This is a genomic window from Bacteroides sp. An322 (assembly GCF_002161765.1).
Taxonomy (GTDB): domain Bacteria; phylum Bacteroidota; class Bacteroidia; order Bacteroidales; family Bacteroidaceae; genus Phocaeicola; species Phocaeicola merdavium.
Window position 1 is genome coordinate 115,344 of record NZ_NFIN01000003.1, and the last position, 53,327, is coordinate 168,670.

Here is a 53,327-nt window from a genome sequence, read left to right on the forward strand (position 1 = left end):
ACGGTATAAACTGATTATTTCCTCTTTTAGGACGGAACTGATAAATACACTCTCTACCATCTTTGTCTACTGCTACCCATGCCATGTTATTCCTCCCACTTAATTATATCAGTCGCAACATAGTTATCTCTATCAATTATTTGCGCAGACGAGATTGCGGCATCCTTTGAAGAATAAATGTTATCATCCTTGGTTATGTTCACTCCATCACAATCGCGATACACATTCACCCACCCCTCTTTCTTTTCGGGGAGCATCATAAGGTCATCTTTGTGTTCCGCGCCTTCTTTGATTAGAACCTTACCTTTTTCGGTATATCCGCATACATCATCTTCCCCGTCAGAGCATTCCACCAATGCAAGTATTGGAAAACTTTACATTTTTGTAAAAAAATCGTCTATCAAAGCAAATAATCCTCGCCTTGCGTCCGTCACGTGTGCAGACTGGCTTGCCCTGTTTCGCCAACTCCAAGGAAAAGGAGTTAAGGTTATTCTTATTATAAGGATATTCATCGGACATTTCCTTTATAGACCTTATCAGTTCCTTGTCCGAAATTTTCTCATTTACATAAGCGTAAACTGTCCTTGTAAGTGCATTATCCTCTTTTGGAAATATTGTTTTATTTTCTTCCATATCTTCTTTGGTTTGTTTGATTTCTATTGCAATGAGTCTTTGCTCGTTATTTATTAGTGTAAAAACATCTTTTGGCGGAACAGACACTGCTGTTTCTAAAAGATAATTTTGTACAGTCTTATCAACAAAAGTAGTATAAGGCTCTCCGACCTTTTCAAGTTTCTTGAAACACGCTAATTTCTTATCGTTTCTATAAGCGCAATATGGATTTCCAATAAATTTACAAGTTCCTACTTCATCAAAGCTACATTGATTGCAATGCCCTATAATACACTGATACCACTCACCGTTGTACTCGAATATTTCTCCTATCTTGCGTTCCATAATCAAATTACTATTACAGGGTAATCACCGTACCATTCGATATCATTAATTTCATAAACAAAATCATTGTCAGCGTCTCCTTTAATAACATTTACGATTGCTGACTTATCTTCCACTTTCATAAGTTCATCAATCAATTCCTGTACTGTCATTTCTTAGTTTCTTTTTCGGTTTATATTCATTCGTTTCTTTATCGTACTCGTAGCAGTCTGGGCAGTAGTTCAAATTGTCAATTTTCACCCAGTTCTCATCGACTTCAACACATATATCAACGAAGTCTCTTGTCTTATACTTCGTGCGCGAACTCTTTCCGCACCTGTCGCACACTGCTTCGTACATCTTCACTTCGCGTATCATAACAATCCTTTATGTTTGAGTTTAACAATAGCATCTTTACGGGAATATGCTTCAATCTCATGTCCTTTGATGACAAATTTGAACAATGGCTTTTCACCGAATCTTTTTCTGTTTATCTCACCCATTCTCTTGGCATTGGCTTCTTTTCGCTTACGATGTTCCTCATTCTCGCGTCTTACACGTTCTTGATGGTAAGGATTATGCACATCGTCAACCGAAACCATTGCCGCAGCCATTTGGAGCAAGAATAATCCTTTTGTGCTCATTTCGTTTTCTCCTTTCTCTCTGGCAATAAATCTATTACATACGCCCATTTCAGAACAACATTCTTCAGCAAGTCGTAATTTTCTCCGAAGTTCACAGAATACCCTCTTCCGTATGTTTTTCTACATTCAAATACTACAAGCTGATTCTTATCCGGTTTTTCGCTTGCACAGTGCCACACCGAGTTGATGCGCCACTGTGCGCCGGCTATAAATCCTTCTTTTGCGGCTATTGATTCCATTAGTGGGCTTATTCTTGCATTTGGCATTACATAGTCCTTTGCCGCCTTTTCAATCTGTTCTCTTGTCATAATCAATATCTTCTTTAAGTTCCACCAATTCTTCCAAAATCTCATTAAACGGGACGCTCATCAGGTATTCAGCCAGCCAGCACGCTCCTGCCTTGAAATCTTCATCGCAGTGCGACTTGCGGTCTTGGTAATGCCTTATCCCTTCCTTGTGCCGGAGACCGGCCTCTTTTATCGTTTCCATTTTCATATTCCTAACTTCTCCTTCCTGTACTTTTCCGCATATTCCTCGTTGCACTTCTCCGGCTTGACCAGAATGACCGTGTTCCGGCTTATGCGGAGCGGCATTAACGACTCTTCGTGCCTGTAATACTTCCTTATCTTCTCGTTCAGCCCCTTGCTGTTCTCGTCCACCGACGGCTTCCTTTCCACCATCGGGTCTTTGATTCTTGCTACGCTCATACTTTCTGTTTTAGTGGTTATGCCGATATTGCCTTGGCGATTAATCTTGCGTCGCAGAGCTTCGCCGAAAGGACGTTGACCGCCGCACGGCAGGTGTCCGTGTCAAGGTTGATCGTGCAGGGTATTCCCATTGTGCGCATCAGCCTGTCAAGCTCCTTGTGGAGTGCGGCCAGACGCAGGTATCCGATGTTGGAACGCCTGAAACGGGAGTCGACCTGCCTTAGTTCTTCTTCGCGCTTGTCCAGCTGGATGCAGGAGAACTCGCACATCGTCCTTGCCAGCTCGCACCGTGCAAGCAGGGCGGAATCTTCCAGCCTCGCCTTGTCGAACACCCCCTTGATGCTGTAGTAGAGGATGTCCACGTGTTTCTGGATGTCTTCAAGGAACGTCTCGTTGGCGTCCGCGAAGAATCCGCTGCGGTCTCCTATGACCTCGAAGAGCATCTTCTCGTACTTTCCACGTAGCCTGTCTATCACGTTTGTTATTCTTTTTGTCTCATGCCTGTAACGGTCAGACTTCCTTACCGCTTCCACCGCCTCGATAACGGTTGTAATTGCGATGTCGTTTGTGAACAGGATGTTGTATGTGCATCCTATCACGGCTGGAGCGTGCTTGTCTATCAGCCGGTTCATGAATTCAATCTGTGTCATGCGAATATTGTTTTTTGAATCCTTGAAAGCACCAGTTTCTTGCTTTCACTGTAAAATTTCCTGTTGACTTCAAATCCGTAAGCTCTGCGCCCAAGCTGCGCCGCCGCAAGCAAGGAACTTCCACTGCCTGCGCATGGGTCTATAACCACATCGTCCTTGTCTGTGAAGATTTCAATAATCCTGCGCAATAAGGGAACAGGCTTTTGCGTCTCATGTATCTTGGGCGTATCGTTATCCCGCACCCAGTCAAAGCAGTTGAATATCATCCTTCCGTCATTGTTGAACTTCGGGAGCTTGTCTCTGTAAAGCACCAGCCCGTATTCGCAGTTGCCGACAATCTTCATGTTGGCTTTGAGCACCTGTGCCGAAAAGTCTTTCCTGAACACAAGGTTGATGTATTTGTTCAGCCCGTATTTCTTTCCAAGCTCTATGTACTTGAATTGCTGCTCAAACTCGCAGAAAAGCACCATGCAGGGGGATTTACCTGTCCCTTTCGGCTCTTTCATGAGCATCTGTGAACAGAAGTGCATGAACTCCGCCGGACGGAACTCGTTGTCATTGTAGAAAAACTGTTTCTTTGCGTATTCGCTTTCTCCCTTTCTGTTGTCTCCGTCATTGTACCATTTCGGGTTGCTTGCGTATGCGTTGTTCCCCAACTGGTACGGAGGGTCGCTAAGTATGAGCTGCGCTTTCGGTATTCCGTATGTTTTCCAATTCTGGAATGAATCATTGAACAATTCGATGTCTTTCATTTTTCGATTTTTCTAATTATCAGGAATTTTGTCTCTCCCTTCTTCAGTTGAGCCAGTGTTTCTTCGTCAACTTCAGCTTCGGTAAGCCCATTCAAGGTCATGTATTGTGGAAGTCTGTATTTCTCGCGTATTCGGTGAATAAGATTCCAATCCCGCGTGACCCAGTAAATTGTGATTCTCATATTATTTTCTCAGGCTTTCTCCGCTAAAGAGAACTGTTCTTGTTATCGCCTTTAGGCGGTCAATGGTTCTTTCTCCGTACTTTTCCCTCAACTCGTCTATTGACAGATTTGTAGTAATAATCAGGAGCTTCCCTTTTTTCTCTGTTTCATCTGCTAATTCAGCGAAAGCAAGCCTTTTCTCTCCGTATTTGACACTAAGGCTCTCCGTGCCTATGTCATCCACATAGATGATGTGTTTTTGTTTTACATCGTCCAAATTGGCATTCATTTGCTGTGCGTCATAGCAATTTATCACCTTACGGCAATAATGGTTTAAAACCAAAGGCAGGATCTTTCCGCAAATCAGAGTTTTCCCACGTCCGCAGTTCCCGAAACACAGAAGACCGCGTCCGCTATTGTCAGTCAGCCAGCCTACGACTTCATCGTATTCCGGTAGCCACCGGGCTTTATCTCTGGTGAAATACCTGATGCCGTTCCATAAGACATTTTTTGCATCAGGGATTGACACCTGCACCGTGTTAGGGATAGGAGAGAACCCTGTGTCCTTTAGCCGTTCAATCGTCTGTTGAAAATTTATCTGTTCCATATTACCAGCCTTTCTCTTTGTATTTTCCAATAGAATTGTCTTTCAATACCATGCCTGTATCTGCTTTAGGAGGCATCCGCTCCCGGTTAGCCCATGTAGACAACCTTCTTGGCAATTCCCATGTTTTTTCAAGTTCATAGCGCATCTTGGTTCCTGACTTGTTTAGCTCGCTCCAATAATCGAAGAACGCCCTAATCATCTCTTTCGGGTATTTTCCGACAAAAGGAACTAATGATTGGTAGAAAGAATCTTTTCGAGAGAGAGTAGCAGCTTTAGCTGCGTCTTTCTTTACTACTACGTCAGTAGTAGTTTCTTTCATATCATTATTCCCTTTTATTTGTTTTGTGTCACCTGTGTGTCGCTTTTTCGGTTCTTTTGGTAACTGTGTCGCTTGCTGTGTCAGAAGTTGTGTCACTTGTTTGCGTAACTCGCTTATTTCCTGCATTATATCTGTGTCGCTTCTTGTGTCACTCTCTGTGTCGGAGAGCTTTCCGTTATATTCTTCATATTTCACGAGCGTTATTACATTCATACCCTGTTCTTGTGAAATAGTTATCATGTTTTCTCTTTTAAGAAAAGCGAGAAATGTTCGTACTTTCCTTTCTGACCATTTCCAACGCTTGGATAAAAATCTTATGGATGCAGGATATTGTCCTCTTGTATAAGAGACTTCTCGACCTCCGATACTCTCCATACGGGGCGTTGCCTCAAATCGTGCCGACTGAATCAAGTCGAGCCACGCTTCGCAACTGCTAAAAGTCCGGGCTTCATTCCACATATCATTCGAGAAGAACTTGCGGCTTAGTTTTATATATCCTTCCATAATCTTAAAATCTCACGTTGGTTAATTGTCTTCCGTTGGAGTAAACTGCCCACTTGCCGTTACCGCCATCCACAAGCCTCAAATCCTTGACTTCCCCAAACCGTTTGATGTTGCCACACAAATCCACAACCCAACCAGCTTCTTTATTGGGATGGGGTCTGATGGCTCTCCCGACTATCTGATACCATAGGGCTAAGGACATTGTAGGGCGAGCCATGACAATAGTGTCCAACTCAGGGTAATCAAATCCGGTTGTAAGTACACCCACATTTGCGACAACCGGTATTTCGCCGGATTTGAACGCTTCAAGGATATGCTCGCGTTCTTTCTTGGGCGTGTCTCCTGAAACGATTGCCGCTCCGGGTATAGACCAAGTAAGCCTTTCAGCCTCTTTCAGAAACCTTGTGAATACCAATATCCCTTTGCGCTTTATTCCGCTTTTAGGGTTCATGAGCCTTTGGACTATACTCACCAGAAATCCGTAGAAGTCTATACGCTCATATTCTTTGACTACGGATTTATCAGTGTAGTCGGCACCAGTCGTATTCACCTTTAAGTTGAGTTCATTCCATCCAATGGGATTCATCGGGTAATAGTTCAGCTTTGATAGGTACCCCATATCCAAAAGGGTGGAAATCTGCACCTGATAAATCACTTCCGAGAACACGCACGGGCGGGTACGGGTGATGAATTTCAGCATACTTCCGAAATCACGGCTTGAACTCAATCTGTATGGAGTTGCCGTCAGTCCAAGCACCTTGCATTTCAGCATCGAGAGGAAATCCCTGTACATTCCTTCCTTGGGGTTGACAAGATGGCACTCGTCAATGATGATGTACTGGAAATGCTGGAAGAGTTCCGGATGGTTCTTCACGCTGCCGATGGTGGCAAAGGTGATTCTTGACACCTCCTTGCGCCCGAATGACGCAGAGTATATGGAGCAATCCAGCACGCCGTAGGAACAGAGCTTGAGGTAGTTTTGCTCGAGGATTTCCTTGCTGGGCTGAAAAATGAGCGTATGCCCTTCAAGACGGCTGGCGATGTCGGCTATCACGAGAGATTTCCCCGCTCCGGTGGGCAACACCATGATGGCACTGTTCTTCTTCGCCTTGTTGTTGAAGAAGCTGACTGCCGCATCGCTGGCTTTCTGTTGGTAATCGCGTAATTTATACATCGTCAGATAATTCTATATGTATTTCACCATTCTCTTTAAACAAGATTCTTTTAACAATACATACATCACTTAAATCAAAATCTTTTTTGAGTATCTCTTTGTCACAAGAAAAAAGTTCGTCATAACTTAAATCAGAACTTTTTCCATACAGCCATTTTCTGTACCTCCCATAAAGATTATTTTTGTGAATTGTATTTATGAACTGTTTTTCTGTTTCAGGACTTATCCAGAATGCGTTTCCGATGCTTGGCAAACATTGTAACATAATGTCCTTGCAAACCTCTTCATCCATATATTCATCGTAGTTTTCTATATGAATAGTAACCTTTATCATAATCCTTTCTCCTTGCTTAGTTTATCTCCCAAAGCTTTGTAATACTTCGTGAGTTCGATTAATTCGAAATCAGCCCATTTCTTTGTCTGCCCGGCTTTCCATGCCAGCTTGTCGAAGCGTTGCTGACCGATTTTTGATTTCAAGTTTTTCTCGTAATGTATCAGATGGTCTGCGCTGAAACGGTTGCACGACTTACATTCGGCATGTGCGTTGTCTTCGTCAAACCTTGTTGCCATGTGGCGGCGGGAGTGGAAGTGCCCGCAGTCCGCCTGCTCGTACGGCTTTATCTTGCCGCATGAGATGCAGCGGAAATAACCGTTCGGCATACAATCACGAAGCCGGATATAGCGGCTGAAAACTTTATCGAGTTTGGCGACTAAATCCGGCTTCTTCTTGATTTTTACTCCTGCCTTGTCAAATAACGGAAAAGGCTTTTCTTTCTTCTTTGGCTTTCGTTTTATGTAGTATGGCATCACTTAAATCCCCATTCTTTCATGTAATCGATGTTTTCAGGAAAACCGTCCACATACTTCGGGCTGAGAAATATGCGTTCGCTCTTTAGCTTGAAACCTCCCCATTCTGTAGGTGAACACGTTTCGTATTCTTCTTTAGAAATTTCACTAACACTAAAGCGTGGCTGGAATCCATATCCTTGTACGCTTTCTCCTAAAAGGTGTCCAAACTTTCGCAATGCCCATTCAAAAGCAATATCTTCGTATAGGTAATGTTCAGAGAACACTGCCACGTATATCTTATGTTGGAAATATCCAGTTTCTGTCAAATCAGGGTTACAGTTGATACAAAAATACTTAATACGTGAAAGTGTTTCCTTGACGAATGTTTCGTACTTTTCACAATCTTCTTTCGTTAAAAACTCTTTTCCATCATTTGCGATGTAAATGGTTTTAGTGATTTCTTTCGTTTCCATGCTCTTCAATTATTGGTTTACAGATTACAACAATTCTTTTACAGTCTTCCACATCGAACATTCCGATGTGGCACATTTCCCTTGGTATGCCCATCTTCTTTGACAGCCATAGGTATGCCTTATTCCTATTGGATATTCCGGGTATATACCCATGCCAAATCTTGTTTATCAGGTTTGTCTTGGCTATCTGGTCAAAGTAGAAGTGAGCTTCTTTCTTGGCTTTCCTTAACTCAGAATTTGCCAGTCTGCCTAACGCTTGGTCTGTGCCCTTGTGAACTCCCACATAAGCCCTGCAATCTCGGCAGAGGTAAATCATGCCGTATGAGCGTCCGTAGATAACGGAACTGTCCACATATTCGGTAGGATTGCCACAATAGGGGCAGATCTTTCCTGATAGGATTTCATTCATTGGTTCATAATTTTGATTTGTGACATTTTCTTCGTTTTTATAGTATGGCATCGCTTATCCTCCCATCAGTTTAAGTTTCACGTTCAGTATGTTGCTCTCCCGTATCAGTGCGTCCGCTTGCGGATTGAACAGGATATCTTCATTAAGAAGCTTTTCCCGTATCTCGGCAAGACGGTCTCTTATCATCTGCTTTTCTTCTTCGTTTGTCCTTATCATACCTTATCTGTCTCTTTAGTTTTTTGCACAGCTTAGCGATAAAACGCTGCTGGTTGTCGTTTGCCTTGTCATTCTCAATCAAGACCTCGCCCACGATGTCCGATAGCCTGTCTTGTGCCAGCTTGCATAGCAATGCGGATTCACTGGCTGTCAATGTCAGTTTCATGATACCCTAAGTTTATTCCGGAATCCTGTTTCGGTCTATCATCCGGCAGCTTCCTTCCTCTACGTTCCGTCGGAGGGCGATGTGCTTCACGATTCCGAACTGTTCCTCTGTAAGGTCGTACAGAATGGCGTGCCTTTCCCTAAGAGCGCATACCTTGTTGCAGACCTTGTATCCGCTGCTTTTTCTTATGCGGTCAAGTGCTTCTTTCATCCTGATTAATGTAAATGATTCCATAATTGTATATTTTTTTTGTTTATTGCCGGGCAGACCGGATTCGAACCGGCATCTTGTTCAACCTCGTAGGGTGGGACTGCCATTCTCCCATTACGAAACACTGCCCGTTTGCCAGTTATATTTCGATGATTACGATGTCAGGTGCAACACCTTTGATTGCTTCAATCTGTTCGTCAATAACCTTGTTCTTATATTCCTCGATAGTTTCATTAGCCCCGGCAGACACAAGAGAGAGGGATACGTCCCGACCGTCCACATCCGCGTAAATTTCGACTTCGATTTCTTCATTTGCAAAACCCTTGAACAGGGGTACGTTTAATTTGAATGATTTCGGGAGGTTGCTGTCTACCACTTGCGAGTAATTGTCAACCTTGCTTCCGTTTTCCTCCTTGCTGCGTTCGATGTCTTGGTTGACTTTCGCCTTGAAATTTTTCAAAGTGGAAACCAGCATCATGTTCTCGGATTTGTCCTTGAAAAAAGCGCGGTGCATCTTGAAGAACTGAGACAGCTTGATAGGCTCCCATTTCTTATCCGTGTTAATGCCAAATTCCTGCATTTCTTTTGAAGCCTGTAAAATACCGCTGATTTCAGTCTGATAGTAGTTGGTTTCATCAATAGTTAATGCTAACCCCATCTTATCACGATTTACGATGATATTAGCCGATTTCTGATTAATCAGTTCGACACGTTTCTCCAACCATCTGAAAGGTGCGTCTATTGTTCCATTGATAACTACTCTTTCCGGTTCTTTCGGGTCGAGTTCCTCGGATGCCTTACCCTCTCTCAATACGATTTCGATAGGTGTGCCATTATAATTTTCAGGCACGACCACATTGATTTTGTTTTCTTTTTCCATAATTAATCTGTTCCTGTTTTACGGTTAATACTGAATACTGTCTTTTGCATTTCTTGTGGCATTATCGGGCGGCTGTAAACCAATTCCCCCAACTTGTTATAGAATCCTGCCATCTTTTCCTCATGATAGAGAATTTTGGCACATTCTTCATTTTCCACAAATTCAGAACCTCTTTTGATATGGTCTAATAGTTCTTGCTTTTCTTCATTCAAAGGTTTAAGGCGTTCTTTAAACTCATCCATAGCCTCTTTCTTTTCAATCTCTATATCATTGATTGTGATTGACACCTCGGCTAATGTTTCTTTCTTTTGCGCCAATTCTTCGGGTGTGAATCGGTGGGTATAACCGATTTTCTCTACTGCATCGGCATTGTCCTGAAGGAACTGCCACCGTTCCTGTTCAGGGATATCCTGTCCTAAAAATTTGTCCATATTACTTATACCTTTTTATTCCCGATTCATCATAAAACTTTCTTGCAGTACCCATACCATTGTAAACTGGAATATAGCTTCTTTGAGAAGCTTTCTCTATTTGGTGAATGCCGCTGGATTTAGGGTTGATTGATTTTTCAGGATGAAAGAATCTTGCTACATCTTGTGGAAATTTTCTTTTTTTCATAATCTCAATTTTTAAATAAAACCATTATTACGTTCTACTTCTTGTTGTGCGTAGATAAGCATCTGCTGTTCGTTTGCCGCAGGGAGGTAGATGCCCGCCACGGATGCGCTCCAGTTGCGGAAACGGTCAATGCTCAAAGTCATTTCACCGGTGGTCAGCTCGGCTGAGCTTCTCAGGTAGGTTATTTCCTTGCCTTTCTTGTTTACCGTCTTTCTCTCGAACAAATCACGGTTGCAAGTCCTTTTGTAGAAATCAATTTTTACTTCTTCGAGGCTGCAACCGTATTCGCTGCCGAAATACCCTAAAAGAAGATGCAAGTAGCTGTTCTGGGCAAGCGTGCGGTTAGGCAGCTTTTTTTTCACTTCCACCACTGCACGCTCTCGGAACAGCTTGTTTACATAGTCCTTGAATTTGGGTATATCGTATTCATTTTTCAAATTGAAAATGCTCATAGGCTAATATTCAAAACTTTAAGTTCTTCATTTATGCCATTAGACTTTAATATGGAAGAAAAAACAGATATTGCTTTTTCAACTGTATCAATCTTTTTGCCATCCATTGTGTAACAGTATTTATCCAAATAATTTACATTTATAAATTGATGAATACATCTATGAGCTTTTCTTGATAAGAGGAATATAGAATAGGGTAAGTTATAGTTCCAATGATGAGCTTCCTTCCCTTTGGTATCATATCCTCTATTTCTTAATCTTCGGGATATATTAGATTCCAAAGGGCATATTTTTCTTATTCGCTTGAACTTATCTTTATACCCTAATCGTTTAAACTTTTCTCTATTCCTTACTCGTTCTTTCTCAAGCCAATTCTTATCAGTTGATAGTATATTGTATCTTGTCTTCGCATCCTTTTTAGTACATTCCTTACACTTATTCAAGTGTCCATCCTCCATTCGTGGATGCTTATAAAATTCAGACAATGGCTTTACAACTCCACATTTAAAACATTTCTTTGTTTCCATATCAGAAAGGTAATTGGTCATTATCTGGGTTTCCGTATGCGTCTACATTTGGCGGAAACCGCTGGGTCGGTGCTTGGTATTGTGGTGTGGGTTGCGGTGGTGCTGCCTGTTGTGTCGGGGCGGTCTGTCCCGGCTGGTTCCTGCGCTCTATCTTGTAGCAGCGGATGGAGACCATGCGCTTGGTCTGCCCGTCTTGGTTTGTCCATTCACGCCCTTGCAGGGCAAAGGATACCGTGATTATGTCGCCCACGCTGAAATTGTCAAGCTCGGCGCACTTGTCGCCCGATACCTCCAAAGGGACGATATTCTCGTACTGGCTGCGTTCGCCCGTCCATGTGTCGTGCGGTGTCGCGTCAAGCAGGAACTCGCGCTTCAGGAACGGACTGCCTCCCGTCTTGGATGGAATTTGGACGGTCTGACCGATTGCGGCAAGCCGTCCGGTGATTTGATTACTCATCTTTATTATGATACTTTTAATGTTATACTTCCACTAACCGGTGTGTCTGTCAGATATTTGTCGTACACGCCCGGATAATCCCTCTCAAAGGATTCACGGTCGAAAACCTTGCGTATGCTGTCTTTTTTGCGGGTAAAGGATATGCTTTCGCCTTTCCACGAATAGGCACCGGCTTTCACCATTTCTTTCATTATGCCGTCCATCAGGATTTTCTTCTGCTCTTTCCAATATTTCTCCTGCTCGCTTATTTCAATGATAGACTGTTCCATTTCACGGTACTTCAAAGGCATGTCAGTCTTAACCGAAGGTACGGCATAAGGGTTTATGAACTTGCGTCCCTCTATTTCGGCTGAAAGCAGTTCAATAATAATTCCGTCAGGTATGCGTTCTATTTCCACAAGTTCCGAAATGCTTCCTCTTAGCCAGATGGCGAATAGCCTTACGGCTTTGCATCCGGGGTTCTGCCTTTCAAACCAATAAGCGTAAATAGACAACTGCCAACTTACATACTCCTTGTCGAGCTTGTATGTTGTCTTGATGTCACCCAGTGAAAATTCATTGTCGCTTTCCCGATATACCTTGTCAATACAGGACGCGAAGTGCTCGTTGTCCGATACAAGGTATTCGCTTGCCTCATATTGAAGCCCGTAACTTTCTTTTAATTTTTGATAGTTGCGGGCTTCCTCGCTTTCGTGTTCAATGCCCAAGTCATCCACAAGTTCACAGACCTCATGCACGAAAGACCCCCTTTCGGCTGCCCTTTTCATTACAAATTCGGGTACTCCCGAATATTTGTCCGGGAACAGTTGCCTCTCAATCATCCCGGTAACGCCTTGCAGGCACACGCCGTCGGGTGTGGTGTAGGTGTGTGCCTGTTGGTCGAATATGATTTGTGATTTAGTTAGCTGCATCTTTCAGTTGTTTTTTCTTGGCAGACAAAGCCGACATGAATTGTGGGTTTGACTGCAACGCTCTGTAATTGTTAAATATGCCTGTAAGCGTTTGGATGCTCTGTGCCGCATTAATTTCCTGCAACGCCATGGCGATGTAGTCGGTCTCTTCGGGTGTGGTGGCGTCAGGGTCTTTCGGTTCCTCTGTTGGGATAAGGAACATTTGAAGCAAAGAGTATTTCAACGCGATGCTCATCGCCTTGTTGAAACCCTTGTCTCCCGAATCCATAGCCTCGCCCACGTTCACTGTCTCCACAAAAGAGCCGTCAGTCGTCATGTATTTGAACTTTATCTTTGCACGTGTGAATGTGTTTACCCCACCGCTTTTCGTTGGACGGTCATTCGTGGTCCATTCCTGCACTTCTTGCAGGATAAATACGTCATTCTTGGCAAACAGCTCATGCAATTCGTTCATCACGTTGTCTATTCCACGAAACTTAAAACCTTGCTGCTGGTTTTTTTCCGATTTCGTTATTGCTTTCGTCTCCTTCAATATAGAGACTATCTTTGCATATATACTTGGACTATCCATGTCTGATAATATTTATGTTGTTGTTTACTTGTTCCCAGTTCTTGCCGGATTGGTCAATCATCCGCATCACCTCTCGGTGCTCCTGTTCCATTTTCCGGTCGTTCTCTTTCATGCGGCGGATAAACTCTTCGCTCTCAATCACGAACTCGTCGACCATGCGTTTCATTTCTTCCAGTACATTCATAATATGAGTTATTTTATACTAATCTGAATATCATTGTCGTATCGTCGTTCCCTGCCGCATATACTTTATATTTAAGGCATTTACGGCCTTCTCCAATTTCACCTAAAAGCCGGGCTTTCATATTGCGCCTTTGGGATTCCTGTTTTATTCCCGTGTGCCGTGATTCTTCATACGGCACTTTCGCCACATCGCCGGGATTCCCGGATTCCAGCATATCGAACACGCCGACCGTGCTGTACTTTTCGTCAATCTTCACTTCTGTAATCATTTATCCTGCTATTATTAATCGTTTCACCTATCGCCGCCATGGAAAAAGCCTGCTTTATCTCCTTTTTTGAGTAGAAAAAAGGAGAATTCCTGCCTGTCCCAACCCTGAACGGCTTTATTATCTCTGCCTTTACAAGCCTGTCAAATTTACGCTGGTCAAGGTTGGCAATCCGAAGCCATTTCTTGACTTCGGATTTACGCACCTTGTCTTGTGGCGGGTCATAGACCTTCACCGCCTGCATATAACCGACCTGCACGAAGTCGGCTATTATCCGGTTCAATTCGTGTATGTCGATGTTCATTGCTTCGTTTGTTTAACAGTTTGTGAATCTCATTACTTATCTCTTCATCAAACTTGGCTCTTCGGTCAAGTTCACGGCTTCTCGCAATCAGAATGTGATTGACCTCTTCAATCATCTGTGTCACTTGTTTTACCGTTTCCATATCCTTTGTCAAGTTTGTTTGCCATAAGTATTACGGCAAGGATGAATACTATCAATCCAGCCCAGTACATCGGGCTAAGGTCTTGGTTTGCGTGCATCACAACCAGCGACGCAACGCATATTGCTATTAACGTCTTCATTCCGCTTCCTCCACCTTATAACCTTTGTTTGTTAAGTACTCGACTATCAGACCCTCGTCAATCTGTTCCAACAGGTCTTTCACGTCCTCACTCTCAATCTTCATCTGCACGTCCATGCAGTTGCAGCGTGAACTGATGTTCACTTCTTTTGCGTAAACTTCTAATCTTATATCCATGTCATTTCGCTATTAGTTCGTTCCCGTGGGCGTTCCGATGGTAGCCTTGCCGCTTATCAAAGGTTTGGTAAGCCACGGGTATATTATAGGACTTTCAGCGATAAGCACGCCCAACGCTCATACTCGCCACCGTGAGGACGATTGTTTCGGTGCTGAAAGTAAGTTCATTCATATAGCTTTGATACAGCCTTGCAAGCGGTCACGGCATTTCTGCTGCGCTGCTTCTGCATCATCATTCTTGTTCGCCTCGATACGGTTTATGAATTACGCCGTAGAGGGTCTGCCAATAAGTCAAAGGTCTAATCTGTAGCACCCTGCCCGGTTCTCGCTACCGGATGCCGTTCAGTCCGTCAGCAGGGTTTATGAATCACCAGCGAATAACCGCCATACCCTGCGATAGTTGCAATCCGATGTAGTCCATACCGTCGTCTTCGCTGCAATCTTCGCCCTGATAGCTCTCTAACGCCGTGATTTCTTCGTAGATAAGTGCGATAATCTCGCTCTTGCTGTCCGCGTTATACAATTTGCATACTTCGCTTTCAGGCATTGCCTTCACTTCTTCGAGTTCGTTGTAACATTCATCTAGTCTGTCACTTACTTCTTTCATTCTCATAGTCATGCGATTTTTATAAGGTTAAACTTCTTGAAACTTCTGAATGATTCTTTTTCTGTGTCCCAGTAGGTGAACAGGTCTTCGTTCTTTCTTCTGCCTGTGCCCTTCACCTTGTCGTGAATCACTTCGTCTTTCATGGTGCCGAACGCCTGCCTGATTTCACCGTTTGTCTTCTGATAGAAAAACTGGACAACCTGTGACTTCATAGCTTTTGCCAGTTTGTACACCTGCCATGCCCTTTTAAGGCATTCGCTGAAACTTTCACCTGTGACCCTGAACATGCGCCATGCGCTTGTCATGATTTCGTGCAAAACATTTCTTTTCATAATCGTGCGTATTTAGAATATTATTACTATATTTGTTTTGTATTACGTTTCTGATGCAAAGATACAAACATTGTTTGATATAACAAACAAAATCTAAGAAACATCTTTCTAATTAACAAACATTGTAAGTATGAAATGGTTTTTAAGTTTATTGTGTTTTGGCTGTTTTCTATTTACCTTAACAATGTGTTTGTCTGTATATAAGTATTATAATACAGATATGTATGCTGTAATTATAGCGATACTAACATTGTTGGTTACTGTGCTGATAGGCTGGCAAATATATAATGCAATAGAGGTTAATAAAAAGTTAAGTGAAATACAGAGGATGGCATCTAAGGCCGCATACGAAGAAAACAAGAAATATAATCATACAACTATTGCAGTTGTACACTATATGAATGCGCTTGATTTTTACAAAAGGCAGAATTTTACAGAAAAAGCTGTAGATGAATTGTTTCGCTGTATAGAAGAAGCACTGAAAGGACGCTTCCAGTTTCCTATAGATATGGCAATAAATTATTTATTGGAAATGCCAGACGATAACTTGTTTATTGAAAAATCAAAAAAAGAAGAGTATTTGCGTATTCTTTATAAAATAAATCATGCAGATATTTATAGAGTGATAATAAAAATAGAGAAGGCTTATGGTAGCTAATTTAAAGAAGACAATTTTGAATGCAAGCGAGATGCCTTATGCTAACAAAAAGGTATATGAGCTTATTCAGAGTGAAACTGGAGGAAATGTAAGAGCATTTGCTAAGAGTATCAATGTTTCGCAGCAAAGTCTTAATCGTATATTTTGTATTGACAAAAGAAATGGAAAATATCCTTCAGTATCCAATGATATAAAACAAGGTATCATTGATGTTTATGGGAAAGATGAAATTTGGTTTATAACAGATGTCGATACAAATGAAGAGGAGAAGATTGATTTTTCTTTAAGCAAAAACGACATCATCCAATCAGATATTAAAGAAGGTGACTATTCCGGTGCACTCGTTTACGACATAGACGGAACATGCGGGCCTGAAAATAGGAATATAGATTTCACCAGAGACAACATTATCGGTTCTGTAAACCTTCCTGGTATAAATAAAAGTTCTCGTATTATTCGGGCAAATGGAGATAGCATGGAGCCGTGTATCTATGATGGGAATATGATTGTCGTCCGCGAAATACAAAATTGGGAAGATGTATTCTATGGTCAGATTTACATGATTTTGCTTGACGAATACCGTATGATTAAATACATCCGCCGTTATGAACCGGACGAGGAGAATTACATCATCCTGCGCAGCGAGAATCCCAAATACGATGACATAAAACTCCATAAAAGTAAGATAAGAAAGTTATTTATAGTGGAGAATATTCTTTCTGTAAAAACACAATTGTGATTTTACATGACGGAGCGTTGAACAATATCTAAAGAAGGCAAAAAGATTATAGAACAATTAAATAACAATAACTTATGAAACGACTGATTTTAATGCTGGCAATAGTGTTACCGATGGTGTTAGTGTCGTGCTCGGATGATGAAAACGGCTCGCAAGAAGAACCGACAATGAAAGTAGATAATCTTCCTGAAATGGGAAATGTTAGTCTGAATTACCACCCATCGGAACAGACTTTGACACTTTCAAGAAATGTAGAGAATGAAGGGTGTGAAATTTATCTGAAAGACGATTCATATTGGATAACAAAGCTGAATCTTGACGGAGATAAAATAACATTCGATGTATTGGAAAATCAGGACATTGAAACCGGACACAGATTCGATACTATTGTTATATCATATAAAGGAGAACGAAAAGGTACGGTGTGTGTCACACAAGCGAGAACGCCAATAAGTCCTGAAAGACTGGCGTGGGCTGTATCTGATGCGATGTATAGGAATAAGGCTTTGTGCGAATCGGGCATGTCTGGACTTGAAATCACAAAGGCGATATACAATCTTTCAAAAACGACCGACGGGCAAGATTCATATAAAAATTATCCGGCTTTTGCATATTGTATCGAAATGAACCATGACCCTGAAAATAACATGGAGTGGCATCTGCCTTCGATGAACGAAATAAAAAGGTGTACGAATGCACAAAATTACAATGGAACTCCATTCGAGCAGCATAACTATTGGTGGTCTGCAACCGAAAATTCGTTAAACGGAAATGCTTTTTCCATTTATTCTCAAAGTACAGCGTCAAGAGGCGCAGAGAACAAAGGAAAAGAATGGTGGGTTATGGCTTTTAGGAATGGAGAGTTGGAAGAATGATTTTACGAATTGTTTCAACAATGTTTTAGCAAAATCAATAGATAAATATGATAATCAATTAATAATTAACTTAGTAAAAGCAAATTCCTCTTAGCTTCCCAAGCTGAGGGTCACGGGTTCGAGTCCCGCTTGCCGCTCAATCAGAGAATCAAGGAGTTACGGTTTAAAGTAACTCCTTTTTGTTTTATATGAAGTTGTTAGATAAAACATGAAACTTACTTATATTTTCCATAGTGGCTTTTCGCTTGAAACAGAGCAGTGTGTATTGGTATTTGATTATTGGATGGATCCGGCAAATGTAATGTTTGGATTGTTGAAGACGGAAAAACCGATGTATGTGTTTTCTAGCCATTTCCATGAAGACCATTTTAATCGTGATATTTTTATGTGGAAAAATGAAAAGCCGGATATAAAATACATCTTATCAAAAGACATTCTGAAACATAGAAGAGCGCAAAAATCAGATGCAGATGTATGGCTTGCCAAAGGAGGAGTTTGGCAAGATGAACTGATTCGGGTTGTGGCAACGGGAAGCACTGACAGTGGAGTTTCATGGGTAATAGAAGTAGAAGGTAAATGCATCTTTCATGCTGGAGACTTGAATAATTGGTACGCCCGTTTTTTGACAGACGATTATCGAGGCGGTGTGATTTATAGTCCTGAATTTGGTGGCAATATCGACCCAATGAAAGAAGAGAAACATTATTTGGGGGAATTGAAAGAAATCCGGAAAATAGCAGACAGATTTGACCTTGTCATGTTTCCAGTTGACGGTCGTATCGGTAATGGATATACACGTGGAGGACGTCAGTTTATAGAACGTTTTCAGGTCGGTTTGTTTGTGCCAATGCATTTTGTGGCAAGCGGTTTTGAGTCTGCATGGCGTATGAAAGAATTTACGGACGCTTGTGGAATTTCGTTTTGGCGTATAAGTGAAGAAGGTGAATCAATCGTGTTTTAGAAAGGTTTTCTTTATTGATTCACCTTCTTTTAGTTTGTTATTTGGGTGCTTTATGGTATAAATAAATAGCGATAAACAGATATAGGATATTCGGTATCCACACGGCAATAGCCGGAGGCATATTCCCGTTAATGGCAAAAGTTGCCGAAATGGTTTGGAATAGGATATACGAGAAACTGAGTGCCAGACCGATACCCAAATGAAGCCCCATGCCTCCTTTGACTTTTCGTGAAGAAAGCGAAAGACCAATAGCCGTTAGAATAAATGCGGCAAACGACATGGCTATACGTCGATGGTATTCCACTTCAAATTCTTTGATATTGGCGAATCCTCGTTGTTTTTGTTTTTGGATATAATCCCGTAGTTGCGGACTGGTCATGGTTTCCTGTTGTCCGCGTGTAATCAGAAAGTCTTGCGGCTCCATTTTGATAATCGAATCAATACGGTCGCCTCGGGTGATGACTTCTTTCATGCCACGCATTTCCCGTATCATATAATCCCGGATAATCCATTTATGATATGAAGCTGTATCATACGTGATACGGCGTGCTGTCAGATGTGAAACCAGCTTATGGTCTTCAAATTTGTCTAATGAAAACCGGTATCCCGTTTTATTGTAATTTTCGTAACGTTCCATGTAAGCGACTACACCCGTGTCTACTTCCAACTGGATATTGCGGGCATAATCTGCCGATTTCTTTTTCTTATATAGTTCTTCAAACTTCAATCGGGTGACACTTCCTTTGGGAATGACTTCAGTTCCCAACATGAAAGTCACCGCAGAGATAATGGCAGCTGATATCATATAAGGGACCATTAGCCGTTTAAAGCTCATGCCTGTGGAGAACATCGCAATTATTTCGGAGTTTTCCGCAAGCTTTGAAGTGAAGAAAATTACCGCAATGAAGACAAACAACGGGCTGAACAAATTGGTGTAGTAGGGGATGAAGTTCAGATAATAGTCAAAAATAATGGCTTCAAGCGGTGCTTTATTATTGATGAAACGGTCGATGTTTTCATTGATATCAAAAACCACAGATATGGAGATAATCAAGGCAATAGCAAAGAAATATGTTCCTAGAAACTTGACAATAATGTAACGGTCAAGCCGTTTCAGCCATTTTTGTTTAAAAATGGTTTTTACGAAAGGCATAAACTTACTCATTTGTTGAGGAAATGCCAGTTTCAATTTCAGTTTATCCAGTTTCATCATTATATAAAATTACAAGCGGGTAGAAATTCGTTTTACCATAGCCGGTTTCCATGTTGAGAAGTCTCCGGCAATAATGTGTTTACGTGCTTCGCCTACTAACCATAAGTAGAAAGCCAAGTTGTGGATAGAGGCTATTTGCAGTGCCAATAATTCTTGTGCATGGAATAAGTGGCGCAAATAAGCACGGCTGTACATGGTGTCTACATACGAAGCTCCGTCCGCTTCGATAGGCGAGAAGTCTTTTTCCCACTTCTTATTGCGCATATTCATGATGCCGTCCTTCGTAAAAAGCATTCCGTTTCGTCCGTTACGGGTAGGCATTACACAATCGAACATGTCCACTCCGCGTTCGATGCCTTCTAAGATATTGACAGGTGTTCCTACTCCCATTAAATACCGAGGCTTATCTGTAGGCAAGATTTCGTTGACCACTTCAATCATTTCATACATTTTCTCCGTAGGTTCGCCTACAGCCAGTCCGCCAATTGCATTTCCGTCTGCATTCTTTGAAGCAATGTATTCAGCCGACCGTTTCCGTAAATCAGGGTATACGCATCCTTGTACGATAGGGAAGAGCGATTGGTTATATCCGTATTTAGGCTCTGTTTCATTAAAACGGGTAATACAGCGGTCTAGCCAGCGGTGGGTCAGTTCCATCGATTTTTTTGCATAGTCAAATTCGGCTGTACCCGGAGTGCATTCATCAAATGCCATTATAATATCCGCTCCGATAGTCCGTTCGATATCCATGACCCGTTCGGGGGTAAATAGGTGTTTGGAACCGTCAATATGGGAACGGAATTCCACGCCTTCTTCTTTCAGTTTGCGTATGCCTGAAAGGGAGAATACTTGAAAACCACCGCTATCGGTCAGCATCGGACGGTCGAAGCCATTGAATTTATGCAGACCTCCGGCAGCTTCCAGTACTTCAAGGCCGGGGCGGAGATACAAATGATAGGTATTCCCTAAAATGATTTGTGCCTTGATATCTTCTTTCAATTCATGCAAATGAACTGCTTTTACGCTGCCCAGTGTACCCACAGGCATAAAAATAGGTGTTTCGATTTGTCCGTGGTCGGTCGTAATCAGACCGGCACGGGCATTTGATTTCGGATCAGTATGTTGTAATTCAAATTTCATTTAAATAATCAGATAGTTGGTGTTTTCTCTTCCTTAGAACGTTTTGTTTCCTGTTCTTTTTCTTTCTTTAGAATTGCTTCGAAATCGATGGCATCTGCCACTTTTTCTTCTGTCAATGCCAATTGAAGCACTTCCTTGATGTCTTTTACGTAGTGGAATTCCAGGCCTTTCAAATACATCGGTTGTATTTCCTCAATGTCTTTCCGGTTTTCTTCGCATAGGATAATGTCTGTGATGCCTGCACGTTTTGCCGCTAAAATCTTTTCACGGATACCTCCTACGGGAAGCACTTTCCCGCGTAACGTGATTTCTCCTGTCATAGCCAGATTCGACCTTACCTTGCGTTGGGTCAAAGCTGATGCCAATGAAGTCACCATGGTAATACCAGCCGAAGGACCGTCTTTCGGTATAGCTCCTTCCGGCACATGGATATGAATGTTCCAATTTTCGAAAATACCCTCCGGCAAATCCAACAAGAAAGTATGTGCTTTCAGATATTCCAAAGCCAGCATGGCTGATTCTTTCATGACATCTCCCAGATTTCCGGTCAAAGTCAGGCGTTCTCCTTTCCCTTTGCTCAAGCTGGTTTCCACAAACAAGATTTCGCCTCCTACGGCAGTCCAAGCCAGTCCGGTTACTACTCCCGCATATCCGTTGCCCTGATACTTGTCGCGCGAATATTCTGGAGTCCCTAAATATTGCTTGATGTCATCCGGCTTTAGTTCATGTAGTCCGGTGAATTTGCCGCTGGCTATTTCCAATGCGATTTTACGCATGACCTTGCCGATTTTCTTTTCCAATTCACGTACACCGCTCTCCCGCGTATAATTTTCAATGATGTATTCAATAGCCGGTTTCGTAAACTTGACATGTTCTTTCTTCAGTCCGTTTGCCAGCATTTCTTTCGGAATCAGGTGACGCCGCGCAATCTCTATTTTCTCTTCGGTAATGTATCCGCTTACTTCGATTAACTCCATACGGTCCAGCAAAGGAGTTGGAATTGTGCTCAGGTTATTTGCCGTAGCGATAAACATTACTTTCGATAAGTCATAATCCAAGTCGATGTAATTGTCATGGAACGTATTGTTCTGTTCCGGGTCAAGCACTTCCAGCATAGCCGAGGCCGGATCTCCTTGACGGTCGTTGCCCAACTTGTCTATTTCGTCCAAGATAATGACCGGGTTGGATGATTCCGCCTTAATCAGGCTTTTGATGATACGTCCCGGCATGGCACCGATATAGGTTTTGCGGTGTCCGCGGATTTCGGCTTCATCGTGTACGCCTCCCAATGACATACGGATGTATTTCCGTTTCAGGGCAGAGGCGATAGAACGTCCTAAGGATGTTTTCCCTACGCCCGGAGGGCCGTATAAGCAAAGAATCGGTGATTTCAAATCTCCTTTCAGCTTCAATACGGCAAGATGTTCCAAAATGCGTTCTTTCACTTTTTCCAGTCCATAATGGTCTTTGTTTAATACTTTCTCGGCGTTAGGGATGTTTAACGAATCTGTTGTAAAGACATTCCATGGGAGGGAAAGCAGCGTCTGCAAGTAAGTGAGTTGCACATTATAGTCGGGCGATTGCGGATTGATACGTTCCAATTTTTGCAATTCACGCTCGAATGTAGCAGCCACTTCTTTACTCCATTTCTTGGCTTCTCCTTTGCTGCGTAGCTCGTCTATTTCGTCTTCCTGGCCGTTGCCCAGTTCATCTTGGATATTCTTGATTTGTTGTTGCAAGAAATATTCGCGTTGTTGGCGGTCCAAGTCTTCCCGCGTACGCATTTGGATGTCATGTTTTAACTCTGCCAATTTGGTTTCCCGGTTCAATACTTGAATCAGGTTGTATAACCTGTCTTTTAAAGTGTCTTTCGACATCAGTTCAAACTTTTCATCCAAGCTGAACGGGAAGTTTGTGCAGATATAATTTACCAGAATATGGTCTTTCGGCAAGTTTTTCAGTGCAAAAGTCACATCCGGGCTTAGCCTGTCACTTGTCTCTACATATTGGTTGGCTAAATCTACACAAGTGTCCATCAATGCTACGAATTCGTCATTTTCCTTCACGTCCATGTCTTCCGGCTCTATCCCGACTTTTCCTTTCAGGTAGGGAAGGGTTGACGTGATAGCCTCCAGCCGGACTTTAACGTTGCTGGCCTGTAGGATAACTGTAGTTGTTCCGCCAGGCAATTCGAAGATGCGGAGTATCCGTCCGATTACGGCAATCGGGTACAAATCGTTGAGTCCTGGTTCTTCTACTTCTGCAACTTTTTGGGTAGCGATAATGATATGTTGCTTGTTTTTTAGTGCAGAACGTACCAATTTAAGAGTAGACTGCCTGCCAACGGTTACAGGCATAACGATGCTTGTAAACATCAGCATGTTGCGTAATGTCATGATAGGCAAATCTCCACCCAACTCTTCGGGCGAGGGGGATTCTGCCTCAGCTCTTATTTCGGTAACCATCGATACTTCATCCGTGCTTGACTGTATTTCGAAATCATCTTCAGTTTTCCTTTTTCTTGCCATAATTCGTGGTTAGTCAACTTTATTTAATCTATTTAGTTTTCTTAGTCTCAAAACGGGTACAAAGTTAATCAATCTGCTTTGAATACGGAAGTAGAATAGTTGTAAAAGCACGCCCGGAAATGAAATAATTGAAAATTTTGTGTTTTATAAGGCAGGTTTTATCTATTTTTGACGAAAAATTGAAGCACGGAGGTATGAGAAATCCTTTTTTTAGATTCAAGCAGTTTACAGTTTGGCACGACCGATGTGCCATGAAAGTCGGCACGGATGGAGTTTTGTTGGGGGCATGGGTTTGCCTTGACAATGCACGGAATGTGTTGGATATCGGGACCGGAAGCGGGTTGATTTCATTAATGGTTGCCCAGCGGTGTCCAGCCCAAGTGACAGGCATTGATATCGATGCTGATGCAGTCGGGCAGGCATACGAAAATGTATCCGCTTCGCCTTGGAGCGGGCGTATCCGGATATGCAAGGCTGATGTGGCAGACTGGGAGGAAGGGAAGTTATATGATACAATCGTATCCAATCCGCCTTTTTTTCAGGAACAAGTGCATTGTCCTGACAACCAGCGTAATGCAGCGCGCCATACGGAAAGCCTGACTTTTGAACGCTTGTTGGATTCGGCTGTGCGTCTGATGTCGGAAGACGGCACCTTTTCGGTCATACTTCCGGCAGAGGCTGGCGAGCGGTTTATTACATTAGCCGCTGAGCGGCATTTGTATTTATTACGCAGGACTTATGTGCATAGCAAGCCGTCTGTTCCTCCTAAGCGGGTTTTGATGACATTTGTACGGACGATACAGGCATGCGGCACTACACATTTGGTTTTGGAGGAGGAGCCTCGGAAATATAGTTCAGAGTACTTGAGCCTTGTCCGTGATTTTTATTTGAATTTAGGCTGATAAAAACGAAAGTTTTTCAGGGTGAAATACTGCCATTGGGGAATAGGGACGTCTTTGTTGTACGAGGCTGTTTCAAAACAACAAAGTGTCTATCCAGAAGTAATATGAATGTCCACAAAGAACCAATGTAGGGGCGTATTGCATACGCCCTGAAAACATTCGCGTAGACAAGTGTGTGCATTCGGGCGTATGCAATACGCCCCTACAATTAATTGGGTGAAATGCGGATATTTATAAAGTAAGAGGGTGTATTACTGTTTGGATAACCTTCGCAGCAGATTCTGGTTTAATTGCAGCAATTTCTTATGCTTTTCCGCTATGGTGGAAGCCAAGGGCTTGGTGCCAAAAAAATCGGTGAAATGTTGCAATACGCTGAAAGGTTCTTCCGAAGTCAGTCTTTTCTCTGGAGCGATTACTTTTAATCCCCGGTGCACGACTTCTACAACCAAATCCTTGCCGCCTATCATCGGGTCTCCATCGAAATGAAAGACTCCTTCGTTGCGGCGGTGAATCGTGATTTTTTTCTCTTTCATTGTCTTGATACGGCTGTTTTGGTCTAATGTCTTGTTAAATAATTGGAATGATAGGGCAGGCACGTCAAGCACGGTAAACGGTTCTAGAATGGTAATGTCCATCATACCGTCGGTCAATGAGGCTTGAGGAGCGATGTATGCATTGTTCCCATATTGCGAAGCATTTGCACACGCAATGAGAAATGCTTTATAACGCACGGTTCCCAGTTCGTTCTCTATTTCGTATGTCTCCGGGCGGTAAGTAAGGCTTTCGTGTAAGGTGTTTTCTAAATAAGTAAGGGGACCTCGCTTCCCGGAATCTGCAAACTTCAGGCTGACAAAAGCGTCAAATCCGACTCCGCATGTACAGAAAAAAGGGTGTTGGTCAATGATGCCATAATCTATGGTTTTTATAAAACCGCGGTTTAATGTTTCGATAGCGCTTCGTGCGTTCATGGGGATATGCAAATGGCGTGCTAAGCCATTTCCTGAGCCGCAGGGGATAATCCCTAGTGCTGTATCTGTATGAATCAGCGCGCGCCCTATTTCATTAATAGTCCCGTCTCCGCCAATAGCGACCACAATGTCGGTTTTTGCTTCGGCTGCTTGCCGGGCAATTTCTGTGGCGTGTCCTGCATATTCGGTTTGGCGGACTGTATAGTCGTATTGGTCACGGTCTATTCCTTTATCTATTAAATGCAAGATAAATTCTTTGCTGTGAGTGCCAGATATCGGGTTGACTATAAATATGATATGTTTCTTTGAATTCATGTTTGTTAAGAGTCAGTTTATTCATTTTATGGAGTTCCGCAATACTCTGCTTTGAATGTCGGATATTGCAGGTGCCCTTTAATTCTGAAACAAAAGTAAGATTAATTTGTTTATGATTGGTATATTTTTGTAGAGAATTGACAGATGAAACATTTTTTTTGCCACAATGGCTCATTTAAATTATTAAAATTATTATCTTTGCACGTTCTTTTATAAATTTGCCGGTGAGGTCCGGTTATGTGGTAATAAATAAATGTGAATCATAGGATTTGCTAAATAACAAGAAAATATGGGATTATTACAAGACAAGCTGAGTAAATACAGAACGCCTCAGATGTTTATGGAACGAGGTGTTTACCCTTATTTCCGTGAGATTGACAGTGCTCAAAACACCGAAGTGATGATGGATGGGCGGAAAGTCTTAATGTTCGGCTCAAACTCGTATATGGGGTTGACCTACGATGAGCGTATCATTAATGCGGCTATTGCAGCTACCCGCAAATACGGTACGGGATGTGCCGGTTCGCGTTTGTTGAACGGGACATTGGATATCCATGTGAAATTGGAAAAGGAACTGGCTGAATTTGTAGGAAAAGATGAAGCATTATGTTTCTCTACCGGATTTACCGTAAACGAAGGAGTTATTCCTCAACTGGTAGGACGGGGAGATTATATTATATGTGATGACCGCGACCATGCTTCGATTGTGGACGGTCGCCGGCTTTCGTTCGCTACACAATTGAAATACAAGCATAATGATATGGACGCTTTGGAAAAGGAACTCCAAAAGTGCGAGCCTGATGCCATTAAGCTGATTATCGTGGATAGCGTGTTCTCAATGGAAGGTGATTTGGCTAATTTGCCAGAGATTGTCCGCTTGAAAAAGAAATACAATGCAACCGTTTATGTGGATGAAGCTCATGGATTGGGCGTCTTCGGAAGAAACGGACGGGGCGTGTGCGATTATTTTGGCGTGACGGAAGATGTCGACTTGATTATGGGTACTTTCAGCAAGTCGTTGGCGTCGATTGGCGGATTCGTTGCAGCCGATAAAGATGTGATTAATTGGTTGCGCCATAATGCACGTTCGTATATTTTCCAGGCAAGCAATACGCCTGCAGCTACAGCAGCCGCCATAGAAGCGCTTCATATATTCCAGGAAGAGCCCGAACGTCAGGAAAATCTGTGGAAGATAACAAATTACGCATTGAAGAGTTTCCGCGAAGCAGGTTTTGAAATCGGCGAAACGGCAAGTCCGATTATTCCGTTGTATGTGCGTGATACAGACAAAACATTCGAAGTGACTAAGTTGGCTTTTGATGAAGGTGTGTTTATCAATCCGGTTATCCCGCCTGCATGTGCTCCGCAGGATACGTTGGTGCGTTTTGCGTTGATGGCTACGCATACAAAAGAGCAAGTGGATTTTGCTATTGATAAATTGATAAAATGCTTTAAGCAATTGCATATCCTGAAATAACGGTTTATGATACTGAATGAAAGAGACAGCCGGCATGACCAAGTGCTGCAAATTGCTCAACAAATGATGATTGCCGCACGCACGGCACCGAAAGGGAAGGGAGTGGATATCATTGAAGTGGCAATGGTAACCGAAAGCAATATCCGCATCTTGTCGGATACAATGAAACAGATGTACGAAGAAAACGGTTTTAAGTTTTTCTTGCGTGATGCGGAAAATATTCTGAATGCAGAATGCATTGTATTAATAGGTACGCGCGAACACCCTCAAGGATTGAATTGCGGGCATTGTGGTTTCGATGCTTGTGACGCACGTGAAGAAGGGGTTCCTTGTGCGATTAACAGTGTGGATGTAGGAATAGCTATCGGTTCGGCTTGTTCTGTAGCTGCAGACCATCGGGTTGATACCCGTGTGATGTTCTCTGCAGGGCTGGCAGCTCAGCAATTAGATTGGTTAGACGGGTGTAAGCAAGTGTATGCCATACCCGTCAGTGCGTCTTCTAAAAATCCGTTTTTCGACCGGAAACCCAAAGAGTGATTTAAGGCAGTCTTTGGGTTTGCGAAGCAACTAAATGAATTTTTCTACTGCATAGGCTACGCCGTCTTCGTCATTAGATAACGTGATGAAGTCGGCGTTTTCGCGTACTACCGGTTGCGCATTTGCCATGGCTATGCCTAAGCCTGCATACTGAATCATCGACAAGTCGTTGAATCCGTCGCCGATAGCAATCATTTCTTCTTTGCTCAGCCCGATTTCTTTTAGCAGTACAGATAAAGACTGGGCTTTATCAATGCCTTTGGGTACCAGTTCCAGGAAATACGGCTCAGAGCGGAATACCCCCATTTTGTCTTTCAGTTGCCCGTACATTTCTTTTTCTAAAACAGCCAAGCGGTCCGGCTCTCCTACTATCAGGCATTTGGTAATGGGGCGGGGGATAGCTTCCAGGAAATTATCCACTTTCTTTATTTTCATTACGTTCAGCAACGCTTCTTTCAGTACGTATTCGTCATCGGGCGATTCGGTCAATACAAATTCATGGTCGTAAGTGACGATGGCAAAATTGTTTTCTTTGGCACACTTATATAAATAAGGTAAAACGTCGTCGTCCAGCCATTTCTTATACATCAACTCTCCGGTTTTCCAGTCGATAATTTCGCCGCCGTTATACGAAAGGATATATCCTTCGTAGCGGTCAAGTTCCAATGCATTGGCAAGCGGGGCTACGCCGTATGTAGGCCGTCCGGATGCCAGCACTATTTTTACACCTTGTTTTTGTGCTTCTATTAAAGTAGCGCGTGTATGGTCGGTTATTTTCTTTTTCGAGTTGGTCAGTGTGCCGTCTAAGTCAAGCACGAGTAACTTGTATTTCATATTTCAATTCTTCAAAAATTTATTTCGGGACAAAGATACGCAATCCTTGGCAAAATAGCAATGGATATGCCTAAATGTCATTCGGGTACTGCCAAAAATGCATACGGGTTTGTAGGCTTACGAAGCTGGGTCTGATGGCTGATGAAGCAGGGTTCATCGGCAAACGAAGCAGGATTCATCAGAATAGGCATGTTGGATAGTTGCGTATTCCGGTTTGATGTAGCGGGTTATTTAAATTAATCAAGATAAAATTTTATCTTCAAAAACAAGGTATGAACGGCGTGCATTGGGGCGACGAGAAAACTTTATCGACTACGGGGCAAAGTTTCTATGCGTTTTATCCATTAGCGACCGGTAGGGATGGTTCACAAGCTTCTACTCCCATAGAGGGGTTGGTTACAGATACGAAAGTAACTGCTACAATCCCCGTGGCACAGGAAAGAGGAGAACTTTTGACTTCTGGTAATACGCCTGCAATAACCGATCCGAATTGGAAAATCATTGCTCCTAATATGACGTATGCCATGATGGCTGGTACCGGCAAATGGACAAGCAACAATGAAACTGATAACGTAACCCTGAATTTCAAACCATTGGTTACAGTATTGGATGTAATTGTAAATGGACCGGAATCAAATAGTTACAGTGTTGCCCAAGTACTTGTACAAAGCAAAAATCAGCCGATAGTCGGAAGTTTTACTTACGATGTTGCAACAGGCGAATTCAGCGATATGCCTGCACAAGGGACAAGCCAGAACAGGACAGCATCGGTGGATTGTATGGTTCCCGATGAAAGCGGTGTTCCGACAGCTATAAAATTGGCTTCTGGAGAGAAATTGAATGTCAAGTTCTTTTTGCTCCCGAGAGATATTAAGGCTTCCGAATTGAGCGTATCCGTTGTGTTGTCAAACGGTCAGACGCTTACCAAAGACCTTGCTGATGAAAATGCTGAACATAATTTGGCTCAAGGAGAAATTGTCCGTGTATTTACTCCGAAACTGAATTCTGCCAATGTCAATAACTGGATGAGCCGCATTGGTGATGATGTGCTTTTTGCCTCTCAGCTTTCTATTCCTGGCACTAAACATTCTTTTACATATCGGACTTTTGGAAGTGAAAGCGGAGATTATGATGCCGAACATGATATTATGCAATCATTCCAATCGATAGATATTGATAATCAGTTTGATGCGGGCATTCGTGCTTTTGATGTGAAAGTAAGTACAGGCTCAGGACAGGGCATCCAAATTTATTCAGGTACAGAAAATATTGAGCCTTTGAGTAATTTTTTGAATGCATTAAAATCGAAGTTGATGACAGCTTCAACGGAATGTGCTGTGGTTGCTATTAATTTTGTGGATTGGGGAGATAGTCAAAGCGAATGGTTGCGAAAACTATGTGCTGAAATAAATAATTGGAATAGCCGTCAAGGACAAAACAGTTATGGAGAACAATGGCTGCAACTTATTAATTCTCAAACAACTATGGGAGACATGCGTCAACGAATCGGTATTATTGTCCATTCGCCGGAAGCCAATCCGCGGGCGTATGATAACATAAGCATTATTGGAGGTTATAGCACCAGCGTACAAAATACAAGTTTGGTAAACTACAGTTTTGTAAGAGGGGATAATGTGTGGATTCAGAATTTGCTTCAAGTGAACAATCCGGAAATCAATGTTGGTACGCATAATGGGGCAGGATTGACACCTTATTTTATTACCGAAGCTGTAGGAAAAGGTGAAGCTACTTCCTATGATTTGATAGACACCAAATTGGATTTGATAGACCAATTACTGAATACAATCCGGCAGCAGGGAACAAGTAACTTGTATGTGAATGACTTAGGTGGATTCTGTGTGGTAAACTACCGAGAATGGCAAGACGGCATATTCGGTGGTTCTTGGGTATCTAAGCCTGAAGAAAGTACAGGGTCTGCTACTTACCACACATATAATGCTAGAAACATTTGGGGGGGATGGCAATGGAATGAAGATGGCAATGGTACTACCACCATTGACTATGCAAACATCCCTGAAAAAACTGGTTATACCTACTATACAGAAAAAAGACCTACAGATAATCAAGCTCCTGCAAGTCCTGAAGCCTCACGAAATGCTACGTGGCTATATGTAGATGCTACTAATTCCCAACGTGGGCAGGGAGGCAACAATGCTTTGCTTGCCGAAAAGATAAATCCGCAAGCTTTGACTAAAATTTATAATATGGTAGATGAAGGACGTGCTCCGCTGGGTGTAGTTTATATGAACTTTGCCGGTACGGATGAAGTAACTATGGGAGGACATCCATATAATGTATACGGTACTCAGTTGCCTGCTATCATTATATCCAATAATTTCAAGTTTGCTTTGGAAACGAAATCAGGAAATTAAACCTATAAACTGCTCATAAAGAGGGCACAGGGTGTTACATCGGGCTTGTATGTAACCCTTGTGCCCTTTTGTCTCATGGCTTTTCATTTATCAAATTTGAATGTCCGCATTTTACCAAATTACCTGTAGGGACATCCATTTTAGCATTTTAAATGAAGGAGTCGTGCTTTTGCCATAAATGTTCTTTGTTATCCCTTGCAAATTCCTGTTTTTATTTGTATCTTAGTCCATGTTTTCAGAAAGGCTAAAATAGAAGCGTATGGATTTAGTATGGGATTTCGCCTTGCGTCTGTTTCTGGCAGGGGTAATGGGCATATTGATTGGACTGGAGCGCGAATACCGGGCTAAAGAGGCTGGGTATCGGACGCATTTTCTGGTGGCATTGGGAAGTGCATTGATGATGATTGTGTCGCAATATGGTTTTACGGCTGTATTGGAAACAGACTTGGTACGGCTCGACCCGAGCCGCATCGCCGCTCAGGTGGTGAGCGGAATCGGTTTTATCGGGGCAGGAACCATTATTTTACAGAAACAGATTGTAAGAGGACTGACTACGGCGGCAGGCATTTGGGCAACTTCAGGCATCGGGCTGGCTATCGGTGCGGGCATGTATGGCATTGGGATAACGGCTACCATTTTTGTGTTATTGGGGCTGGAAGCGTTGAGTTTCTTTTTTAAGAGTATAGGCTTGCGCAATATGATGGTCGAGTTTTCGGCACACGACAAGGAGGTGATTAAGCGCGTTTCGGCTAAGTTTCATTCGAAAAATTACATTGTGGTGTCTTATGAGATGTCGGAAGCATATAGCGAAGGCATGCCCATTTACCATGTAAGCATGGTCATTAAGGCGAAGCAGATGAACGAGGAGGGGCTGTTGTTGATGTTCATGCAGGAATTTCCTGACATTACGGTGACAAAAATAATTTGAGCTTTTGAGTCTGATAACTCAAAAGCTCAACAATATTATCCGATGAAGACATTGATAGTAAGGAAAATTCTGTCACCATGTTCATTAACATCAAAATCAATTTTGTCTTCACGTGCAAGCCAGCCTATTGCTGCATTCAAGTCTCTGTCGGTCAAGCCTGTGGCTGATTTCAGTTCTTCGTATTCCCAGTGCCGGTTGTCCTTCAATTTTTCCCAGACAAGTCCGGCGTTTTCTCCAATTTGACTTTTGTTCATTTTGTCCTTAGTTTAGGGTTGGTATTTAAAGGTATTAAAGCGTATAAGGCAAAGTAAGCAAAATTCCAGTAAACAGTCAACTTTTTCTTGTTGTTTTTTATCAAAACGGATGAATTTTCTTTTAATTGTTACATAATTGTTGTGTTAAGTTTGTTGTTTTATGCTCGGATATTAGATGAAAGATGTTTCAAAAGCGTGAAATTTATTCGTTTATTCCAGTGATTTTATATACCTTTGCCTATGTTTTTAAGAAACATGAGAGATGATAAAGAGAAATAAGGTAAACTGGAAGATTCCGAAAGGAGCCGAATTGACCGAACTGGATAAGAAAGTGCTTTATTTTCAGAATAAAGGGCATTTGGTTCCGACCCGTGAATTGATAAAGACTCCGGAACAAATAGAGGGCATCCGTCGGGCTGGCTTGCTGAATACGGCTGTGCTGGATAAAGTGGCGGAAAACATTAAAGAGGGCATGAGTACTGCCGAGATAGACAAGATTGTTTACGATTATACAACCAGCCATGGCGGTATTCCCGCATGTTTGGGCTATGAAGGTTTCCCCAAAAGTGTATGTACCTCTATCAATGAAGTGGTGTGTCACGGGATTCCTTCGGAAGAAGAAATATTGGAAGAGGGCGACATTATCAATGTAGACTGTACGACGATAGTGGATGGTTATTATGCGGATGCGTCGCGCATGTTTATTATAGGCAAGACAACCCCAGAAAAGGAAAAGCTGGTACAGGTGGCACGTGAATGTATGGATATCGGTGCCGAGGCTGCCCAACCTTTCGGATTTGTGGGAGATATCGGACATGCAGTTGAGAAACATGCCAAGAAAAACGGCTTTTCGGTTGTGCGTGATTTATGCGGGCACGGAGTCGGGCTGGAATTCCATGAAGAACCGGACGTGTTGCATTACGGACGAAAAGGTACAGGCATGTTGCTGGTGCCGGGAATGGTCTTTACCATTGAGCCGATGATTAACATGGGAACATGGGAAGTATTTATAGATGAAGAAGACGGTTGGACGGTCGTAACGGAAGACGAGTTGCCTTCCGCACAATGGGAACATACGTATGTGATGACCGACAACGGTTTGGAAATATTGACGTATTAAGATGGATATATGGAAGGAAAAGACATTATTATATTAGGTATAGAGTCTTCGTGTGACGATACTTCGGCAGCGGTTATCCGGAATGGGGTATTGCTTTCGAGTGTCATTGCCAGTCAGGCAGTGCATGAAGCATACGGAGGCGTTGTGCCCGAATTGGCTTCGCGCGCACATCAGCAAAATATCGTGCCTGTGGTTCACGAAGCATTGAAACGCGCAGGGGTTACGAAAGAACAACTTAGCGCAGTCGCTTTTACCCGTGGACCCGGACTGATGGGTTCTTTGTTGGTCGGAGTGTCGTTTGCTAAAGGGTTTGCACGTGCCTTAGGCATACCGATGATTGATGTTAATCACCTGCAAGGGCATGTGTTAGCTCATTTCATTAAAGAATCGGATGAAGATACCGACCAGCCTAAGTTTCCTTTTATCTGCTTGTTGGTGTCGGGCGGAAACTCTCAGATAATCCGCGTAAACGCATACAATGACATGCAAGTCTTAGGACAAACCATAGATGACGCGGCGGGCGAAGCGATTGATAAGTGTTCGAAAGTCATGGGATTGGGTTATCCGGGCGGACCGATTATTGACAAATTGGCGCGGCAAGGGAATCCGAATGCCTATACGTTCAGCAAGCCTCATATTCCGGGTTATGATTATAGCTTTAGCGGATTGAAGACTTCTTTTCTTTATTCGTTGCGCGATTGGTTGAAGGATGATGCCGATTTTATTGAGCATCATAAGACTGACCTTGCCGCTTCTTTGGAAAAGACAATCGTAGATATTTTAATGGATAAGCTTCGTAAAGCAGTAAAAGATACAGGCATTAACGAAGTGGCTGTAGCCGGAGGCGTGTCTGCCAACAATGGTTTGCGCAATGCTTTCCGTGAACATGCTGCCAAATATGGGTGGAAAATCTATATTCCCAAATTCGGTTATACGACCGATAATGCGGCTATGATTGCCATAACGGGCTATTACAAATATCAAGATAAGGATTTTTGCAGCATAGACAAGCCTGCATATTCGCGGGTAACTATATAGGTATCAAGAATATTAATTAAAAGAAAAATCAGTATGTCAGTAGAAACTAAAAAACTAAGTAAGGAAATAAGTGAAATTTTTTGGAGGGAAAATTTCACCTTGGCTACAGCTGAAAGTTGTACAGCCGGTAATGTTGCGGCAATCATTACAGCCATCCCTGGCAGTTCTCGTTTCTATAAAGGCGGAGTAGTAGCGTATGCAGACGAAGTGAAGCAAAATTTGTTGCATGTGAATGCGGAAACATTGGAAACATACGGAGCCGTAAGTGAAGAAACCGTAATTGAAATGGTAAAGGGGGCTATTGAAACATTCGGTACAGATTATGCGATGGCAACTTCAGGCATTGCAGGTCCCGGCGGAGGCACTCATGAGAAGCCTGTAGGCACAATTTGGCTTGCAGCCGGAAGTAAAGATAAAATTGTTACGGAAAAATTGACGGAAGACGAAGGACGCGAGAAAAATATCCAGTCTGCTACTAAAAATGTGTTGCAATTATTGCTTGAAGTATGCCAAAATCAAGAAAATAAGCAATAAAGCACCAATTAGTTGCAGAAAAACTTGCATATATAAAATAAAAGCACTTACTTTGCACTCCGTTTTAAGGAGCATAGAAATAAAACTATAAAAACTAGATAGAAATGTCGAAAATTTGTCAAATTACCGGAAAGAAAGCCATGATTGGCAACAATGTTTCACACTCTAAAAGAAGAACGAAAAGAACGTTCGATGTGAACTTGTTTACAAAGAAATTCTACTATGTAGAACAAGATTGCTGGATTAGCCTGAGAATCTGTGCTAACGGCTTGAGAGTTATTAATAAGAAAGGTCTGGACGCTGCGCTGACAGAAGCTGTAGCTAAAGGCTATTGTGATTGGAAATCTATCAAAATCATTGGTTAATTAAAAGGAGAAAATAGACTATGGCTAAGAAAGCTAAAGGCAATAGAGTACAGGTGATCCTTGAATGCACAGAAATGAAGGAGAGTGGTATGCCGGGAACTTCTCGTTACATTACTACTAAGAATAGAAAAAATACACCTGAAAGATTGGAATTGAAGAAATACAATCCGATTTTGAAAAGAGTAACAGTACATAAAGAAATTAAATAATAAGAAACCATGGCAAAGAAAACAGTCGCAACCCTTCAGACAGGTAAAGAAGGCCGTTCTTATACTAAGGTTATCAAAATGGTTAAGTCTCCGAAGACCGGTGCTTACACTTTTGACGAACAAATGGTTCCTAACGAAAAAGTTCAGGACTTCTTTAAGAAATAAAGAGCATGTCTCTAGTTGATAAATGAAAAAGGTTCCTTTCATAAGAAGTGAAAGGAACCTTTTTCGTTAACAGCTAAATTTTGTTTATAGATTATTCTTCAATCTCTGTATTTTACAGTATATTTGCAGGAGAGAATAATCGAATCTAAAAAGATAACTGTATGGGAATTTTTAGTTTTTTTTCTAAGGAAAAGAAAGAGACCTTGGATAAAGGATTATCGAAAACCAAGGAAAGCGTGTTCGGTAAGATTGCACGGGCTATTGCCGGCAAGTCCAAGGTGGATGACGAGGTGCTCGATAATTTGGAAGAAGTGCTGATTACTTCGGATGTAGGTGTAGATACTACGTTGAAAATCATTAAACGCATTGAAAAGAGAGTAGCTCAGGATAAATATGTCAATACAGACGAACTGAATGGCATTTTGCGGGAAGAAATAGCTGCATTGCTGACTGAAAATAATACAGTAGATGCAGAAGACTTCAACATACCCGAAGGAAAAACGCCATACGTCATTATGGTAGTGGGCGTAAATGGAGTAGGAAAGACTACAACTATCGGTAAATTGGCATATCAGTTCAAGAAAGCCGGTAAATCGGTTTATCTGGGTGCTGCCGATACGTTCCGTGCGGCAGCTGTAGAGCAATTGGTGATTTGGGGCGAACGGGTAGGAGTTCCGGTTATTAAGCAAAAGATGGGTTCCGATCCGGCTTCAGTGGCATTTGATACATTAAGTTCTGCTGTTGCCAATCATGCCGATGTAGTTATTATTGATACGGCAGGCCGTTTGCATAATAAAATCGGTTTGATGAACGAGCTTACGAAAATTAAGAATGTGATGCAGAAAGTGGTTCCGGATGCGCCTCACGAAGTTTTGTTAGTGCTTGACGGTTCTACTGGGCAAAATGCGTTCGAACAGGCTAAACAATTTACCTTAGCTACCGAAGTTAATGCTATGGCTATCACAAAACTGGACGGGACTGCCAAAGGAGGTGTAGTGATAGGCATTTCAGACCAATTTAAGATACCTGTAAAATATATCGGTTTAGGCGAAGGCATGGAAGACTTACAGATTTTCCGTCGTCGCGAATTTGTAGATTCATTGTTTGGAACGACGAATAAATGAGAAAAAATACGATAGATATTATCACCTTAGGCTGTTCGAAGAATTTGGTTGATTCGGAAAAGCTGATGAAACAGCTTGAGGCGAACGGCTATAAAGTGACGCATGATAGTGAGAATCCTCAAGGCGAAATCGCTGTAATTAATACGTGTGGGTTTATCGGCGATGCGAAAGAGGAATCAATCAATATGATTTTGGAGTTTTGTCAGGCGAAAGAAGAAGGACGGTTAAAAAAGCTCTATGTGATGGGCTGTCTTTCGGAACGTTATCTGAAAGATTTGCAAAGTGAAATACCACAGGTTGATAAATATTATGGAAAATTCAACTGGAACGAACTGTTGGCAGATTTGGGCAAGCCTTATCATCCGGAACTGGCGATTGAACGTCATTTGACAACTCCTAAACATTATGCATACTTGAAAATATCGGAAGGCTGTGACCGGAAATGCGCTTATTGTGCCATACCTATTATTACAGGCAAGCATGTGTCGCGCCCGATGGAAGAGATTTTGGATGAAGTCCGGCTGTTGGTATCGCAGGGAGTGAAAGAATTTCAGGTCATTGCGCAAGAATTGACTTATTATGGCATTGATTTGTATAAGAAGCAAATGCTCCCTGAACTTATCGAAAAGATGGCTGCCATTCCGGGTGTGAAATGGATTCGGTTGCATTATGCTTATCCGGCACATTTCCCGAAAGACTTGTTCCGCGTTATGCGTGAAAACGATAATGTATGCAAGTATATGGACATTGCATTGCAACATATCAGCGATAATATGCTGCAACGCATGAACCGTCATGTGACGAAAGCTGAAACATACGAATTGATTGAGCAGTTTAGAAAAGAAGTGCCGGGCATTCATTTGAGAACAACGCTGATGGTGGGTTTCCCCGGTGAAACGGAACAGGATTTTGAGGAACTAAAAGAATTTGTCCGTAAAGTCCGTTTCGACCGTATGGGGGCTTTTGCTTATTCGGAAGAAGAAGGCACTTATTCTGCCAAGCATTATAAAGATGATGTGCCGCAAGCTGTAAAGCAGCAACGATTGGATGAATTGATGGAAATGCAACAGGAAATATCGAATGAACTGAGCCATTCAAAAATCGGTAAAACATTTCAGGTTATTATTGACCGCAAAGAAGGTGAATATTACGTAGGACGTACCGAATTTGATTCGCCTGAGGTTGACCCTGAGGTTTTGATTAAAGATGAAGGGAAATTGCTACATGTCGGCTCATTCTATCGGGTGAAAGTATGTGATGCAGACGATTTTGATCTGTATGCAACCTTATTGTCATAAATCTATGAACCATAAAGAACTAACAGGAGAAATAGCCCGGCGTTTGGGATATTCGGATAAAGATGCGGCACAGCTCACCGGTTCAATGATTGCCATTATGGGTGAGCAACTGCAGGAGGGAAAGTCATTGTCTTTTACTGATTTCGGAACATTTAAAGTGGAAAAGAAATTGGAACATATCACGGTTAACCCATTGACTAAACAACGCTTTTTGGTTCCTCCGCAATTGATTTTGACATTTAAACCTGCTGATGCATTAAAAGGAATGTCTGAAAATACTATTTCTGCTCATGAATGACCAATTTACTTTACACGAATTAATCGGACTGCTGTCACAACGTAATCAAATGAAACAGGCAGATGCGGAAGCATTTGTCCAAACCTTTTTTGCCTTAATTAAAGAAACGCTTGTGATAGATAAGTATGTAAAGGTTAAGGGATTAGGGACATTTAAGCTGATTGATGCACGTGAAAGGATTGAAGCCAATGCGGATGAATCTGTTGGTATGCAAGCCCATTTACAGATTTCGTTTACTCCAGATGCTTCGATGCGGGATGCTGTGAATAAGCCGTTTAATCATTTTGAAACGATATTGTTGAATGAGGCAACGCATTATGATGACATACCGGAAGAGGTTTCTTCACAGGCGTGTCAAGCAGCAGATGATATGACCGAATCAGTAAAAACGGATGTGCCAGCAAGAGAGGAGATTGCGGCAGAAGAAAAGCAACCGGCAAATGAAGGAACTATTTTGAAAGATAATCCGCATCGGAGTGGTGCATATCTGCGTTTGCCTTGGTGCTTGATTGCTTCAGTTTTGTTGGCTGGTATATTGATAGGAGGAGGAATTGCATGGGGCTTGCTTTCCGGGAGGCGATACATACCAGAATCTGTCATTCAGATTTTAACAGAAGAAAAAGAAGAAGCTGAGCATACGGATACGGCTTCGGTTGTTGTATCGTCTGATACATTCCGATTGCCTGCAAAGGATAAAAATAAAGCTGTTTTGCCGATTGTTTTGTCAGATGCGGTCCGCTATGATATTCAAGGAACGCTTGCCACACATACGCTTCGGCGTGGAGAGAGTTTGGCACGTTTGGCAGAACGGTATTACGGGAATCGGAATTTGTGGACTTATTTGGCGCGTTATAACCGGAACAATATAAAAGACGCTAATGACATTCCTGTAGGAACTTTGATTCACATTCCGAAACTGGTTCCGAAAGAATAAAGTTTGAACGTGGAAGCGTAATATGTCTTTTGTCTTGTGGCATTTTAAAAAACTTTAGCCCAATAAGATTTAAATGAAACAAGGCAGCTACTTTTTTTAATAAAAATTAGTTGTGCCTGTTAATATAATGCTGTACTTTTGGAATCGATATGAAAATACGTGGAAAGCGTATGAATAAATAGATATTTGAAAACATAAAAAATAGAGAAAAACTATGGCTGAAGCTATTGACATTCGTGCATTGAATGAACAAATTGAACGTGAAAGTGCGTTTGTAACAAACCTGATGGCGGGGATGGATCAAGTTATTGTAGGACAGAAGCATCTGGTTGAATCATTATTAATCGGTCTGTTGTCAGACGGACATATCTTGTTGGAAGGTGTTCCAGGGTTGGCAAAGACATTAGCAATCAAGACGCTTGCTTCGTTGATTGACTCCAAATACAGCCGTGTCCAGTTTACTCCAGACTTGTTGCCTGCCGATATTCTCGGAACCATGATATACAGTCAGAAGGATGAACAATTCGTAACGAATAAAGGACCTATTTTCGCTAATTTCATTTTGGCTGATGAAATCAACCGTGCTCCGGCAAAAGTGCAAAGTGCTTTGCTGGAAGCAATGCAGGAACGTCAGGTAACGTTGGGTAAAGAAACTTTTAATTTGCCTTCTCCTTTCTTGGTTATGGCGACACAGAATCCGATAGAACAGGAAGGAACTTATCCGCTTCCCGAAGCGCAGGTAGACCGTTTCATGTTGAAGGTCATTATTGATTATCCGAAACTGGAAGAGGAAAAGAAGATTATTCGTCAGAATATTTCAGGCGAGAAGAAAGAAATCCGTCCGATTCTTCGTGCTGAAGACATCATTGAGGCACGTAAAGTAGTGCGTCAGGTTTATTTGGATGAAAAGATTGAACAATATATAGCCGACATTGTTTTCGCTACACGTTATCCGGAAAAATATGACTTGAAAGAATTGAAGGGGCTGATTGGTTTTGGCGGTTCTCCGCGTGCTTCTATCAATTTGGCATTGGCTGCCCGCAGTTATGCGTTTATCAAGCGTCGCGGGTATGTAATTCCGGAAGACGTGCGTGCTATTGCTCATGATGTGTTGCGTCACCGTATCGGACTGACTTACGAGGCAGAAGCTACCAATGTTACTTCTGATGAAATCGTAAGCAAGATTCTGAACAAAGTGGAAGTGCCCTAATCAGGCACCGTAATCCGTATTTACGGAAACACAAGAGACACAAACAGGTATATATTTACAATGATCGAAAATTGTAAATAGTCAAATAGTAAATGCAATAGATGGAAACAAGTGAACTATTAAAACGGGTACGTCAAATCGAAATCAAGACTCACGGGCTTTCGAGCAATATTTTTGCCGGACAGTATCATTCTGCTTTTAAAGGAAGAGGTATGGCTTTTTCTGAAGTCCGCGAATATCAATTCGGTGATGATGTACGCGATATAGACTGGAATGTGACAGCTCGTTTCGATAAGCCATTTGTCAAAGTGTTCGAAGAAGAACGTGAATTGACAGTCATGTTGCTGGTAGATGTTTCAAACAGTTTGGATTTCGGTACAGTAAAGCAATTGAAAAAAGACATGGTAACTGAAATAGCGGCTACGCTGGCTTTTTCAGCTATTCAGAATAATGATAAAATAGGTGTGATTTTCTTTTCGGACCGGATTGAGAAATTTATTCCGCCTAAGAAGGGACGTAAGCATATTTTGTATATTATTCGGGAATTGCTTGATTTCCAGCCAACAAGCACACGTACTGATATCCAATGTGTAATTGAATATCTGACTAATGTACTGAAGAAACGGTGTACGGCTTTCATGCTGAGCGATTTTATAGATGACCATGATTTTCAGAATGCGTTGACGATAGCTAATCGTAAACATGATGTCGTGGCAGTACAAATATATGACCGTCGTATGGAAGAATTGCCTAATGTCGGTTTGATGAAAGTGCGCGATGCCGAAACGGGTCATGAACAATGGATTGATACATCATCGAAGGCGTTGCGCAGAGCGCATCAAGCTTGGTGGAAGGAACGTCAGCAAAAATTGAATGATGTATTTACGCATAGCAATGTCGATTCGGTTTCTGTTCGTACAGACCAGGATTATGTAAAAGCATTGCTTAATTTATTTGCTAAACGAAACTGAGTGTAATTTATGAAACGTACCTTATTATATATAGTGTTGCTATCGTTATTTGCCATACCAAGGGCAAGGGCGCAAGTGACAGTGGATGCCAGCATTGACTCATTGCAGCTATTGATAGGCGAGCAGGCGAAAATCAAGTTGCAGGTCAGCATGAATGCTAACCAGAGACTGCAACTACCGATGCTTCGTGATACGCTAGTGGCAGGCGTTGAAGTGCTGGATATTGCCAAACCTGATACGCAACTGTTGAATGACAACAAACGTTGGCTTATTTCGCAAGAATATACAGTTACTTCATTTGATTCGGCATTATATTATCTGCCTCCGTTTGAGGTATTGGTAGACAATCAGGCATATCGTTCGAAAGCATTGGCATTGAAAGTTTATTCTATCCCTGTCGATACGTTACATCCGGATCAATTCTTTGGTCCGAAAGATATACGTGAAGTTCCTATTATATGGGCTGATGTAGCTCCATTAGTTTATGCAGGCATTATTATGCTGATATTGGGAGCTTTGACGGTATTTCTTGTTATCCGCTTCCGTGATAATAAGCCGATAATCAAGATTATCAAGATAGAACCCAAATTGCCTCCGCATCAGGTTGCAATGAAAAAGATTGAGGAGATAAAAGCCGAGAAGCAAATCCAGCGTGAAGATCCTAAATTGTATTATACGGAATTGACGGAAGCTATCCGTACTTATATAAAAGACCGGTTTGGATTTAATGCGATGGAGATGACATCTTCTGAAATCATCAGCCGTTTGCTGGAAGAAAAAGACCCGCAATCAATCAGCGACTTAAAACTGTTGTTTGAAACAGCTGACTTGGTGAAATTTGCTAAACACGCTCCGATGATGAATGAAAACGATATGAATCTGGTAAATGCTATTGATTTCATTAATCAGACGAAGGTAGAAGAAGACCCGAATGCAAAGAAAGAGCCGACAGAAATCCGTGTGGAAGAAAAACGGTCTAAGCAAGGGCGTATCGCTTTGATGTGCAGCATTGCGGCTGCAGGTATCGGTGCCGTAGTTTGCTTGTATATAGTGATTCGTCACATAATCGACTTGTTCTTTTAACTTTAACTGTTAGGAATCATGATTTTTGCAAATATTGAATATCTGTTTTTATTGCTTTTGCTGATACCTTATATTGTTTGGTATTTCATGCGGCGGAAGAAAACAGAACCTACCATGCAGGTTTCTACTGCCCGCATGTATATGAGTGCTCCTCGAAGCTGGAAGTTGTATTTGCTTCATGCGCCTTTTTTGTTGCGCATTGTGGCTTTCGTGATGATCGTATTGGTTTTGGCGCGTCCGCAAACCACCGATAATTGGCAAAATACGGAAATAGAGGGTATTGATATTATGTTGGCTGTCGATGTTTCTACCAGTATGCTTGCTGAAGATTTGAAACCGAACCGTTTGGAAGCGGCAAAGCAAGTGGCAGCACAATTTATTAACGGGCGTCCGAATGACAATATCGGATTGACTATTTTTGCGGGAGAAGCTTTTACGCAATGTCCGTTGACGATTGACCATGGAGTTTTATTGAATTTATTTAATAGTATAAAAGGGGATATTGCTCAACGCGGATTAATAGAAGACGGTACTGCCATCGGTATGGGGTTAGCCAATGCTATCAGCCGTTTGAAAGACAGTAAGGCGAAGTCGAAGGTTATTATTCTGTTGACCGACGGAAGTAACAATCGGGGAGATATTTCTCCACTTACAGCAGCTGAAATTGCCAAGCAGTTTGGCATACGTGTTTATACAATTGGTGTAGGAACAAATGGTACAGCTCCTTATCCGATGCCTACTTATGCAGGAATCCAATATGTGAATGTTCCGGTAGAAATCGATGAGCAGACGTTGATTCAAATTGCCGGTACGACAAATGGAAATTATTTCCGTGCGACGAGCAATTCGAAATTGGAAGAGGTCTATAAGGAAATTGATAAATTGGAAAAGACAAAATTAAACGTAAAGGAATTCAGCAAACGTGAAGAGGCGTATATGCCTTTTGCTTTAGTCGCATTTTTGTGTATTTTGCTGGAACTTGTTTTACGTAATACTGTATTAAAGAAAATACCCTAAAATCAAGAAGTGTTATGTTTCGATTTGGAGAACCTATCTATTTATATTTGCTGCTTATATTGCCGATATTGGTAATTTTGTATTTGTATTCCAATTACCGGCGGCGCAAGAAAATCCGCCAATATGGCGATCCGGAATTATTGGCACATTTGATGCCGGATGTCTCAAAATATCGTCCGGATGTGAAGTTCTGGCTAGTTTCTGCAGCCTTAACTATGGTTATTTTTATGTTGGCACGTCCTCAGTTCGGTTCTAAAATGGAGACGGTGAAACGTCAAGGTGTCGAAACCGTTGTCGCACTTGATATATCAAATTCAATGCTGGCTGAGGATGTGGCTCCCAGCCGGTTGGAAAAATCGAAGAAACTTATTTCACGTCTTGTTGAAACCTTTAATAACGATAAGGTTGCCATGATTGTGTTTGCGGGTGAAGCTTTCACTCAACTTCCTATAACAAGTGATTATATTTCAGCTAAAATGTTTCTTGAAACAATCACGCCTTCTTTGATTTCTACTCAAGGAACGGATATCAGAGGAGCTATTGACTTGGCTATGAAAAGTTTTACTCCGAACGAAGGGGTAGGGCGTGCAATCGTGTTGATTACGGATGGTGAAAATCATGAAGGAGGGGCTATTGAAGCGGCTCAGGAAGCTGCTAAAAAAGGTGTCCGTGTCTTTGTATTAGGAGTCGGCTCACCAGACGGTTCGCCTATCCCTACAGGTAACGGGAACGAATTCCGCCGGGATAAAGACGGCAATGTCATTGTAACAAAGTTGAATGAACAAATGTGTCAGGAAATAGCGAAAGCAGGAAATGGCATGTATGTACGGGTAGACAACACGAACAATGCAGAACGTGCGTTGAATGCGGAAATCAATAAATTGGCAAAAGCAGATGTAGAAACACAGATATTTACGGAATTTAACGAACAGTTTCAAGTATTGGCGTGGATGGCGTTGATTCTGTTAGCCATTGATTTGATGATTTTGGAACGGAGGAATCCGTTATTCAAGAATGTGAAACTTTTTAAACAGGACTAATATGTTACGGAAAGGAATTATCATACTGGGGCTTGTCTTGGTTTCGGCTTTGGCATACGGACAAAAAACGGAGCGTGATTATTTACGTAGCGGTAATAAATTGTATAAGGATAGTACATTTGTAAAAGCCGAGGTTGATTATCGCAAGGCATTGGAATTAGAACCGAAATCAACTGATGCTATCTATAATTTAGGCAATTCGCTTTTGATGCAGCAAAAGGCAAAAGAAGCGATGGAACAATATGAAGCCGCTTCACACATTGAAAAAGATAAAATGAAGCTGGCTCAGATTTATCACAATATGGGAGTGATTTTGCAATCGTCCAAACAGTTGCCACAATGTATAGAAGCATACAAAGAAGCTTTACGGAACAATCCAAAAGATGATGAGACACGCTATAATTTGGCTCTTGCGCAAAAACAATTGAAAGACCAACAACAGCAGCAGAATCAAGACCAACAACAAGAACAGAAGCAGGAGCAGAAGCAAGACGAGAAAGAACAGAATAAAGACCAACAAGACCAGCAACAGAAAGACCAGCAGCAAAACCAGCAACAGCAACAACAGCAGCAGAATCAAATGTCAAAAGAAAATGCCGAACAACTGTTGAGAGCTGCGATGCAAGACGAAAAGAATGTGCAAGATAAAGTAAAGAAAGGCATCCGGGTAGAAGGGCGGAAGCTGGAAAAAGATTGGTGATTCGTAATGAAGAATAAGTAAAGAATGAAGAATTATAAAAAACAGACATACATGATGAGAAAATTGGTTTTCTTTCTACTGTTAGTCATAGCCGTTTTGCCGATGCAGGCAAAAGAGGATGTTACGTTGACTGCCGAAGCACCTGATGTGGTAGTAAGCGGTGACCAGTTCCGGCTGACTTTTACAGTCAATACCCAAAAAGGGAAAGACTTTCTGGCACCTTCCATCAGCGGATTTGATGTACTGATGGGACCGAGCCGTTCACAACAAAGCAGTACGCAAATCATTAACGGCAAGGTTTCCTCAAGCAGTGCTATTACCTATACCTATATATTGATGGCAGGAAAAGAAGGCACATATACTATTCCTGCAGCCAGTATAGAAGTGGACGGTAAAAAAATCTTTTCAAATGCACTTACTATCAAAGTGCTTCCACCCGACCAGGCAGCTGGCAATCAGCAGTCGAGGCAAGGAGGCAATGCTTCTTCATCTCGCGGACAAATAGCGGGAAGTAAAATCAGTGATAAAGACTTGTTTATTACAGCAACAGCAGCTAAAACTACGGTCTATGAACAAGAAGCGATATTGTTGACATATAAAGTATATACATTGGTGAATTTACGACAGTTGTATGGAAAAATGCCTGATTTGAAAGGTTTCCATACACAAGAAATAGAATTGCCACAACAGAAAACATTTTCATTGGAGCATTATAACGGACGTAATTATAATACAACAATCTGGAGTCAGTATGTCCTTTTTCCTCAACAAACGGGTAAGTTAGAAATACCTTCTATAACTTTTGAAGGGATAGTTGCGCAACAAACCATTTCGGATGACCCGTTTGATGCATTTTTCAATGGAGGTGGATATATTGAAGTCAAAAAGAAGATTGTAACTCCCAAAGTGGTAATCAATGTCAAACCGCTTCCTGCCAAGCCTGATAATTTCTCAGGTGGAGTAGGCGAGTTTACTATGTCATCATCAATCAATGCGAAAGAAGTCAAGACGAACGATGCTGTAACCATTAAGTTGACTATTAAGGGAGCAGGCAATATGAAACTGCTCAGTAGTCCTGAAGTGAAATTCCCTGAAGATTTTGAAGTATATGACCCTAAAGTAAATAACAATTTCGAAGTATCACGTGCGGGATTGTCTGGAACACAGACCATTGAATATTTGGCAATTCCTCGCCATGCAGGAGATTTTACGATTCCGCCGGTAGAATTTACGTATTTCGATTTGAAAAGCCGTTCATATAAAACATTGAAAACGGAAGAATATCGTCTGAAAGTAGCAAAGGGAAAAGGCAATGCAGACCAAGTAATCGCTGATTTTACGAATAAAGAAAACGTGAAAGTGTTAGGGCAAGATGTACGTTTCATTAAATTAGGTGATACAAGGTTGAGTCCGAAAGGTGAAGTTTTCTTTGGAACAACCGGTTATTGGTTGGGGTATATCATTCCGTTTATCGTTTTTGTTGCTTTGGTTATTTTCTTCCGTAAACAAGCTGCCGAGAATGCGAATGTAGCAAAGGTAAAGACTAAAAAAGCCAATAAAGTTGCAACTAAACGTATGAAACTGGCAGGAAAATTGCTTGCTGATAATAAGAAAAACGAGTTTTATGATGAAGTGCTGAAGGCTTTGTGGGGATATATTAGTGATAAACTGAGTATTCCAGTCTCACAACTTTCAAAGGATAATATTGAAGCGGAACTTACGCGGTATGGTGTGTCGGACGAGATAACAAAAACCTTTATTAATGCATTGAATGAATGTGAATTTGCCCGCTATGCACCTGGTAATGAAAGTGAAGCAATGGATAAAGTTTATGCAACATCGGTTGAAGCAATCAGCAAGATGGAAAATAGTATTAAACATTAAAAATGGATAGGAGAGGATTATATATGAAAAAACTGTCTATTTTGTTGGCTGTATTTCTGATAAGTACAGTACAAATGGCTTTTGCCGCAACAAAAGCAGATGCCGATCAGGCTTATCAAGAAAATAAGTTTGCCGAAGCGATTACTGCATACGAATCAATTCTGGAAACAGAAGGTGAATCGGCTGACATCTATTATAATTTGGGAAATTGCTATTACAAAACAAAAAATATAGCCAAAGCTGTTTTGAATTATGAGCGTGCATTGCTTTTAAATCCAGGCGATGCCGACATCCGTTTTAATTTGGATTTGGCAAGGAGTAAGACTGTTGACCAAATTACTCCAACCAGCGAAGTTTTTATTGTAACATGGGTAAGAGACATTACAAATCTGATGAGTGAAAAAGGGTGGGGAACTACAGCAATTGTTTCCTTTTTGCTTTTGCTGGCAGGCTTGGCATTGTACATTTTCGGCAACCGCATTGTATTAAAGAAAATAGGATTTATTGGAGCCGTTGTTTTTCTGATAACTTGTGTTTGCGCTAATTGCTTTGCAAACGGACAGAAAGATAAAGTCGTCAATCGGACAGGGGCTATTGTTATGTCTCCCACTATTACAGTCAAAAGTACGCCTAATGAAAGCGGAACTGACTTGTTTGTGCTTCACGAAGGAACAAAAGTCTATATAGAAGACGATTCGATGAAAGATTGGAAAGAAATCCGTCTGGAAGATGGGAAAGAAGGATGGCTCCCGACTTCTGCTATCGAAGTAATATAATTGGATAGAAATAAGTATGGATATACAGCAACTGATAGAATTAGACCGCGATTTGCTATTAAGCTGGAACGGGAGTGAATCTTTGTTTTGGGATGGATTCATGTGGATTGTTTCTGACACTAAAACATGGGTGTTAGCTGCTATTGTGTTGCTGTATATCATTTTTAAAAATACGAAATTTGCGCATGGTGTGCTTATTTTGGTAATGATAGCTCTGACTATTACAATGGCAGACCAGTTTGCTTCAGGTTTATGTAAGCCATATTTCGAACGTTTCCGACCGGCTCAAGATCCCGAGTTAATGTATTTAGTAGATGTAGTAAATAGCTATAGGGGAGGGCGTTATGGATTCATATCAAGCCATGCCGCAAACACGTTTGCTTTTGCTTTGTTTATATCGTTATTAATTCGTAACGGGTGGCTAACGTGGGTTATGTTTTTGTGGGCTGCAATCCCTTCTTTTTCTCGTATTTATTTAGGTGTCCATTATCCTGGCGATGTTTTATGTGGTGCTTTAGCCGGGTGTGTTGTTGCCCTGTTAGTTTATTGGCTTTATCATTTTATAGCCCGGAAATATTTTGAATCTCCTCAGTATATATCTAAACAATATACATCAAGCGGATTTGAAACGATTGATATACATATATTTTATATTGCTTTGCTTGTGACATGCATGTATATCATTGTTGCGGCAATGGTTGTATCTAAAGGACTCCATTTTTGATGAATTTGGCTTATAGAATTAAAAAACGGACAGATTTGTTTGCCAATTCATTTTCTTTCATTATATTTATATCGTGAATCAGTAAAGACATTCGTTTAACTTTAAAATTTTTGATTACTATGAACAGAACGATAACTTTTAATGAATTACGGAAAATAAAGGATTCATTGCCAAGCGGGAGTATGCACCGTATCGCAGACGAATTGAATTTAAGTGTGGAAACGGTGCGTAATTTTTTTGGCGGACATAATTTTAAGGATGGGAAAAGCGTTGGTATCCATTTAGAACCGGGACCTGATGGAGGACTGGTAATGTTGGATGACACGACGGTGCTGGATAGGGCGATTGCGATTCTGAAAGAGCAGCAAAATGCCTGATACTTTTACCACAGAGCATACAGAGATAATCTGTTAAATCTGTGGTATGTTTTTTATATATAAACCTTTAAATTTTTGAGTTATGGAAGATAAACTTATTACATTAGCTATTCTGACGTACTCGAAAGCTCAAATCCTACAATCCGTATTGGAAAATGAAGGAATAGAGTCGTATATTCACAATGTCAATTTGATTCAGCCGGTTATTTCATCGGGTGTCCGAGTACGAATTAAGGAAAGTGATTTGCCTCAGGCTTTAAAAATCATAGAGAGTTCCTCATGGCTGTCTTCTGAAATATTGCAGGAAGAATCGCCTGAACCGGCAAAGGCTTCGCATGTATTGATTCCTATTGATTTTTCGGCTTATTCATTGAAAGCTTGCGATTTTGGCTTCCGTGTTGCTGCAAAAATGCAGGTTGAAGTGGTTCTATTACATGTGCATTTCACACCTATTTATATTCCGAGTCTGCAATATTCGACAGACCATTACGGAATACCGCCAATAGAAAATTCCGCAAGCATAAGAAGTGTAATAGAAACGATTCACAAGGAATTGGATGATTTGGTAAAAGTGATTGACAAGAAAATAGAAGATGGGATTTATCCAAAGGTAAAATATACGTGTATGTTGCGTGAGGGGGTACCTGAAGAAGAAATTTTGAGCTATGCCCGTCATGAAAAACCACTCATCATTGTCATGGGTACACGTGGAGAGCATCAGAAAGACTTGGAATTGATAGGGAGTGTTACAGCTGAGGTTATAGAGCGGAGTCCGGTATTTGTTTATGCAATTCCGGAACAAGCTCCTTCAAAATCAATAGAAGATATTCATAAGGTCGCTTTGTTTACAAGCTTTGACCAGCGTGATTTGATTGCTTTTGATTCTTTGATAACGACATTCAAAGACAATCATTTTGAAGTGACATTTATCCATATCAATTCGCATGAACAAAAGCGTACATGGAATGAAATAACGCTTGCTGGTATCAAAGAATATTTCAAAAAGCAATATCCACAATTGGAATTTAACTACTTGACTGTAGATGAAGAACATTTGTTGAATAATCTTGACCAGTTTGTGCAAGAAAATAAGATAGATGTGATTTGTACTTCCAATTACAAGCGGAATATTTTTGCCCGTTTGTTCAATCCAAGTATAGCGCGTAAGATGTTATTCCATGCTAATACACCGCTTTTGGTAATCAAATAGATTAAAGAATTTATAATTTTCTTAGAATAGAAAAGGAGCACTATGGATATAAGAAGTAGTGCTCCTTTTTTAATAAACTACCTTTATTCTCGGATACTTTCCGTATTTTATTTATAATTAAACATAATGATGATTATAATAAAGCTGGATAAGGTTGTTAAGTTATTGATTTATAAATATAAAGTCATTAAATACAACAGGTCCGGAATCTTTATTCTAAATTCCGGACCTGTTGTATATTTTGTTGAGGATATTAAATCTTATTGAACTAATTCTTTTTCCAAAGCATCATATTCGGCTTTGTTCAGTTTCCAATAGATGTTCAGCAAATATTGTCCCCATAATTGTTTGTTGTCTGGTGCCAATTCTTTTGCCTTTTCATAATTAGGAGCTGCTTTTTCGTAAAGCTCTTTGATTTTTGCTTCATTAGCAGCATATTTGGGATCATCCATAGAGATTTTACTGTTTTCTTCTACGATGCTTTGTGCCGGGAAGAAATAGCAATCTCCGATTTTAGAATATGCTTCAGCTACGAATTTGTCATTCTTTGCAATAATAGAATTGAAAGTTGCGACTGCTGCATCGTAATCTTTCTTTTCATATTGCAATACGCCTTTTACATACAAGAAATACGGAGTTTCATTCTTTGCCAAAACTTGGTCGATTTCAGTCAACGCTACATCAACTTGACCTTTTTGAATATAATAATCCATCAGATTTCCGATGAAATATTCTTGGTTCGGGAATTTCTCAGTACCTTCTTTGATAGCAGCCAGCCATTGTACAGAATCGGTTTGTTCACCTTTTCCGTATGCTTCTGCCAAGCACATCAAAGCTCTGTAACCTTCTTCTTTATGAGTCTTTCCGATTGTTGCATATTTAACGACAGCTGCTTTGTCATCCAAAGAATTTGCAGCCAATGCAGCGTAGCAAGCAATCAACGGAGTCAATGTATCGTTTTTCACTGCATCTACATCAGCAAACATCGGATTTTGTGCAGCATCTACATACAAACCGAAATATTTCAAGGCATCGGCATAATTGCCGCTATTGTAAGCGTCAGAACCGCCATTGGTCAAGTTCGGGCGTACAGCTGCCAAATTCTTAGCTAAGCTCTTGCTTTCTTTCAGTTTCTTCAATTCACCGCTTTCTACTTTAGCCTGTTCGATTTCATAGCACTTAGTGTAATATTCGAACATCTTAACAAGGCTATTGTACAATTTAGTCGTATCAGCTTGTCCGCCAGGCAGATACAGCTTCATATTTTCATCATCATAGATAGACTTCTGAAAATCACCTGCCAATTTCCAAGTTGCAGGGTCATTAGCCGTAGAAGGGTCAACCAAAGCGGGTTCGATTATCTTAGCCGCTTCTTCCGGATTGCTCTTTGCTTTTTTAGCTTCTTTCACTACACTTTCTTGTGCTGAGATAGTGAATGCAGCAAAGAACAGAGCTGTGGTTAATAAAACTTTTTTCATAACTGCTTTTAATTTTAATAATACAAACTATTTATTTTACTCGTTTCTGGTTTCGTCTCCGTCTTGCGTATCGGGCGCATTGTTTTCCGAATTGGCTGCATCAGGCAATACTTCTTCGGCTTGTTCTTCCGTGTCCGAATTTACTTTACATACAGAACCGATGCTATCATTCCGTTTGCCTAAGTCAATCAGGCGGACTCCTTGCGTTGCACGGCCCATGATACGTACGTCAGCTACCCGCAAACGGATCGTAATGCCCGACTTATTGATAATCATCAAGTCGTTTTCATCCGTTACAGATTTTATGGCGACTAATTTACCGGTTTTTTCTGTAATATTCAAAGTTTTTACGCCTTTTCCTCCACGATTTGTCTTACGATAGTCTTCAATGTCGGAACGTTTGCCATATCCGTGTTCCGAAATTACCATAATCGTTTCCTTTTGCGGGTCTTTGATGCAAATCATGCCTACTACTTCGTCTTGTCCGTCTTCGTCCAGCGTAATGCCGCGTACACCGGTTGCGGTACGTCCCATTTCGCGAACTGCACTTTCATGGAAACGGATAGCACGCCCGTTCCGGTTAGCAATGACTATATCGTTATTGCCGTTCGTCATGCGTACCTCGATTACACGGTCGTCTTCACGGATGGTAATGGCGTTCACACCGTTTTGGCGCGGACGAGAATATTGTTCGAGTACGGTTTTCTTGATGACACCGTTCTTTGTGCAGAACAATACATAATGGCTATTTATGAATTCCGTATCGTTCAGGTTCTTCACGCGAAGGTATGCCGTTACTTTATCATCCGCTTCGATGTTCAGCAGATTCTGGATAGCACGGCCTTTCGAAGTCTTATTGCCTTCCGGAATTTCATAGACCTTTAGCCAATAACATTTGCCTTTTTGGGTAAAGAACAACAAGGTGTTGTGCATCGTAGCCGGATAGATGTGCTCGATAAAGTCCTCGTCGCGTGTTTCGCTTCCCTTTGCCCCTACTCCGCCACGGTGTTGCGTGCGGAAGTCAGACAACGGTGTGCGTTTGATATAACCGAGATGAGAGATTGTGATGACCATTTCATCATCGGCATAGAAATCTTCCGGATTGAATTCTTCCGAAGCATAAACGATTTCAGAACGGCGTTTGTCTCCGTATTTCTCTTTCACTTCGATGAGTTCGTCCTTGATTACTTTCTTGCAGAGTTCATCGTTCGAAAGGATTTCTTCGTAATAAGCGATTTGCTTCATCAATTCTTCGTATTCGGCGTGAAGCTGTTCCTGAAGCAATCCGGTGAGCTGGCGCAAGCGCATTTCTACGATTGCACGTGCCTGTACTTCAGTCAGTTGGAAGCGGTCCATCAAGTTGGTTACGGCTTCGTTAGGCGTCTTTGCCGCACGGATGATACGGATTACCTCATCGATATTATCGGATGCGATAATCAACCCTTCCAAGATGTGGGCACGCTCTTTTGCCTTCCGCAAGTCGAATTTAGTCCGGCGGATAACCACTTCATGGCGATGTTCCACGAACAAGCGAATCAAGTCTTTCAGGTTCAGCAAGCGGGGGCGTCCGTGCACCAAAGCAATGTTATTGACATTGAACGAGCTTTGCAATTCGGTCATTTTGAACAGCTTATTCAATACGACACTTGCATTGGCATCACGTTTCACATCGATAACGATACGCATACCTTCGCGGTCGGTTTCATCGTTAATGTATGAAATGCCGTCCAGCTTCTTTTCATTTACCAATGAAGCAATCTTTTCGATT

Annotated in this window: 73 protein-coding genes and 1 tRNA gene (1 of these 74 only partly in view); 30 read left to right on the top strand and 44 right to left on the bottom strand. The window is 41.6% G+C overall.

From position 1 onward, the window contains the following. Positions 1 to 86: 86 nt before the first annotated feature. From B5F91_RS02570 to B5F91_RS02720, 36 genes are all read right to left on the bottom strand, one after another. Entirely contained in the window at positions 87 to 353 is a 267-nt protein-coding gene (locus B5F91_RS02570) for a hypothetical protein (RefSeq protein ID WP_087427551.1), read from the bottom strand. After that, a complete protein-coding gene (locus B5F91_RS02575) occupies positions 340 to 957 on the bottom strand; it encodes a hypothetical protein (protein WP_087427552.1) in 618 nt (205 codons plus the stop codon). Before B5F91_RS02575 ends, B5F91_RS02570 begins: the two co-directional genes overlap by 14 nt. A 2-nt stretch (positions 958 to 959) precedes the next feature. Beyond that, entirely contained in the window at positions 960 to 1,109 is a 150-nt protein-coding gene (locus B5F91_RS15110; RefSeq protein WP_158099880.1) for a hypothetical protein, read from the bottom strand. Then, positions 1,087 to 1,314: a hypothetical protein gene (locus B5F91_RS02580; protein ID WP_087427553.1), complete on the bottom strand. Its 228-nt coding sequence runs from the start codon at positions 1,312 to 1,314 to the stop codon at positions 1,087 to 1,089. The genes B5F91_RS15110 and B5F91_RS02580 overlap by 23 nt, the downstream gene beginning before the upstream one ends. After that, a complete protein-coding gene (locus B5F91_RS02585; RefSeq protein WP_087427554.1) occupies positions 1,311 to 1,580 on the bottom strand; it encodes a hypothetical protein in 270 nt (89 codons plus the stop codon). Before B5F91_RS02585 ends, B5F91_RS02580 begins: the two co-directional genes overlap by 4 nt. Further along, positions 1,577 to 1,888, bottom strand: a complete 312-nt coding sequence (locus B5F91_RS02590) for a hypothetical protein (RefSeq protein ID WP_087427555.1) — start codon at positions 1,886 to 1,888, stop codon at positions 1,577 to 1,579. The genes B5F91_RS02585 and B5F91_RS02590 overlap by 4 nt, the downstream gene beginning before the upstream one ends. Further along, entirely contained in the window at positions 1,869 to 2,069 is a 201-nt protein-coding gene (locus B5F91_RS02595; protein WP_144025047.1) for a hypothetical protein, read from the bottom strand. Before B5F91_RS02595 ends, B5F91_RS02590 begins: the two co-directional genes overlap by 20 nt. A gap of 2 nt (positions 2,070 to 2,071) precedes the next feature. After that, a complete protein-coding gene (locus B5F91_RS02600; RefSeq protein ID WP_087427557.1) occupies positions 2,072 to 2,287 on the bottom strand; it encodes a hypothetical protein in 216 nt (71 codons plus the stop codon). 17 nt (positions 2,288 to 2,304) lie between these two features. Then, complete coding sequence (locus B5F91_RS02605) at positions 2,305 to 2,937, bottom strand: hypothetical protein (RefSeq protein WP_087427558.1); 633 nt, start codon at positions 2,935 to 2,937, stop codon at positions 2,305 to 2,307. Beyond that, complete coding sequence (locus tag B5F91_RS02610; RefSeq protein WP_087427559.1) at positions 2,934 to 3,689, bottom strand: site-specific DNA-methyltransferase; 756 nt, start codon at positions 3,687 to 3,689, stop codon at positions 2,934 to 2,936. Before B5F91_RS02610 ends, B5F91_RS02605 begins: the two co-directional genes overlap by 4 nt. Further along, positions 3,686 to 3,871 carry a hypothetical protein gene (locus B5F91_RS02615; RefSeq protein ID WP_087427560.1) on the bottom strand — a complete coding sequence of 62 codons (186 nt, stop codon included), beginning with the start codon at positions 3,869 to 3,871 and terminating at the stop codon, positions 3,686 to 3,688. The genes B5F91_RS02610 and B5F91_RS02615 overlap by 4 nt, the downstream gene beginning before the upstream one ends. A 1-nt stretch (position 3,872) precedes the next feature. Beyond that, positions 3,873 to 4,457: a hypothetical protein gene (locus B5F91_RS02620; protein ID WP_087427561.1), complete on the bottom strand. Its 585-nt coding sequence runs from the start codon at positions 4,455 to 4,457 to the stop codon at positions 3,873 to 3,875. Between the two features lies 1 nt (position 4,458). Next, entirely contained in the window at positions 4,459 to 5,280 is an 822-nt protein-coding gene (locus B5F91_RS02625; RefSeq protein ID WP_239416178.1) for a hypothetical protein, read from the bottom strand. Positions 5,281 to 5,284: 4 nt separating this feature from the next. Next, complete coding sequence (locus tag B5F91_RS02630) at positions 5,285 to 6,454, bottom strand: DEAD/DEAH box helicase (protein ID WP_087427563.1); 1,170 nt, start codon at positions 6,452 to 6,454, stop codon at positions 5,285 to 5,287. Continuing rightward, entirely contained in the window at positions 6,447 to 6,788 is a 342-nt protein-coding gene (locus B5F91_RS02635) for a hypothetical protein (protein WP_087427564.1), read from the bottom strand. Before B5F91_RS02635 ends, B5F91_RS02630 begins: the two co-directional genes overlap by 8 nt. Then, positions 6,785 to 7,261, bottom strand: a complete 477-nt coding sequence (locus B5F91_RS02640; protein WP_087427565.1) for a recombination protein NinG — start codon at positions 7,259 to 7,261, stop codon at positions 6,785 to 6,787. The genes B5F91_RS02635 and B5F91_RS02640 overlap by 4 nt, the downstream gene beginning before the upstream one ends. Continuing rightward, positions 7,261 to 7,716, bottom strand: a complete 456-nt coding sequence (locus tag B5F91_RS02645; RefSeq protein ID WP_087427566.1) for a hypothetical protein — start codon at positions 7,714 to 7,716, stop codon at positions 7,261 to 7,263. The genes B5F91_RS02640 and B5F91_RS02645 overlap by 1 nt, the downstream gene beginning before the upstream one ends. Beyond that, entirely contained in the window at positions 7,694 to 8,176 is a 483-nt protein-coding gene (locus B5F91_RS02650) for a zinc-finger-containing protein (RefSeq protein WP_239416181.1), read from the bottom strand. Before B5F91_RS02650 ends, B5F91_RS02645 begins: the two co-directional genes overlap by 23 nt. Before the next feature lie 3 nt (positions 8,177 to 8,179). Continuing rightward, entirely contained in the window at positions 8,180 to 8,341 is a 162-nt protein-coding gene (locus B5F91_RS15115; RefSeq protein ID WP_158099881.1) for a hypothetical protein, read from the bottom strand. 178 nt (positions 8,342 to 8,519) lie between these two features. Then, a complete protein-coding gene (locus B5F91_RS02655) occupies positions 8,520 to 8,741 on the bottom strand; it encodes a hypothetical protein (protein WP_087427567.1) in 222 nt (73 codons plus the stop codon). 25 nt (positions 8,742 to 8,766) lie between these two features. Then, positions 8,767 to 8,848, bottom strand: a tRNA-OTHER gene (locus B5F91_RS15120). A gap of 8 nt (positions 8,849 to 8,856) precedes the next feature. Further along, complete coding sequence (locus tag B5F91_RS02660) at positions 8,857 to 9,597, bottom strand: hypothetical protein (RefSeq protein WP_087427568.1); 741 nt, start codon at positions 9,595 to 9,597, stop codon at positions 8,857 to 8,859. 2 nt (positions 9,598 to 9,599) lie between these two features. Next, complete coding sequence (locus B5F91_RS02665) at positions 9,600 to 10,028, bottom strand: hypothetical protein (protein ID WP_087427569.1); 429 nt, start codon at positions 10,026 to 10,028, stop codon at positions 9,600 to 9,602. Position 10,029: 1 nt separating this feature from the next. After that, on the bottom strand, positions 10,030 to 10,215 hold the full coding sequence (locus tag B5F91_RS02670; RefSeq protein WP_087427570.1) for a hypothetical protein: 186 nt from the start codon (positions 10,213 to 10,215) through the stop codon (positions 10,030 to 10,032). Positions 10,216 to 10,226: 11 nt separating this feature from the next. Beyond that, positions 10,227 to 10,667, bottom strand: coding sequence for a hypothetical protein (locus B5F91_RS02675; RefSeq protein WP_087427571.1), 441 nt, complete (start codon positions 10,665 to 10,667; stop codon positions 10,227 to 10,229). Next, entirely contained in the window at positions 10,664 to 11,194 is a 531-nt protein-coding gene (locus B5F91_RS02680; protein WP_144025049.1) for a hypothetical protein, read from the bottom strand. The genes B5F91_RS02675 and B5F91_RS02680 overlap by 4 nt, the downstream gene beginning before the upstream one ends. Before the next feature lies 1 nt (position 11,195). Further along, positions 11,196 to 11,651 carry a DUF3127 domain-containing protein gene (locus B5F91_RS02685; protein WP_087427573.1) on the bottom strand — a complete coding sequence of 152 codons (456 nt, stop codon included), beginning with the start codon at positions 11,649 to 11,651 and terminating at the stop codon, positions 11,196 to 11,198. Positions 11,652 to 11,656: 5 nt separating this feature from the next. After that, positions 11,657 to 12,562, bottom strand: a complete 906-nt coding sequence (locus B5F91_RS02690; protein ID WP_087427574.1) for a hypothetical protein — start codon at positions 12,560 to 12,562, stop codon at positions 11,657 to 11,659. Further along, a complete protein-coding gene (locus B5F91_RS02695) occupies positions 12,549 to 13,133 on the bottom strand; it encodes an ERF family protein (protein WP_087427575.1) in 585 nt (194 codons plus the stop codon). Before B5F91_RS02695 ends, B5F91_RS02690 begins: the two co-directional genes overlap by 14 nt. After that, positions 13,126 to 13,317: a hypothetical protein gene (locus B5F91_RS02700; protein WP_087427576.1), complete on the bottom strand. Its 192-nt coding sequence runs from the start codon at positions 13,315 to 13,317 to the stop codon at positions 13,126 to 13,128. The genes B5F91_RS02695 and B5F91_RS02700 overlap by 8 nt, the downstream gene beginning before the upstream one ends. A gap of 13 nt (positions 13,318 to 13,330) precedes the next feature. Further along, positions 13,331 to 13,585 (bottom strand): hypothetical protein, encoded by a 255-nt coding sequence (locus B5F91_RS02705; protein ID WP_087427577.1) that lies wholly within the window; start codon positions 13,583 to 13,585, stop codon positions 13,331 to 13,333. After that, complete coding sequence (locus B5F91_RS02710) at positions 13,563 to 13,886, bottom strand: hypothetical protein (protein WP_239416184.1); 324 nt, start codon at positions 13,884 to 13,886, stop codon at positions 13,563 to 13,565. The genes B5F91_RS02705 and B5F91_RS02710 overlap by 23 nt, the downstream gene beginning before the upstream one ends. A gap of 107 nt (positions 13,887 to 13,993) precedes the next feature. Then, positions 13,994 to 14,167 (bottom strand): hypothetical protein, encoded by a 174-nt coding sequence (locus B5F91_RS15125; RefSeq protein WP_158099882.1) that lies wholly within the window; start codon positions 14,165 to 14,167, stop codon positions 13,994 to 13,996. Then, positions 14,164 to 14,343 carry a hypothetical protein gene (locus B5F91_RS14820; RefSeq protein WP_144025050.1) on the bottom strand — a complete coding sequence of 60 codons (180 nt, stop codon included), beginning with the start codon at positions 14,341 to 14,343 and terminating at the stop codon, positions 14,164 to 14,166. The genes B5F91_RS15125 and B5F91_RS14820 overlap by 4 nt, the downstream gene beginning before the upstream one ends. A gap of 367 nt (positions 14,344 to 14,710) precedes the next feature. Beyond that, positions 14,711 to 14,956: a hypothetical protein gene (locus tag B5F91_RS02715; protein WP_087427578.1), complete on the bottom strand. Its 246-nt coding sequence runs from the start codon at positions 14,954 to 14,956 to the stop codon at positions 14,711 to 14,713. A gap of 2 nt (positions 14,957 to 14,958) precedes the next feature. Further along, positions 14,959 to 15,282, bottom strand: a complete 324-nt coding sequence (locus tag B5F91_RS02720) for an SH3 beta-barrel fold-containing protein (protein WP_204244656.1) — start codon at positions 15,280 to 15,282, stop codon at positions 14,959 to 14,961. A gap of 130 nt (positions 15,283 to 15,412) precedes the next feature. Here B5F91_RS02720 and B5F91_RS02725 point away from each other — a divergent pair, with 130 nt between their 5' ends. From B5F91_RS02725 to B5F91_RS02740, 4 genes are all read left to right on the top strand, one after another. After that, positions 15,413 to 15,940 (top strand): hypothetical protein, encoded by a 528-nt coding sequence (locus B5F91_RS02725; protein WP_144025052.1) that lies wholly within the window; start codon positions 15,413 to 15,415, stop codon positions 15,938 to 15,940. After that, on the top strand, positions 15,930 to 16,679 hold the full coding sequence (locus B5F91_RS02730; protein WP_239416186.1) for a S24 family peptidase: 750 nt from the start codon (positions 15,930 to 15,932) through the stop codon (positions 16,677 to 16,679). Before B5F91_RS02725 ends, B5F91_RS02730 begins: the two co-directional genes overlap by 11 nt. A 74-nt stretch (positions 16,680 to 16,753) precedes the next feature. Continuing rightward, positions 16,754 to 17,554, top strand: coding sequence for a DUF1566 domain-containing protein (locus tag B5F91_RS02735; RefSeq protein WP_144025053.1), 801 nt, complete (start codon positions 16,754 to 16,756; stop codon positions 17,552 to 17,554). A gap of 208 nt (positions 17,555 to 17,762) precedes the next feature. Beyond that, on the top strand, positions 17,763 to 18,515 hold the full coding sequence (locus B5F91_RS02740; RefSeq protein WP_087427582.1) for an MBL fold metallo-hydrolase: 753 nt from the start codon (positions 17,763 to 17,765) through the stop codon (positions 18,513 to 18,515). Between the two features lie 37 nt (positions 18,516 to 18,552). Here the strand turns inward: B5F91_RS02740 and B5F91_RS02745 are convergent, their stop codons facing one another. From B5F91_RS02745 to lon, 3 genes are all read right to left on the bottom strand, one after another. Further along, the gene (locus B5F91_RS02745) at positions 18,553 to 19,668 is read right to left on the bottom strand and encodes an LptF/LptG family permease (protein ID WP_087427650.1); all 1,116 of its coding nucleotides are present in this window, start codon (positions 19,666 to 19,668) and stop codon (positions 18,553 to 18,555) included. Positions 19,669 to 19,737: 69 nt separating this feature from the next. Beyond that, on the bottom strand, positions 19,738 to 20,868 hold the full coding sequence (tgt, locus tag B5F91_RS02750; protein ID WP_087427583.1) for a tRNA guanosine(34) transglycosylase Tgt: 1,131 nt from the start codon (positions 20,866 to 20,868) through the stop codon (positions 19,738 to 19,740). Positions 20,869 to 20,876: 8 nt separating this feature from the next. Next, a complete protein-coding gene (lon, locus tag B5F91_RS02755) occupies positions 20,877 to 23,396 on the bottom strand; it encodes an endopeptidase La (RefSeq protein ID WP_144025054.1) in 2,520 nt (839 codons plus the stop codon). 194 nt (positions 23,397 to 23,590) lie between these two features. Here lon and B5F91_RS02760 point away from each other — a divergent pair, with 194 nt between their 5' ends. Then, positions 23,591 to 24,298 (top strand): methyltransferase, encoded by a 708-nt coding sequence (locus B5F91_RS02760; protein ID WP_087427585.1) that lies wholly within the window; start codon positions 23,591 to 23,593, stop codon positions 24,296 to 24,298. A gap of 251 nt (positions 24,299 to 24,549) precedes the next feature. Here the strand turns inward: B5F91_RS02760 and B5F91_RS02765 are convergent, their stop codons facing one another. Then, positions 24,550 to 25,581: a diacylglycerol kinase family protein gene (locus B5F91_RS02765; protein ID WP_087427586.1), complete on the bottom strand. Its 1,032-nt coding sequence runs from the start codon at positions 25,579 to 25,581 to the stop codon at positions 24,550 to 24,552. 289 nt (positions 25,582 to 25,870) lie between these two features. Here B5F91_RS02765 and B5F91_RS02770 point away from each other — a divergent pair, with 289 nt between their 5' ends. Further along, a complete protein-coding gene (locus tag B5F91_RS02770) occupies positions 25,871 to 27,058 on the top strand; it encodes a pyridoxal phosphate-dependent aminotransferase family protein (RefSeq protein ID WP_087427587.1) in 1,188 nt (395 codons plus the stop codon). A 6-nt stretch (positions 27,059 to 27,064) separates the two neighbouring features. Continuing rightward, entirely contained in the window at positions 27,065 to 27,595 is a 531-nt protein-coding gene (locus B5F91_RS02775) for a DUF2148 domain-containing protein (protein ID WP_087427588.1), read from the top strand. 30 nt (positions 27,596 to 27,625) lie between these two features. Here B5F91_RS02775 and B5F91_RS02780 read toward each other — a convergent pair whose 3' ends face one another. After that, a complete protein-coding gene (locus B5F91_RS02780; protein ID WP_087427589.1) occupies positions 27,626 to 28,429 on the bottom strand; it encodes a Cof-type HAD-IIB family hydrolase in 804 nt (267 codons plus the stop codon). Between the two features lie 272 nt (positions 28,430 to 28,701). Here B5F91_RS02780 and B5F91_RS02785 point away from each other — a divergent pair, with 272 nt between their 5' ends. Next, positions 28,702 to 30,822 carry a hypothetical protein gene (locus B5F91_RS02785; protein WP_087427590.1) on the top strand — a complete coding sequence of 707 codons (2,121 nt, stop codon included), beginning with the start codon at positions 28,702 to 28,704 and terminating at the stop codon, positions 30,820 to 30,822. Positions 30,823 to 31,081: 259 nt separating this feature from the next. Beyond that, entirely contained in the window at positions 31,082 to 31,750 is a 669-nt protein-coding gene (locus B5F91_RS02790) for an MgtC/SapB family protein (protein ID WP_087427591.1), read from the top strand. 35 nt (positions 31,751 to 31,785) lie between these two features. Here B5F91_RS02790 and B5F91_RS02795 read toward each other — a convergent pair whose 3' ends face one another. Then, entirely contained in the window at positions 31,786 to 32,004 is a 219-nt protein-coding gene (locus tag B5F91_RS02795; RefSeq protein WP_087427592.1) for a winged helix-turn-helix domain-containing protein, read from the bottom strand. A 262-nt stretch (positions 32,005 to 32,266) separates the two neighbouring features. Here B5F91_RS02795 and map point away from each other — a divergent pair, with 262 nt between their 5' ends. From map to B5F91_RS02900, 21 genes are all read left to right on the top strand, one after another. Further along, positions 32,267 to 33,124, top strand: a complete 858-nt coding sequence (gene map, locus B5F91_RS02800; protein WP_087427593.1) for a type I methionyl aminopeptidase — start codon at positions 32,267 to 32,269, stop codon at positions 33,122 to 33,124. Positions 33,125 to 33,133: 9 nt separating this feature from the next. Then, positions 33,134 to 34,162: a tRNA (adenosine(37)-N6)-threonylcarbamoyltransferase complex transferase subunit TsaD gene (gene tsaD, locus B5F91_RS02805; protein ID WP_087427594.1), complete on the top strand. Its 1,029-nt coding sequence runs from the start codon at positions 33,134 to 33,136 to the stop codon at positions 34,160 to 34,162. Between the two features lie 33 nt (positions 34,163 to 34,195). Beyond that, positions 34,196 to 34,696: a CinA family protein gene (locus B5F91_RS02810; RefSeq protein ID WP_087427595.1), complete on the top strand. Its 501-nt coding sequence runs from the start codon at positions 34,196 to 34,198 to the stop codon at positions 34,694 to 34,696. Between the two features lie 104 nt (positions 34,697 to 34,800). Next, on the top strand, positions 34,801 to 35,061 hold the full coding sequence (gene rpmB / locus B5F91_RS02815) for a 50S ribosomal protein L28 (protein WP_087427596.1): 261 nt from the start codon (positions 34,801 to 34,803) through the stop codon (positions 35,059 to 35,061). 20 nt (positions 35,062 to 35,081) lie between these two features. Beyond that, positions 35,082 to 35,270: a 50S ribosomal protein L33 gene (gene rpmG, locus B5F91_RS02820; protein ID WP_087427597.1), complete on the top strand. Its 189-nt coding sequence runs from the start codon at positions 35,082 to 35,084 to the stop codon at positions 35,268 to 35,270. A 9-nt stretch (positions 35,271 to 35,279) separates the two neighbouring features. Beyond that, positions 35,280 to 35,435, top strand: coding sequence for a DUF4295 domain-containing protein (locus B5F91_RS02825; protein ID WP_087427598.1), 156 nt, complete (start codon positions 35,280 to 35,282; stop codon positions 35,433 to 35,435). Between the two features lie 161 nt (positions 35,436 to 35,596). After that, positions 35,597 to 36,559 (top strand): signal recognition particle-docking protein FtsY, encoded by a 963-nt coding sequence (gene ftsY, locus B5F91_RS02830; protein WP_087427599.1) that lies wholly within the window; start codon positions 35,597 to 35,599, stop codon positions 36,557 to 36,559. Beyond that, entirely contained in the window at positions 36,556 to 37,857 is a 1,302-nt protein-coding gene (gene rimO / locus B5F91_RS02835) for a 30S ribosomal protein S12 methylthiotransferase RimO (protein ID WP_087427600.1), read from the top strand. Before ftsY ends, rimO begins: the two co-directional genes overlap by 4 nt. Positions 37,858 to 37,861: 4 nt before the next feature. Continuing rightward, positions 37,862 to 38,155 (top strand): HU family DNA-binding protein, encoded by a 294-nt coding sequence (locus B5F91_RS02840; protein WP_087427601.1) that lies wholly within the window; start codon positions 37,862 to 37,864, stop codon positions 38,153 to 38,155. Then, the gene (locus tag B5F91_RS02845) at positions 38,148 to 39,089 is read left to right on the top strand and encodes an HU family DNA-binding protein (RefSeq protein ID WP_087427602.1); all 942 of its coding nucleotides are present in this window, start codon (positions 38,148 to 38,150) and stop codon (positions 39,087 to 39,089) included. The genes B5F91_RS02840 and B5F91_RS02845 overlap by 8 nt, the downstream gene beginning before the upstream one ends. A gap of 214 nt (positions 39,090 to 39,303) precedes the next feature. Beyond that, complete coding sequence (locus B5F91_RS02850; protein ID WP_087427603.1) at positions 39,304 to 40,299, top strand: AAA family ATPase; 996 nt, start codon at positions 39,304 to 39,306, stop codon at positions 40,297 to 40,299. Between the two features lie 101 nt (positions 40,300 to 40,400). Then, the gene (locus B5F91_RS02855) at positions 40,401 to 41,270 is read left to right on the top strand and encodes a DUF58 domain-containing protein (RefSeq protein WP_087427604.1); all 870 of its coding nucleotides are present in this window, start codon (positions 40,401 to 40,403) and stop codon (positions 41,268 to 41,270) included. Between the two features lie 9 nt (positions 41,271 to 41,279). Continuing rightward, the gene (locus B5F91_RS02860; protein WP_144025055.1) at positions 41,280 to 42,353 is read left to right on the top strand and encodes a BatD family protein; all 1,074 of its coding nucleotides are present in this window, start codon (positions 41,280 to 41,282) and stop codon (positions 42,351 to 42,353) included. A gap of 18 nt (positions 42,354 to 42,371) precedes the next feature. Beyond that, the gene (locus B5F91_RS02865) at positions 42,372 to 43,370 is read left to right on the top strand and encodes a VWA domain-containing protein (RefSeq protein ID WP_087427605.1); all 999 of its coding nucleotides are present in this window, start codon (positions 42,372 to 42,374) and stop codon (positions 43,368 to 43,370) included. 14 nt (positions 43,371 to 43,384) lie between these two features. Then, on the top strand, positions 43,385 to 44,410 hold the full coding sequence (locus B5F91_RS02870; RefSeq protein WP_087427606.1) for a VWA domain-containing protein: 1,026 nt from the start codon (positions 43,385 to 43,387) through the stop codon (positions 44,408 to 44,410). A 1-nt stretch (position 44,411) separates the two neighbouring features. Beyond that, positions 44,412 to 45,110 carry a tetratricopeptide repeat protein gene (locus B5F91_RS02875; protein WP_087427607.1) on the top strand — a complete coding sequence of 233 codons (699 nt, stop codon included), beginning with the start codon at positions 44,412 to 44,414 and terminating at the stop codon, positions 45,108 to 45,110. A 54-nt stretch (positions 45,111 to 45,164) separates the two neighbouring features. Next, positions 45,165 to 46,994 (top strand): BatD family protein, encoded by a 1,830-nt coding sequence (locus B5F91_RS02880; RefSeq protein WP_087427653.1) that lies wholly within the window; start codon positions 45,165 to 45,167, stop codon positions 46,992 to 46,994. A 23-nt stretch (positions 46,995 to 47,017) separates the two neighbouring features. Further along, on the top strand, positions 47,018 to 47,770 hold the full coding sequence (locus tag B5F91_RS02885; RefSeq protein WP_087427652.1) for a tetratricopeptide repeat protein: 753 nt from the start codon (positions 47,018 to 47,020) through the stop codon (positions 47,768 to 47,770). 16 nt (positions 47,771 to 47,786) lie between these two features. Continuing rightward, the gene (locus tag B5F91_RS02890) at positions 47,787 to 48,494 is read left to right on the top strand and encodes a phosphatase PAP2 family protein (RefSeq protein WP_087427608.1); all 708 of its coding nucleotides are present in this window, start codon (positions 47,787 to 47,789) and stop codon (positions 48,492 to 48,494) included. 119 nt (positions 48,495 to 48,613) lie between these two features. Continuing rightward, positions 48,614 to 48,871 carry a DNA-binding protein gene (locus B5F91_RS02895; RefSeq protein WP_087427609.1) on the top strand — a complete coding sequence of 86 codons (258 nt, stop codon included), beginning with the start codon at positions 48,614 to 48,616 and terminating at the stop codon, positions 48,869 to 48,871. An 82-nt stretch (positions 48,872 to 48,953) separates the two neighbouring features. Then, positions 48,954 to 50,081: a universal stress protein gene (locus B5F91_RS02900; RefSeq protein WP_087427610.1), complete on the top strand. Its 1,128-nt coding sequence runs from the start codon at positions 48,954 to 48,956 to the stop codon at positions 50,079 to 50,081. A gap of 260 nt (positions 50,082 to 50,341) precedes the next feature. Here B5F91_RS02900 and B5F91_RS02905 read toward each other — a convergent pair whose 3' ends face one another. Together B5F91_RS02905 and gyrA are read right to left on the bottom strand one after the other, a co-directional pair. Then, positions 50,342 to 51,559: a tetratricopeptide repeat protein gene (locus B5F91_RS02905; protein ID WP_087427611.1), complete on the bottom strand. Its 1,218-nt coding sequence runs from the start codon at positions 51,557 to 51,559 to the stop codon at positions 50,342 to 50,344. A gap of 36 nt (positions 51,560 to 51,595) precedes the next feature. Further along, positions 51,596 to 53,327, bottom strand: the 3' portion of a protein-coding gene (gene gyrA, locus B5F91_RS02910) for a DNA gyrase subunit A (RefSeq protein ID WP_087427612.1). It continues 809 nt past the right edge of the window; only the last 1,732 of its 2,541 coding nucleotides appear in the window; its start codon lies beyond the right edge, outside the window; the stop codon is at positions 51,596 to 51,598.

What these genes read in the sequence shown, in the direction of transcription:
- B5F91_RS02620 (WP_087427561.1), bottom strand. Translation starts at nt 4,457, where the DNA reads ATGGAACAGATAAATTTTCAACAGACGATTGAACGGCTAAAGGACACA.
- B5F91_RS02780 (WP_087427589.1), bottom strand. Translation starts at nt 28,429, where the DNA reads ATGAAATACAAGTTACTCGTGCTTGACTTAGACGGCACACTGACCAAC.
- B5F91_RS02765 (WP_087427586.1), bottom strand. Translation starts at nt 25,581, where the DNA reads ATGAATTCAAAGAAACATATCATATTTATAGTCAACCCGATATCTGGC.
- B5F91_RS02595 (WP_144025047.1), bottom strand. Translation starts at nt 2,069, where the DNA reads ATGGAAACGATAAAAGAGGCCGGTCTCCGGCACAAGGAAGGGATAAGG.
- B5F91_RS02810 (WP_087427595.1), top strand. Translation starts at nt 34,196, where the DNA reads ATGTCAGTAGAAACTAAAAAACTAAGTAAGGAAATAAGTGAAATTTTT.
- B5F91_RS02795 (WP_087427592.1), bottom strand. Translation starts at nt 32,004, where the DNA reads ATGAACAAAAGTCAAATTGGAGAAAACGCCGGACTTGTCTGGGAAAAA.
- B5F91_RS02865 (WP_087427605.1), top strand. Translation starts at nt 42,372, where the DNA reads ATGATTTTTGCAAATATTGAATATCTGTTTTTATTGCTTTTGCTGATA.
- B5F91_RS02575 (WP_087427552.1), bottom strand. Translation starts at nt 957, where the DNA reads ATGGAACGCAAGATAGGAGAAATATTCGAGTACAACGGTGAGTGGTAT.
- B5F91_RS02895 (WP_087427609.1), top strand. Translation starts at nt 48,614, where the DNA reads ATGAACAGAACGATAACTTTTAATGAATTACGGAAAATAAAGGATTCA.
- B5F91_RS02885 (WP_087427652.1), top strand. Translation starts at nt 47,018, where the DNA reads ATGAAAAAACTGTCTATTTTGTTGGCTGTATTTCTGATAAGTACAGTA.
- B5F91_RS02580 (WP_087427553.1), bottom strand. Translation starts at nt 1,314, where the DNA reads ATGATACGCGAAGTGAAGATGTACGAAGCAGTGTGCGACAGGTGCGGA.
- B5F91_RS02710 (WP_239416184.1), bottom strand. Translation starts at nt 13,886, where the DNA reads ATGAACATCGACATACACGAATTGAACCGGATAATAGCCGACTTCGTG.
- map (WP_087427593.1), top strand. Translation starts at nt 32,267, where the DNA reads ATGATAAAGAGAAATAAGGTAAACTGGAAGATTCCGAAAGGAGCCGAA.
- B5F91_RS02845 (WP_087427602.1), top strand. Translation starts at nt 38,148, where the DNA reads ATGAATGACCAATTTACTTTACACGAATTAATCGGACTGCTGTCACAA.
- B5F91_RS02645 (WP_087427566.1), bottom strand. Translation starts at nt 7,716, where the DNA reads ATGGAAACGAAAGAAATCACTAAAACCATTTACATCGCAAATGATGGA.
- B5F91_RS02715 (WP_087427578.1), bottom strand. Translation starts at nt 14,956, where the DNA reads ATGAGAATGAAAGAAGTAAGTGACAGACTAGATGAATGTTACAACGAA.
- B5F91_RS02900 (WP_087427610.1), top strand. Translation starts at nt 48,954, where the DNA reads ATGGAAGATAAACTTATTACATTAGCTATTCTGACGTACTCGAAAGCT.
- B5F91_RS02880 (WP_087427653.1), top strand. Translation starts at nt 45,165, where the DNA reads ATGAGAAAATTGGTTTTCTTTCTACTGTTAGTCATAGCCGTTTTGCCG.
- B5F91_RS02775 (WP_087427588.1), top strand. Translation starts at nt 27,065, where the DNA reads ATGATACTGAATGAAAGAGACAGCCGGCATGACCAAGTGCTGCAAATT.
- B5F91_RS02875 (WP_087427607.1), top strand. Translation starts at nt 44,412, where the DNA reads ATGTTACGGAAAGGAATTATCATACTGGGGCTTGTCTTGGTTTCGGCT.
- B5F91_RS02855 (WP_087427604.1), top strand. Translation starts at nt 40,401, where the DNA reads ATGGAAACAAGTGAACTATTAAAACGGGTACGTCAAATCGAAATCAAG.
- B5F91_RS02725 (WP_144025052.1), top strand. Translation starts at nt 15,413, where the DNA reads ATGAAATGGTTTTTAAGTTTATTGTGTTTTGGCTGTTTTCTATTTACC.
- B5F91_RS02655 (WP_087427567.1), bottom strand. Translation starts at nt 8,741, where the DNA reads ATGGAATCATTTACATTAATCAGGATGAAAGAAGCACTTGACCGCATA.
- B5F91_RS02745 (WP_087427650.1), bottom strand. Translation starts at nt 19,668, where the DNA reads ATGCCTTTCGTAAAAACCATTTTTAAACAAAAATGGCTGAAACGGCTT.
- B5F91_RS02905 (WP_087427611.1), bottom strand. Translation starts at nt 51,559, where the DNA reads ATGAAAAAAGTTTTATTAACCACAGCTCTGTTCTTTGCTGCATTCACT.
- B5F91_RS02680 (WP_144025049.1), bottom strand. Translation starts at nt 11,194, where the DNA reads ATGGAAACAAAGAAATGTTTTAAATGTGGAGTTGTAAAGCCATTGTCT.
- B5F91_RS02585 (WP_087427554.1), bottom strand. Translation starts at nt 1,580, where the DNA reads ATGAGCACAAAAGGATTATTCTTGCTCCAAATGGCTGCGGCAATGGTT.
- B5F91_RS02605 (WP_087427558.1), bottom strand. Translation starts at nt 2,937, where the DNA reads ATGACACAGATTGAATTCATGAACCGGCTGATAGACAAGCACGCTCCA.
- B5F91_RS15110 (WP_158099880.1), bottom strand. Translation starts at nt 1,109, where the DNA reads ATGACAGTACAGGAATTGATTGATGAACTTATGAAAGTGGAAGATAAG.
- B5F91_RS02660 (WP_087427568.1), bottom strand. Translation starts at nt 9,597, where the DNA reads ATGGAAAAAGAAAACAAAATCAATGTGGTCGTGCCTGAAAATTATAAT.
- B5F91_RS02890 (WP_087427608.1), top strand. Translation starts at nt 47,787, where the DNA reads ATGGATATACAGCAACTGATAGAATTAGACCGCGATTTGCTATTAAGC.
- B5F91_RS02690 (WP_087427574.1), bottom strand. Translation starts at nt 12,562, where the DNA reads ATGCAGCTAACTAAATCACAAATCATATTCGACCAACAGGCACACACC.
- B5F91_RS02590 (WP_087427555.1), bottom strand. Translation starts at nt 1,888, where the DNA reads ATGACAAGAGAACAGATTGAAAAGGCGGCAAAGGACTATGTAATGCCA.
- B5F91_RS02670 (WP_087427570.1), bottom strand. Translation starts at nt 10,215, where the DNA reads ATGAAAAAAAGAAAATTTCCACAAGATGTAGCAAGATTCTTTCATCCT.
- B5F91_RS02665 (WP_087427569.1), bottom strand. Translation starts at nt 10,028, where the DNA reads ATGGACAAATTTTTAGGACAGGATATCCCTGAACAGGAACGGTGGCAG.
- B5F91_RS15125 (WP_158099882.1), bottom strand. Translation starts at nt 14,167, where the DNA reads ATGAAGACGTTAATAGCAATATGCGTTGCGTCGCTGGTTGTGATGCAC.
- B5F91_RS02850 (WP_087427603.1), top strand. Translation starts at nt 39,304, where the DNA reads ATGGCTGAAGCTATTGACATTCGTGCATTGAATGAACAAATTGAACGT.
- B5F91_RS02825 (WP_087427598.1), top strand. Translation starts at nt 35,280, where the DNA reads ATGGCAAAGAAAACAGTCGCAACCCTTCAGACAGGTAAAGAAGGCCGT.
- B5F91_RS02720 (WP_204244656.1), bottom strand. Translation starts at nt 15,282, where the DNA reads ATGAAAAGAAATGTTTTGCACGAAATCATGACAAGCGCATGGCGCATG.
- B5F91_RS02730 (WP_239416186.1), top strand. Translation starts at nt 15,930, where the DNA reads ATGGTAGCTAATTTAAAGAAGACAATTTTGAATGCAAGCGAGATGCCT.
- B5F91_RS02705 (WP_087427577.1), bottom strand. Translation starts at nt 13,585, where the DNA reads ATGATTACAGAAGTGAAGATTGACGAAAAGTACAGCACGGTCGGCGTG.
- B5F91_RS02770 (WP_087427587.1), top strand. Translation starts at nt 25,871, where the DNA reads ATGGGATTATTACAAGACAAGCTGAGTAAATACAGAACGCCTCAGATG.
- B5F91_RS14820 (WP_144025050.1), bottom strand. Translation starts at nt 14,343, where the DNA reads ATGGATATAAGATTAGAAGTTTACGCAAAAGAAGTGAACATCAGTTCA.
- tsaD (WP_087427594.1), top strand. Translation starts at nt 33,134, where the DNA reads ATGGAAGGAAAAGACATTATTATATTAGGTATAGAGTCTTCGTGTGAC.
- B5F91_RS02600 (WP_087427557.1), bottom strand. Translation starts at nt 2,287, where the DNA reads ATGAGCGTAGCAAGAATCAAAGACCCGATGGTGGAAAGGAAGCCGTCG.
- B5F91_RS02740 (WP_087427582.1), top strand. Translation starts at nt 17,763, where the DNA reads ATGAAACTTACTTATATTTTCCATAGTGGCTTTTCGCTTGAAACAGAG.
- rpmG (WP_087427597.1), top strand. Translation starts at nt 35,082, where the DNA reads ATGGCTAAGAAAGCTAAAGGCAATAGAGTACAGGTGATCCTTGAATGC.
- B5F91_RS02630 (WP_087427563.1), bottom strand. Translation starts at nt 6,454, where the DNA reads ATGTATAAATTACGCGATTACCAACAGAAAGCCAGCGATGCGGCAGTC.
- rimO (WP_087427600.1), top strand. Translation starts at nt 36,556, where the DNA reads ATGAGAAAAAATACGATAGATATTATCACCTTAGGCTGTTCGAAGAAT.
- B5F91_RS02640 (WP_087427565.1), bottom strand. Translation starts at nt 7,261, where the DNA reads ATGCCATACTACATAAAACGAAAGCCAAAGAAGAAAGAAAAGCCTTTT.
- B5F91_RS02650 (WP_239416181.1), bottom strand. Translation starts at nt 8,176, where the DNA reads ATGCCATACTATAAAAACGAAGAAAATGTCACAAATCAAAATTATGAA.
- lon (WP_144025054.1), bottom strand. Translation starts at nt 23,396, where the DNA reads ATGGCAAGAAAAAGGAAAACTGAAGATGATTTCGAAATACAGTCAAGC.
- B5F91_RS02635 (WP_087427564.1), bottom strand. Translation starts at nt 6,788, where the DNA reads ATGATAAAGGTTACTATTCATATAGAAAACTACGATGAATATATGGAT.
- B5F91_RS02860 (WP_144025055.1), top strand. Translation starts at nt 41,280, where the DNA reads ATGAAACGTACCTTATTATATATAGTGTTGCTATCGTTATTTGCCATA.
- B5F91_RS02760 (WP_087427585.1), top strand. Translation starts at nt 23,591, where the DNA reads ATGAGAAATCCTTTTTTTAGATTCAAGCAGTTTACAGTTTGGCACGAC.
- B5F91_RS02790 (WP_087427591.1), top strand. Translation starts at nt 31,082, where the DNA reads ATGGATTTAGTATGGGATTTCGCCTTGCGTCTGTTTCTGGCAGGGGTA.
- B5F91_RS02840 (WP_087427601.1), top strand. Translation starts at nt 37,862, where the DNA reads ATGAACCATAAAGAACTAACAGGAGAAATAGCCCGGCGTTTGGGATAT.
- tgt (WP_087427583.1), bottom strand. Translation starts at nt 20,868, where the DNA reads ATGAAATTTGAATTACAACATACTGATCCGAAATCAAATGCCCGTGCC.
- B5F91_RS02610 (WP_087427559.1), bottom strand. Translation starts at nt 3,689, where the DNA reads ATGAAAGACATCGAATTGTTCAATGATTCATTCCAGAATTGGAAAACA.
- B5F91_RS02625 (WP_239416178.1), bottom strand. Translation starts at nt 5,280, where the DNA reads ATGGAAGGATATATAAAACTAAGCCGCAAGTTCTTCTCGAATGATATG.
- ftsY (WP_087427599.1), top strand. Translation starts at nt 35,597, where the DNA reads ATGGGAATTTTTAGTTTTTTTTCTAAGGAAAAGAAAGAGACCTTGGAT.
- rpmB (WP_087427596.1), top strand. Translation starts at nt 34,801, where the DNA reads ATGTCGAAAATTTGTCAAATTACCGGAAAGAAAGCCATGATTGGCAAC.
- B5F91_RS02615 (WP_087427560.1), bottom strand. Translation starts at nt 3,871, where the DNA reads ATGAGAATCACAATTTACTGGGTCACGCGGGATTGGAATCTTATTCAC.
- B5F91_RS02700 (WP_087427576.1), bottom strand. Translation starts at nt 13,317, where the DNA reads ATGAATGTACTGGAAGAAATGAAACGCATGGTCGACGAGTTCGTGATT.
- B5F91_RS02695 (WP_087427575.1), bottom strand. Translation starts at nt 13,133, where the DNA reads ATGGATAGTCCAAGTATATATGCAAAGATAGTCTCTATATTGAAGGAG.
- B5F91_RS02785 (WP_087427590.1), top strand. Translation starts at nt 28,702, where the DNA reads ATGAACGGCGTGCATTGGGGCGACGAGAAAACTTTATCGACTACGGGG.
- B5F91_RS15115 (WP_158099881.1), bottom strand. Translation starts at nt 8,341, where the DNA reads ATGATAAGGACAAACGAAGAAGAAAAGCAGATGATAAGAGACCGTCTT.
- B5F91_RS02870 (WP_087427606.1), top strand. Translation starts at nt 43,385, where the DNA reads ATGTTTCGATTTGGAGAACCTATCTATTTATATTTGCTGCTTATATTG.
- B5F91_RS02675 (WP_087427571.1), bottom strand. Translation starts at nt 10,667, where the DNA reads ATGAGCATTTTCAATTTGAAAAATGAATACGATATACCCAAATTCAAG.
- B5F91_RS02735 (WP_144025053.1), top strand. Translation starts at nt 16,754, where the DNA reads ATGAAACGACTGATTTTAATGCTGGCAATAGTGTTACCGATGGTGTTA.
- B5F91_RS02685 (WP_087427573.1), bottom strand. Translation starts at nt 11,651, where the DNA reads ATGAGTAATCAAATCACCGGACGGCTTGCCGCAATCGGTCAGACCGTC.